This window comes from Pseudomonas sp. GP01-A4 (assembly GCF_058780865.1).
The window spans coordinates 1-54024 of the sequence record NZ_JBYSWF010000037.1; the positions used below are offsets into that span (position 1 = coordinate 1).

General features: G+C 55.7%; 62 protein-coding genes and 4 pseudogenes (1 of these 66 only partly in view). 33 read left to right on the forward strand and 33 right to left on the reverse strand.

What is annotated here, in order from left to right; genetic code table 11:
- Positions 1 to 131: 131 nt before the first annotated feature.
- From AC3WKX_RS20260 to AC3WKX_RS20280, 5 genes are all read left to right on the forward strand, one after another.
- Entirely contained in the window at positions 132 to 959 is an 828-nt protein-coding gene (locus tag AC3WKX_RS20260) for a DUF932 domain-containing protein (protein WP_102605286.1), read from the forward strand.
- A 54-nt stretch (positions 960 to 1013) separates the two neighbouring features.
- Positions 1014 to 1436 carry a hypothetical protein gene (locus tag AC3WKX_RS20265; protein WP_102605287.1) on the forward strand — a complete coding sequence of 141 codons (423 nt, stop codon included), beginning with the start codon at positions 1014 to 1016 and terminating at the stop codon, positions 1434 to 1436.
- 23 nt (positions 1437 to 1459) lie between these two features.
- Entirely contained in the window at positions 1460 to 1765 is a 306-nt protein-coding gene (locus AC3WKX_RS20270) for a TrfB-related DNA-binding protein (RefSeq protein ID WP_102605288.1), read from the forward strand.
- 249 nt (positions 1766 to 2014) lie between these two features.
- The gene (locus AC3WKX_RS20275; RefSeq protein ID WP_102605289.1) at positions 2015 to 2266 is read left to right on the forward strand and encodes a hypothetical protein; all 252 of its coding nucleotides are present in this window, start codon (positions 2015 to 2017) and stop codon (positions 2264 to 2266) included.
- Between the two features lie 38 nt (positions 2267 to 2304).
- Positions 2305 to 2541 (forward strand): antirestriction protein ArdR, encoded by a 237-nt coding sequence (locus tag AC3WKX_RS20280; protein WP_492577158.1) that lies wholly within the window; start codon positions 2305 to 2307, stop codon positions 2539 to 2541.
- A 744-nt stretch (positions 2542 to 3285) separates the two neighbouring features.
- Here the strand turns inward: AC3WKX_RS20280 and AC3WKX_RS20285 are convergent.
- The 4 genes from AC3WKX_RS20285 to AC3WKX_RS20300 all read right to left on the reverse strand — a co-directional run bounded on the left by AC3WKX_RS20285 (position 3286) and on the right by AC3WKX_RS20300 (position 5771).
- Entirely contained in the window at positions 3286 to 4071 is a 786-nt protein-coding gene (locus AC3WKX_RS20285; protein WP_102605291.1) for a SprT-like domain-containing protein, read from the reverse strand.
- A gap of 138 nt (positions 4072 to 4209) precedes the next feature.
- Complete coding sequence (locus AC3WKX_RS20290; RefSeq protein ID WP_102605292.1) at positions 4210 to 4596, reverse strand: hypothetical protein; 387 nt, start codon at positions 4594 to 4596, stop codon at positions 4210 to 4212.
- A gap of 3 nt (positions 4597 to 4599) precedes the next feature.
- Positions 4600 to 5319 (reverse strand): StbB family protein, encoded by a 720-nt coding sequence (gene stbB, locus AC3WKX_RS20295; RefSeq protein ID WP_102605293.1) that lies wholly within the window; start codon positions 5317 to 5319, stop codon positions 4600 to 4602.
- Complete coding sequence (locus AC3WKX_RS20300; RefSeq protein WP_102605294.1) at positions 5316 to 5771, reverse strand: TraD protein; 456 nt, start codon at positions 5769 to 5771, stop codon at positions 5316 to 5318. The genes stbB and AC3WKX_RS20300 overlap by 4 nt, the downstream gene beginning before the upstream one ends.
- Before the next feature lie 429 nt (positions 5772 to 6200).
- Here AC3WKX_RS20300 and AC3WKX_RS20305 point away from each other — a divergent pair, with 429 nt between their 5' ends.
- The 12 genes and pseudogenes from AC3WKX_RS20305 to AC3WKX_RS20360 all read left to right on the forward strand — a co-directional run bounded on the left by AC3WKX_RS20305 (position 6201) and on the right by AC3WKX_RS20360 (position 15983).
- On the forward strand, positions 6201 to 6593 hold the full coding sequence (locus tag AC3WKX_RS20305; protein WP_256579805.1) for a hypothetical protein: 393 nt from the start codon (positions 6201 to 6203) through the stop codon (positions 6591 to 6593).
- Complete coding sequence (locus tag AC3WKX_RS20310; protein ID WP_102605295.1) at positions 6586 to 8142, forward strand: type IV secretion system DNA-binding domain-containing protein; 1557 nt, start codon at positions 6586 to 6588, stop codon at positions 8140 to 8142. Before AC3WKX_RS20305 ends, AC3WKX_RS20310 begins: the two co-directional genes overlap by 8 nt.
- 10 nt (positions 8143 to 8152) lie before the next feature.
- The gene (mobF, locus tag AC3WKX_RS20315; protein ID WP_102605296.1) at positions 8153 to 11089 is read left to right on the forward strand and encodes a MobF family relaxase; all 2937 of its coding nucleotides are present in this window, start codon (positions 8153 to 8155) and stop codon (positions 11087 to 11089) included.
- A 75-nt stretch (positions 11090 to 11164) separates the two neighbouring features.
- Positions 11165 to 11914, forward strand: coding sequence for a hypothetical protein (locus AC3WKX_RS20320; protein WP_219730591.1), 750 nt, complete (start codon positions 11165 to 11167; stop codon positions 11912 to 11914).
- Between the two features lie 422 nt (positions 11915 to 12336).
- Positions 12337 to 12857: pseudogene (locus AC3WKX_RS20325) on the forward strand (Tn3 family transposase); the annotation flags it as partial.
- On the forward strand, positions 12854 to 13219 hold the full coding sequence (gene tnpC / locus AC3WKX_RS20330; RefSeq protein ID WP_102605297.1) for a Tn3 family transposase post-transcriptional regulator TnpC: 366 nt from the start codon (positions 12854 to 12856) through the stop codon (positions 13217 to 13219). The pseudogene AC3WKX_RS20325 and the gene tnpC, both read left to right, overlap by 4 nt.
- 208 nt (positions 13220 to 13427) lie before the next feature.
- Positions 13428 to 13649 carry a hypothetical protein gene (locus tag AC3WKX_RS20335; protein ID WP_146013718.1) on the forward strand — a complete coding sequence of 74 codons (222 nt, stop codon included), beginning with the start codon at positions 13428 to 13430 and terminating at the stop codon, positions 13647 to 13649.
- Between the two features lie 59 nt (positions 13650 to 13708).
- Positions 13709 to 14125, forward strand: a complete 417-nt coding sequence (locus AC3WKX_RS20340; RefSeq protein WP_102605299.1) for a heavy metal-responsive transcriptional regulator — start codon at positions 13709 to 13711, stop codon at positions 14123 to 14125.
- Positions 14122 to 14391 (forward strand): thioredoxin family protein, encoded by a 270-nt coding sequence (locus AC3WKX_RS20345; protein WP_102605300.1) that lies wholly within the window; start codon positions 14122 to 14124, stop codon positions 14389 to 14391. Before AC3WKX_RS20340 ends, AC3WKX_RS20345 begins: the two co-directional genes overlap by 4 nt.
- Entirely contained in the window at positions 14381 to 14560 is a 180-nt protein-coding gene (locus tag AC3WKX_RS20350) for a hypothetical protein (RefSeq protein WP_173883033.1), read from the forward strand. The genes AC3WKX_RS20345 and AC3WKX_RS20350 overlap by 11 nt, the downstream gene beginning before the upstream one ends.
- An 8-nt stretch (positions 14561 to 14568) precedes the next feature.
- The gene (locus tag AC3WKX_RS20355; protein ID WP_256579806.1) at positions 14569 to 14700 is read left to right on the forward strand and encodes a hypothetical protein; all 132 of its coding nucleotides are present in this window, start codon (positions 14569 to 14571) and stop codon (positions 14698 to 14700) included.
- A gap of 62 nt (positions 14701 to 14762) precedes the next feature.
- Positions 14763 to 15983, forward strand: a complete 1221-nt coding sequence (locus AC3WKX_RS20360; RefSeq protein ID WP_256579807.1) for an MFS transporter — start codon at positions 14763 to 14765, stop codon at positions 15981 to 15983.
- A 2-nt stretch (positions 15984 to 15985) separates the two neighbouring features.
- On the opposite strand, the pseudogene AC3WKX_RS20365 reads toward AC3WKX_RS20360, so the two are convergent.
- Positions 15986 to 16081: pseudogene (locus AC3WKX_RS20365) on the reverse strand (IS66 family transposase); the annotation flags it as partial.
- A gap of 210 nt (positions 16082 to 16291) precedes the next feature.
- Between AC3WKX_RS20365 and AC3WKX_RS20370 the strand changes: the two are divergent.
- Positions 16292 to 16745, forward strand: a pseudogene (locus tag AC3WKX_RS20370) (transposase); the annotation flags it as partial.
- 207 nt (positions 16746 to 16952) lie between these two features.
- Entirely contained in the window at positions 16953 to 17120 is a 168-nt protein-coding gene (locus AC3WKX_RS20375) for a heavy-metal-associated domain-containing protein (protein WP_102605304.1), read from the forward strand.
- Here AC3WKX_RS20375 and flgB read toward each other — a convergent pair.
- Positions 17073 to 17483 carry a flagellar basal body rod protein FlgB gene (gene flgB, locus AC3WKX_RS20380; RefSeq protein WP_102605305.1) on the reverse strand — a complete coding sequence of 137 codons (411 nt, stop codon included), beginning with the start codon at positions 17481 to 17483 and terminating at the stop codon, positions 17073 to 17075. The genes AC3WKX_RS20375 and flgB overlap by 48 nt on opposite strands.
- A gap of 400 nt (positions 17484 to 17883) precedes the next feature.
- Between flgB and AC3WKX_RS20385 the strand changes: the two genes are divergently transcribed.
- Positions 17884 to 18090, forward strand: coding sequence for a co-regulatory protein PtrA N-terminal domain-containing protein (locus tag AC3WKX_RS20385; RefSeq protein WP_102605306.1), 207 nt, complete (start codon positions 17884 to 17886; stop codon positions 18088 to 18090).
- On the opposite strand, the gene AC3WKX_RS20390 is transcribed toward AC3WKX_RS20385, so the two are convergent.
- From AC3WKX_RS20390 to AC3WKX_RS20410, 5 genes and pseudogenes are all read right to left on the reverse strand, one after another.
- Entirely contained in the window at positions 18075 to 18464 is a 390-nt protein-coding gene (locus AC3WKX_RS20390) for a molybdopterin-dependent oxidoreductase (protein WP_256579808.1), read from the reverse strand. The genes AC3WKX_RS20385 and AC3WKX_RS20390 overlap by 16 nt on opposite strands.
- 60 nt (positions 18465 to 18524) lie before the next feature.
- On the reverse strand, positions 18525 to 18725 hold the full coding sequence (locus AC3WKX_RS20395) for a hypothetical protein (protein ID WP_256579809.1): 201 nt from the start codon (positions 18723 to 18725) through the stop codon (positions 18525 to 18527).
- Positions 18726 to 18734: 9 nt separating this feature from the next.
- A pseudogene (locus tag AC3WKX_RS20400) lies at positions 18735 to 19322 on the reverse strand (cytochrome b/b6 domain-containing protein).
- A 384-nt stretch (positions 19323 to 19706) separates the two neighbouring features.
- Positions 19707 to 20612, reverse strand: a complete 906-nt coding sequence (locus AC3WKX_RS20405; protein WP_102605307.1) for a F510_1955 family glycosylhydrolase — start codon at positions 20610 to 20612, stop codon at positions 19707 to 19709.
- Between the two features lie 41 nt (positions 20613 to 20653).
- On the reverse strand, positions 20654 to 21307 hold the full coding sequence (locus tag AC3WKX_RS20410; RefSeq protein WP_102605308.1) for a peroxiredoxin: 654 nt from the start codon (positions 21305 to 21307) through the stop codon (positions 20654 to 20656).
- Between the two features lie 323 nt (positions 21308 to 21630).
- Here AC3WKX_RS20410 and AC3WKX_RS20415 point away from each other — a divergent pair, with 323 nt between their 5' ends.
- The 8 genes from AC3WKX_RS20415 (at position 21631) to AC3WKX_RS20450 (ending at position 31607) form a co-directional block, all read left to right on the forward strand.
- The gene (locus tag AC3WKX_RS20415) at positions 21631 to 24051 is read left to right on the forward strand and encodes a heavy metal translocating P-type ATPase (RefSeq protein WP_102605309.1); all 2421 of its coding nucleotides are present in this window, start codon (positions 21631 to 21633) and stop codon (positions 24049 to 24051) included.
- Positions 24052 to 24086: 35 nt separating this feature from the next.
- Positions 24087 to 24500 (forward strand): MerR family transcriptional regulator, encoded by a 414-nt coding sequence (locus AC3WKX_RS20420; RefSeq protein ID WP_256579810.1) that lies wholly within the window; start codon positions 24087 to 24089, stop codon positions 24498 to 24500.
- On the forward strand, positions 24497 to 24739 hold the full coding sequence (locus AC3WKX_RS20425) for a DUF2933 domain-containing protein (RefSeq protein WP_102605310.1): 243 nt from the start codon (positions 24497 to 24499) through the stop codon (positions 24737 to 24739). The genes AC3WKX_RS20420 and AC3WKX_RS20425 overlap by 4 nt, the downstream gene beginning before the upstream one ends.
- 185 nt (positions 24740 to 24924) lie before the next feature.
- On the forward strand, positions 24925 to 25266 hold the full coding sequence (locus AC3WKX_RS20430) for a hypothetical protein (protein WP_102605311.1): 342 nt from the start codon (positions 24925 to 24927) through the stop codon (positions 25264 to 25266).
- A 98-nt stretch (positions 25267 to 25364) separates the two neighbouring features.
- A complete protein-coding gene (locus AC3WKX_RS20435) occupies positions 25365 to 26621 on the forward strand; it encodes a TolC family protein (RefSeq protein ID WP_102605312.1) in 1257 nt (418 codons plus the stop codon).
- Complete coding sequence (locus AC3WKX_RS20440) at positions 26618 to 28102, forward strand: efflux RND transporter periplasmic adaptor subunit (RefSeq protein WP_102605313.1); 1485 nt, start codon at positions 26618 to 26620, stop codon at positions 28100 to 28102. The genes AC3WKX_RS20435 and AC3WKX_RS20440 overlap by 4 nt, the downstream gene beginning before the upstream one ends.
- Positions 28099 to 31257: an efflux RND transporter permease subunit gene (locus AC3WKX_RS20445; protein ID WP_102605314.1), complete on the forward strand. Its 3159-nt coding sequence runs from the start codon at positions 28099 to 28101 to the stop codon at positions 31255 to 31257. Before AC3WKX_RS20440 ends, AC3WKX_RS20445 begins: the two co-directional genes overlap by 4 nt.
- Positions 31254 to 31607 (forward strand): copper-binding protein, encoded by a 354-nt coding sequence (locus AC3WKX_RS20450; protein ID WP_102605315.1) that lies wholly within the window; start codon positions 31254 to 31256, stop codon positions 31605 to 31607. The genes AC3WKX_RS20445 and AC3WKX_RS20450 overlap by 4 nt, the downstream gene beginning before the upstream one ends.
- A 268-nt stretch (positions 31608 to 31875) precedes the next feature.
- Here AC3WKX_RS20450 and AC3WKX_RS20455 read toward each other — a convergent pair whose 3' ends face one another.
- The 4 genes from AC3WKX_RS20455 to AC3WKX_RS20470 all read right to left on the reverse strand — a co-directional run bounded on the left by AC3WKX_RS20455 (position 31876) and on the right by AC3WKX_RS20470 (position 34105).
- Complete coding sequence (locus tag AC3WKX_RS20455) at positions 31876 to 32538, reverse strand: methyltransferase family protein (protein WP_102605316.1); 663 nt, start codon at positions 32536 to 32538, stop codon at positions 31876 to 31878.
- A gap of 170 nt (positions 32539 to 32708) precedes the next feature.
- A complete protein-coding gene (locus AC3WKX_RS20460; RefSeq protein ID WP_102605318.1) occupies positions 32709 to 32984 on the reverse strand; it encodes a hypothetical protein in 276 nt (91 codons plus the stop codon).
- On the reverse strand, positions 32977 to 33267 hold the full coding sequence (locus AC3WKX_RS20465) for a hypothetical protein (RefSeq protein WP_102605319.1): 291 nt from the start codon (positions 33265 to 33267) through the stop codon (positions 32977 to 32979). The genes AC3WKX_RS20460 and AC3WKX_RS20465 overlap by 8 nt, the downstream gene beginning before the upstream one ends.
- Before the next feature lie 649 nt (positions 33268 to 33916).
- The gene (locus tag AC3WKX_RS20470) at positions 33917 to 34105 is read right to left on the reverse strand and encodes a co-regulatory protein PtrA N-terminal domain-containing protein (RefSeq protein WP_102605320.1); all 189 of its coding nucleotides are present in this window, start codon (positions 34103 to 34105) and stop codon (positions 33917 to 33919) included.
- 214 nt (positions 34106 to 34319) lie between these two features.
- Here AC3WKX_RS20470 and AC3WKX_RS20475 point away from each other — a divergent pair, with 214 nt between their 5' ends.
- Together AC3WKX_RS20475 and AC3WKX_RS20480 are read left to right on the forward strand one after the other, a co-directional pair.
- Positions 34320 to 35003 carry a heavy metal response regulator transcription factor gene (locus tag AC3WKX_RS20475; protein ID WP_102605321.1) on the forward strand — a complete coding sequence of 228 codons (684 nt, stop codon included), beginning with the start codon at positions 34320 to 34322 and terminating at the stop codon, positions 35001 to 35003.
- Entirely contained in the window at positions 35000 to 36373 is a 1374-nt protein-coding gene (locus AC3WKX_RS20480; protein WP_102605322.1) for a heavy metal sensor histidine kinase, read from the forward strand. Before AC3WKX_RS20475 ends, AC3WKX_RS20480 begins: the two co-directional genes overlap by 4 nt.
- A 47-nt stretch (positions 36374 to 36420) precedes the next feature.
- Here the strand turns inward: AC3WKX_RS20480 and AC3WKX_RS20485 are convergent, their stop codons facing one another.
- Together AC3WKX_RS20485 and AC3WKX_RS20490 are read right to left on the reverse strand one after the other, a co-directional pair.
- Positions 36421 to 36927 (reverse strand): hypothetical protein, encoded by a 507-nt coding sequence (locus tag AC3WKX_RS20485; protein ID WP_146013720.1) that lies wholly within the window; start codon positions 36925 to 36927, stop codon positions 36421 to 36423.
- Positions 36831 to 37466 carry a DNA-binding protein gene (locus AC3WKX_RS20490; RefSeq protein ID WP_102605324.1) on the reverse strand — a complete coding sequence of 212 codons (636 nt, stop codon included), beginning with the start codon at positions 37464 to 37466 and terminating at the stop codon, positions 36831 to 36833. Before AC3WKX_RS20490 ends, AC3WKX_RS20485 begins: the two co-directional genes overlap by 97 nt.
- A gap of 186 nt (positions 37467 to 37652) precedes the next feature.
- Here AC3WKX_RS20490 and AC3WKX_RS20495 point away from each other — a divergent pair, with 186 nt between their 5' ends.
- Entirely contained in the window at positions 37653 to 38669 is a 1017-nt protein-coding gene (locus AC3WKX_RS20495; RefSeq protein ID WP_102605325.1) for a tyrosine-type recombinase/integrase, read from the forward strand.
- Positions 38670 to 39224: 555 nt separating this feature from the next.
- Here the strand turns inward: AC3WKX_RS20495 and AC3WKX_RS20500 are convergent.
- From AC3WKX_RS20500 to AC3WKX_RS20575, 16 genes are read right to left on the reverse strand one after another with little or no spacing between them, the layout of a single operon-like run.
- Positions 39225 to 39863, reverse strand: coding sequence for a KfrB domain-containing protein (locus tag AC3WKX_RS20500; protein ID WP_102605326.1), 639 nt, complete (start codon positions 39861 to 39863; stop codon positions 39225 to 39227).
- Between the two features lie 47 nt (positions 39864 to 39910).
- Positions 39911 to 40393: a KfrB domain-containing protein gene (locus AC3WKX_RS20505; RefSeq protein WP_102605327.1), complete on the reverse strand. Its 483-nt coding sequence runs from the start codon at positions 40391 to 40393 to the stop codon at positions 39911 to 39913.
- A 14-nt stretch (positions 40394 to 40407) separates the two neighbouring features.
- Complete coding sequence (locus tag AC3WKX_RS20510; RefSeq protein ID WP_102605328.1) at positions 40408 to 41013, reverse strand: phospholipase D family nuclease; 606 nt, start codon at positions 41011 to 41013, stop codon at positions 40408 to 40410.
- Positions 41003 to 41332 (reverse strand): TrbM/KikA/MpfK family conjugal transfer protein, encoded by a 330-nt coding sequence (locus AC3WKX_RS20515; RefSeq protein ID WP_102605329.1) that lies wholly within the window; start codon positions 41330 to 41332, stop codon positions 41003 to 41005. Before AC3WKX_RS20515 ends, AC3WKX_RS20510 begins: the two co-directional genes overlap by 11 nt.
- A 29-nt stretch (positions 41333 to 41361) precedes the next feature.
- The gene (locus AC3WKX_RS20520; RefSeq protein WP_102605330.1) at positions 41362 to 42264 is read right to left on the reverse strand and encodes a lytic transglycosylase domain-containing protein; all 903 of its coding nucleotides are present in this window, start codon (positions 42262 to 42264) and stop codon (positions 41362 to 41364) included.
- Positions 42248 to 43276 carry a P-type DNA transfer ATPase VirB11 gene (gene virB11 / locus AC3WKX_RS20525; protein WP_102605331.1) on the reverse strand — a complete coding sequence of 343 codons (1029 nt, stop codon included), beginning with the start codon at positions 43274 to 43276 and terminating at the stop codon, positions 42248 to 42250. The genes AC3WKX_RS20520 and virB11 overlap by 17 nt, the downstream gene beginning before the upstream one ends.
- A 9-nt stretch (positions 43277 to 43285) precedes the next feature.
- Positions 43286 to 44569 carry a TraB/TrbI/VirB10 family type IV secretion system protein gene (locus AC3WKX_RS20530; RefSeq protein ID WP_102605332.1) on the reverse strand — a complete coding sequence of 428 codons (1284 nt, stop codon included), beginning with the start codon at positions 44567 to 44569 and terminating at the stop codon, positions 43286 to 43288.
- 2 nt (positions 44570 to 44571) lie between these two features.
- A complete protein-coding gene (locus AC3WKX_RS20535) occupies positions 44572 to 45363 on the reverse strand; it encodes a TrbG/VirB9 family P-type conjugative transfer protein (RefSeq protein ID WP_102605333.1) in 792 nt (263 codons plus the stop codon).
- A gap of 24 nt (positions 45364 to 45387) precedes the next feature.
- On the reverse strand, positions 45388 to 46053 hold the full coding sequence (locus tag AC3WKX_RS20540) for a VirB8 family type IV secretion system protein (RefSeq protein ID WP_102605334.1): 666 nt from the start codon (positions 46051 to 46053) through the stop codon (positions 45388 to 45390).
- Positions 46054 to 46056: 3 nt separating this feature from the next.
- A complete protein-coding gene (locus AC3WKX_RS20545) occupies positions 46057 to 46920 on the reverse strand; it encodes a TrbL/VirB6 family protein (protein WP_102605335.1) in 864 nt (287 codons plus the stop codon).
- Entirely contained in the window at positions 46908 to 47312 is a 405-nt protein-coding gene (locus AC3WKX_RS20550) for a hypothetical protein (protein WP_102605336.1), read from the reverse strand. The genes AC3WKX_RS20545 and AC3WKX_RS20550 overlap by 13 nt, the downstream gene beginning before the upstream one ends.
- The gene (locus tag AC3WKX_RS20555) at positions 47305 to 47517 is read right to left on the reverse strand and encodes a hypothetical protein (protein WP_102605337.1); all 213 of its coding nucleotides are present in this window, start codon (positions 47515 to 47517) and stop codon (positions 47305 to 47307) included. Before AC3WKX_RS20555 ends, AC3WKX_RS20550 begins: the two co-directional genes overlap by 8 nt.
- Positions 47518 to 47544: 27 nt before the next feature.
- Complete coding sequence (locus AC3WKX_RS20560; protein WP_173883035.1) at positions 47545 to 48219, reverse strand: TrbJ/VirB5 family protein; 675 nt, start codon at positions 48217 to 48219, stop codon at positions 47545 to 47547.
- Between the two features lie 8 nt (positions 48220 to 48227).
- Complete coding sequence (locus AC3WKX_RS20565) at positions 48228 to 50912, reverse strand: VirB4 family type IV secretion/conjugal transfer ATPase (RefSeq protein WP_256579811.1); 2685 nt, start codon at positions 50910 to 50912, stop codon at positions 48228 to 48230.
- Positions 50899 to 51192, reverse strand: coding sequence for a VirB3 family type IV secretion system protein (locus AC3WKX_RS20570; protein WP_102605339.1), 294 nt, complete (start codon positions 51190 to 51192; stop codon positions 50899 to 50901). Before AC3WKX_RS20570 ends, AC3WKX_RS20565 begins: the two co-directional genes overlap by 14 nt.
- A 3-nt stretch (positions 51193 to 51195) precedes the next feature.
- Positions 51196 to 51657: a TrbC/VirB2 family protein gene (locus AC3WKX_RS20575; RefSeq protein ID WP_102605340.1), complete on the reverse strand. Its 462-nt coding sequence runs from the start codon at positions 51655 to 51657 to the stop codon at positions 51196 to 51198.
- 937 nt (positions 51658 to 52594) lie between these two features.
- Between AC3WKX_RS20575 and AC3WKX_RS20580 the strand changes: the two genes are divergently transcribed.
- Both AC3WKX_RS20580 and AC3WKX_RS20585 read left to right on the forward strand, forming a co-directional pair.
- Positions 52595 to 53368 carry a ParA family protein gene (locus AC3WKX_RS20580; protein WP_102605341.1) on the forward strand — a complete coding sequence of 258 codons (774 nt, stop codon included), beginning with the start codon at positions 52595 to 52597 and terminating at the stop codon, positions 53366 to 53368.
- Between the two features lie 10 nt (positions 53369 to 53378).
- Positions 53379 to 54024, forward strand: partial view of a ParB/RepB/Spo0J family partition protein gene (locus AC3WKX_RS20585; protein ID WP_102605342.1) — the 5' portion only. It continues 281 nt past the right edge of the window; only the first 646 of its 927 coding nucleotides appear in the window; the start codon lies at positions 53379 to 53381; its stop codon lies off the right edge, out of view.

Sequence of the window (54024 nt, forward strand, 5' to 3'; positions counted from 1 at the left end):
AAATTAGATTGTACTAATAGTTGACTCGTAACCGTTCTTTTGCGATAATTTCTACGTCGAAGCAATACCGCTAAGACAGCCTGGAACCAGCGGCGGCAACCGCCCAGGCAAATCGCGAAGGAGATTCAAAAATGCGTCTATCCAGCAGCTTCCGCAACCCTTGCATGGTTCGCAGCAACACCCCTTTGACTAATGACGAAATCGCGCGTGTAGCGCCGTCCATTTTTGCCGTCGAAGCGCACGACAGCCGCTCCGATCGCTACCGCTACATTCCTACCGTCGACGTGCTTACCGCGCTTCGCGCAGAAGGGTTTGAACCCTTCATGGCATGCCAAACCCGCGTGCGTAACACCGACAAGATCCAGCACACCAAACACATGATCCGTCTGCGCCATGCGTCCAACATCATGGACAAGGAAGCCAACGAAATCATCCTGCTCAACAGCCACGACGGCACCAGCAGTTACCAGATGATGGGCGGTTGCTTCCGCTTTGTGTGCGCTAACGGTCTTGTGCTAGGAGAAGCCGCGATGGATCAGAAAGTCCGTCACAGCGGTCGTCAAGACGTGATCGGCGAAGTCATCGAGGGGGCATATGAGGTGCTGGACCAATTCGCACTGATCGAGGATCAGCGCGAAACCATGAAGCAAATCCAGATTCGCCCCGAGCTGCAACACGCTTTCGCCGAGGCTGCATTAGCGTACCGCTACGACCCAGCCGAAGGCCCGGCGCCGGTGACAGCTTCACAGCTGCTCATGCCTCGCCGCCGTGAAGATCGCACCGATGATCTCTGGACCACATTCAACCGCGTACAGGAAAACACCATCAAGGGAGGGCTTGCAGGTCTCAACAAGCAAGGTCGCCGCACCAGTACCCGCGCCGTCTCCGGCATTGACCAGGACGTGAAGCTAAATCGCGCCCTTTGGGTTCTGGCTCAGCACATTCGCGAAGCCGCCTAACAAGTCCAGGCCGGGCGCTACACGCCCGGCCTACCTCGCAAGGAGAAAGCCGCCATGCAGAAAGTTTTCTTTGTACCAGGTCAGACCACAATCATTGACTACGCCCGCGAGATTGGCCCCAACATGTGGGCCGCTCGCTGCAGCTGGCTAATGTTGCCGGAGATTCGCGTGCGTCACCCCGGCGCAGTTCTTGACGATCAAACCGCTTTCCTGCAGGCACAGGAAGCGGCCAACGGCACCAAGCCTGCGCGCATCACTGAGGCACGCTTTGATTTTGCGGTCAGTCATGGCCAGGTGCTGGACTACTTCGCCGATGACACCGGCGATTCATTCATACTGCAGGCCCCCGAGGTCGGCGATTTGGTGCGCGTGTATGCCCGTTGTTTCGGTCATTGCTGGTCGTTCCTGTGTCTGCCGGTCATTACCCATAGCGAGATCCGTTCCCGGATCCGCACAGCGGTGGCCACGGATCATTGACCACTGAAAAACGGAGTTACTACATGCAGTCGATTTACACCGCCGAGGACTGGAAAAGAATATCGCCGGTATTCGCCTCGCGTCGCTTGGCGGTCTCTACGGTAGAGATTGCCAAGGCCATCTTGGTTGATGGCCAGCGCCCGCAAGACGTGGCCAACGCTAGGGACATGTCTAAGCAGACCGTTCACGCAGCTGTGAAGCGCGTTCGGGCAATCCTGGACGAGCAGGGCGCCAGTGAGCTGGTGCCGGTGCTGGTGTGGCTGCCGCCCGAGCTGGCCGAGCAAGTCAAGGCAATGGCCAAACCATACCCCCAACCTAAAACGAAATGATCGACACGGGGAACCTGCAGAAATGAAAACAGCCACATCACGACGCCAAAAAATCCTATTCGTTGGGTTGGCCATCTTTTTGGTTGCCGGATGGATTCAACAAAAATACGCCAAGAATCGCGCCGAAGCCGACTATGAAAGTCACTGCGCGGAGATTGCGAAAAACCCGGCCCGGATGCCGTGCCTAACCCCAACACCCCCCGCAATTCCATTGCCAGCCCAGGGTTAGATTTCTACAAGGAGTTGTTTATGAGTAAACCGTTTTCCAGTCACCTCGCGTTCGGCGTGGTCGCTACTGGATTCAGCTTTTCGTTGTGCTCCACTCTGTGCGCGTTCTTCATTGCCGGCGACAACATGACGATGATCGACTTTCGCCGAGCTTTGTTGCGTGAGCAATGGTTCTGGTATGCCGTGTTTGTGTGCGTACTTTTGAGCTATATCGTTCGCTACATGTGGCCTCGGCTCAACCCGCCACATAGCGCAATTTCCACTGATTCGTGAAGAGGTGCCGCATGCAACACTCAATCTCTGACCTTCGAATGATCGCCCGTGAATGGCGAAAAAAGAACGAGGAACAAACAGGAGGGATCGTGTGTATTTGGGAGCGGTCTGCCTTCTGTTGGAAAAACGAACTGCGCGACCCTAACCATGAACGACCAGGTGTGTACGCGGTTTTAGAAGATGGCCAAGTGTTTATTGCCGAAGGTGGTGATTATTCGAACGGGGCCAAACAGTGGGTAGAGGTTGCCCCCGCAGCCAACAAGAATCCCGCCTAGATCCACTCCCTGATTCCCCCCTACTGTGCGTGCCCCCTTCGGGGGGCGGCTGTCGTGAACCAAGCCCTGGCCAAAAGCGCGCCAGGTCTTGGCCCTTCGGGCTTCCATCCTCACGCCTCCGGCCTTCGGCCTGCGCGCTCCGCTTGCTCTGTAACGGCACAGGTGATTTTCTCCCGGTGGATCTAAAACCATCCGGCCTTGCGGCCGGGCGCTGCAGCAACTCACGGCTTAGATCAGCGCCCGGCTCAGGAAATCGTCCTGCAGTTGCCCACCGCCCGGGCAAACAGCACGCCCGGCCCGTGGACAACTGCACCGCTCGCTCTGGCCTTTGTTGGGCCTCGCTCGCTGGACGATTTTTCGTGCGTGAGCTCCTGCAGCGCAAAAGCAGCCTTCGGCGACCAAGAGCTGCGCCCTTGGATCCGCAACCATTTTCCCCGGCCACCTGGCCGGTCGCCGCTGGGCTCACGTCCTAGATCTGCGCACGACTCAGGAAATCGTCCTGCAGTTACCCACCGCCCAGGCAAAGAGCGCGCCTGGACCGTGGATAACTGCACCGCTCGCTCTGGCCTTTATTGGGCCTCGCTCGCTGGACGATTTTTCATGCGTGAGCCCAACGGCGAAAAAGCAGCCTTCGGCGACCAAGAGCTGCGCTCTTGGATCCGCAGCTCATACGTCGCCTGACCGGCAGCGGCCAGCCGCAATCAACTGACGTTCATTCTGAAACGTCAGACATTTGCGACCGGCTCAACTGGGTGATGGATCTGCAGGGACTTCCACCAGTTCTTTTGAATCCACGAACAGCACCTTGCAGTCGACGCATTGCACGCGACCGCTCAAACCAGGCTTACCCCACAAATTCAAATGACAGCTCGGGCATGTGTATTTGCGCTTGTTCTTCGGATCCTCGGGGTTTGTGGCAGGTGTCAGCAACCCCGCCGAGGTTAGCGCCAGTATGTCTATCGTCGGATCAGCCACAGGCTGTTCGACGGGTTTTCCATCAGGCCCATAAAGCTGGGTCGCTGACATGGCCACCCTTTGGGTAACCACGTCAATCCAAGAAAGCATACCGCCCTGTTCAATCAGTTCCTGGCATGCAACAGCGAATGGCCCACCATCAATGATGTAGTGCGTCATCTGCTGGCCGCATTGCTTACCACCTGGCTCACCTGTATCGGACGGCATCAGTCCGATGGACTTCATTTTGTTGGCCCACTCGCGGTTGTGGTAGCCGCTTCGTGATCGCGTGCCGAAGTGGTCTTGCCACTGATGAACCTGTTCATGTGCAAGCGTGGAAAGCGTCTGATCAATCCGACGATGCGCGAAGTACGCACAGTTGAGCGCAATCTCATCGCTTTTTCCCGCGCCGTTCCGGAGCAGGAAACGCGACGGCGAGAAATACCCAAACGTGTTGGCTTTTCGCTGCAGGGTGAAAATGCAGCCGGGCAACTGCCCGCCGAACAACTTTTCATTGAACCAGTCGTAGGCCCCTTCAATTTCTTCGTAAAGCTGCTGACTTGGCGTTGCGGACATAAGGACTCCTTTCTCGCATGCGAGAAAAACCCCAAAGCCTGATTACCAGCGGCGGGGAGGGTGTAATTCGTGGGAAAGCATATCCTGTATCGTACTATACAGGATACACCCCAAAAAAAGGGGGACGTACCCCCTCGATCAACCGAACAGTCCGAGCTGCTGACCTACAACCATGAGAAGTGCGCCGATGACCACACCGGCGCCGATGAGCATTGCGCAAAATCCCACGGCGCGGCGCTGCGCTTGCGCAGTGATCAGATTGGCCGAACTCCGGTTTATCTCATTACCGATCCTTGCGACCGCTTCGCGCCCGGCAAGGATCAGTGCATTGCGCTCCTTTTCCATCATGGATTCGAAGTTCATCTGCGACTGGAGCAGAGCCTTACCCGAGCCATCGCGCACGGCCTCGGAGATCTTCGCCGCCAACTCGCCGTCGACCTGTTCCAAACGACGGACGAGCGCGTCGAAATCTTCCATCATCTGCCCGACCATCGCTTCACGCGCTGTCGTAGCGTCCTTGGCCATCGCTTACTTCCCCTTTCCAAAGAGCGTGGCGTACACCTGATCGAGGTTCTGCCAGGCCGACTTTGCCAGGCGCTGCACAGAGATCATCCGTTTGGCCTGTTCCTTTGCGGCGTCATCTTGCGCGGCTCGCAGTTGCTCGCGGTAATCCGTGGTGTCCTGCACCACAGCGGCGATGCTGGTTTTCAAAGCCCGGAGGCGTTCGAACACTTCGTTCGAGTAAATCACCGCATCACGCTTGAGCGTGAATTTCTTCTCCAGTTCGTGGAAACCCATCAGCGCTGCGAAGGTGTGCGGCAAGTCGTCCGCGTCGTCGATCTCGACCTTGTTGAAGACCACCAGAATCCGGCTGCGCGGAACGCCCAGCGCGGCCAGCGTCTTAATCGTGTTGATCGTGTCGGCTTGCTGTTTTTTCTCGGATACCGTGGGCACCAGGAAGAAATCGAATTCTTCGTGCGATCCTGCAAACTGGCCCATGTACTTGAAAAAATCCTCGACGTTGGATGCTCCAACGTCGACCACGGCGTTGTCTTCCGTCATGAGAATTTCCGACAACTCACCGAACTGGCGACCCTTGAGCCGCTCGATCTCGGCGGCATCATCCGATGCACCGGCATTGATCGTCTCTACTGCGAAACGTACGCCACCCATGCGTGGCGACAGGAGCGAATCGGACAAGGTGGTCTTGCCGGTGTTACCGCTGAAATTGACAACTGCGATTTTCATTTTGGCGTCCTTTTTCGACGGCCTGCATTCTCATACATGGCCAGATCTGAGGCGTTCTGATCGTCCCCAGGATTCATAATCTTGCTCAGCTCACTCGGCCCCAACGGGGCCGTTTGGCTGACCTTCGAGTCTGCATCTGTACCGTACGATACACCTCCGTCATTCTCTGGTGCCTCTCGCTCAATCACAGGTTGCATGCTTGGCATTGGGCTTGTCGTTTTGGTCTGTTTCTCGGGGTTTTGTCGTTGCGCTTTGCGATACCGATATAGATAACTTTTCAGCGTCTCCATGCTCAGTTCGATCCCCTGTTCTTTCAACACATCCAGGATCACTTGGCGACGTACACCCGCACTCAGTTGTTGCTCAATCAATGGCATCACCTGGCGTATTTTCGCTGCCTTTGACTCAGGCCCTACCGCCATCAGTGCATTCGTTAGATCTTTGTCGGCCATTTTGCACCCTATCTGCACCCCTATTGCACTCTATGTGCATCTTACTCGCCCCCTACCTGTAGTCAAGTTGCACTCTTCCTGCTCTCTTGTAGCACCCTTCTTGCACCCTTTCTGCATACCATCTGTGCTACCCCCCTACGGCCTTCGGCCTGACTAGTGGATACGCCCTTAACAAGAGCTTCAACTTTTCCCCTTAACAGGGTCAAAGTCTCAATACACAACACGCACCCCCCTAGCGGGAGGTGAAAGCCGCGCTGTGCGCGGCCTACAGAGCAAAATCAATTTTTTTATGCGCTATACATATGTATTACAAAAGTACAATTTAAACCAGCAAAATCAAGCTTTTTATGTATTACATTTGCTATACGCAGTTTCGGCAGTTATCGTTAGGCCTGAATATGCCCCATTTATGGCTCAGCGAGGACCACCGTGGCGAAGACACTTCCCATACGTTTGAACGACGACCAAGAGGCTCGGCTAGAGCAAGCGGCGGCGTTGGCGGGCTACAAACACTTGTCTACCTTCGTGCGTGACAGGGCTCTGGCCAGCGAGAAATCGGGTGGCCGACAGACCGATTTGGACAGCTGGGCAGATCAGCAACGCATGCTTGGTTTGCTCGAAAACGTCAGCCAGGCTCAGGCGGAAAATCGAACCCTTTTGACTATTGCCGTCTACTTGCTGCGCCAAAGTTTGCAGCAGGGAAAGGTCAACCAATTGCGTGCTGAACTCAGCCATCTGGCCGATGCCGATCAGTTGATCAGTACGCTGTTGCCAGAGCTGGCCAGCGACATCGAACGTCTATCAGGAGAGGACAATGCATAAAAGAGAAGTCGATTCTGCAGTGATGACAGCCGGTTTCGGGTTGCCGATCGCTGGATGGGCAGCAGGCGTTTATTTGGCGCAGATGCCGTTGACGCCATTCCCAGCAGCGTTCAAAGAAACGCTTCACAACGGCTGGCACAACCCGATTGTACTGGGGGCCACAATTGCCACTTCAGCAGTCGCCGCTTCGCTGGTTTATTACCTGTACGAGTATTGTGACGATGGGTTTCGGGGCGAGCAGTACCAAGAATTTCTGCGGGGCTCGGAGATAAAGAACTGGCATACGGTCAAGGCAAAGGTGCGCCGCCGCAACGAGAAGACCAATCGCGAGCGGAAAAAACGGGGGCTTGGAAAGTCTGATCCGATCATGATTGGCAAGCTGCCTATGCCTTTGCACCTTGAAGATCGAAACACAATGATCTGCGCTTCTATCGGTGCCGGTAAGTCCGTGACGATGGAAGGCATGATCGCCTCGGCGTTGAAACGTGGTGATCGGATGGCCGTTGTCGACCCGAACGGCACGTTCTATTCGAAATTCAGTTTCAAAGGCGATTACATTCTCAACCCATTCGACGCTCGCTCCGCTGGCTGGACGATCTTCAATGAGATCCGGGGCATCCATGACTTCAACCGGATGGCCAAGTCGATAATTCCACCCCAGGTCGACCCGAGTGACGAACAGTGGTGCGCGTACGCACGCGACGTATTGTCCGACACCATGCGCAAGCTGAAAGAAACCAACAACCCGAACCAAGACACGTTGGTGAATTTGTTGGTGCGGGAGGATGGCGACACCATCCGCGCTTTCCTGGCCAACACGGACTCCGAGGGCTACTTCCGCGACAACGCAGAGAAGGCAATCGCCAGCATCCAGTTCATGATGAACAAATACATTCGTCCCCTGCGCTACATGAGCAAGGGCGATTTTTCCATTTATCAATGGGTGAACGATCCGAATGCCGGCAATCTGTTCATCACTTGGCGGGAGGACATGCGTGACACCATGAAACCGCTGGTGGCCACGTGGATTGACACCATCTGCGCAACGATCCTCAGCTCTGAGCCCATGACAGGCAAGCGGCTATGGCTGTTCCTCGACGAGCTGCAGTCCCTCGGCAAGCTGGAAAGCTTTGTTCCAGCGGCGACCAAAGGGCGGAAACATGGTCTGCGTATGGTCGGCAGTCTGCAGGATTGGTCCCAACTCAACGCCAGTTATGGCCGTGACGATGCGGAAACGCTGCTTTCGTGCTTCCGAAACTACGTCATTCTCGCTGCAGCGAACGCCAAGAACGCAGGCATGGCCAGCGAAATCCTCGGCTCTCACGATGTGAAGCGCTGGCGGAAATCCTACACCGCGGGCAAGTTGACCAGGACCGAGGAAGTCACGCGGGATGAGCCGGTGGTTCAGGCGTCTGAAATCTCCAACCTTCCAGATCTGGTCGCCTACGTGAAATTCGGTGAAGACTTCCCGATCACCAAGGTGAAGACGCCGTACATCGATTACAAAGAGCGCGCCCAGGCAATCATGATCACCGGTCAAGCCGCGTAACGAGGTAGCCATGTTCAATGTTACCTCTATCAAGGGGAGCAACCAGTACGCTGCAGCTGGCTACTACACAGCTGCAGACGATTACTACGCAAAAGAGTCCCCCGGTGAATGGCAGGGAATTGGCGCCGAGCTTCTAGGACTGGAGGGGCCAATCGACCAGAAGGAGCTGGCCAAGCTTTTTGACGGCAAGCTTCCGAACGGCGAAGTGATGCCCAAGACCTTTGATAAGGAAACGGGTAATCGCCGGATGGGTTTGGATCTGACCTTCTCAGCTCCAAAATCTGTCTCGATGCAGGCTCTGATTGCCGGTGACAAGGACGTGGTCGCGGCGCACGACCGCGCAGTGACCAAAGCGATGGAGCATGTCGAGAAACTGGCGCAGGCCCGCCGAAAAGAACATGGCAAGTCCATGCTCGAACGAACGGGCAATCTCATCATTGGTAAATTTCGGCATGAACTCAGCCGCGCCAAAGATCCTCAGTTGCACACCCACGCCGTAGTCATGAACGCGACACGGCGTGAGGATGGTAAGTGGCGAGCAATACACAACGACGATATTTTCAAGATCCAACCGCAGATTGACGCCATGTACAAGGGCGAGCTGGCCAAGGAGCTGCGCGAGCTGGGCTATGAAATCCGGGTTTTAGACAAAGAAGGGAATTTCGAGCTGGCCCATATTTCGAGGGACCAGATCGAGGCGTTTTCGAGTCGGGCCAAGGTGATCGAGGAAGCGTTGGCCAAGGACGGCAAAACACGGAGCAACGCCACGGCCTTGGAAAAGCAGATCATTGCGATGGCCACCAGGCCACGCAAAGACGAGCGCGACCGTCATTTGGTCAAGGAATACTGGGTCACCAAGGCGAGAGATCTAGGTATCGAGTTCGGCGGCCGCAGTCAGCTTGATAACCGCGAGTACGGCAGGCGCTCAGAGAGCATCCATGCAGAACACAATCTGCCGGAAGGCATCACCCCAGGCCAGGCAGTGGTGCAATACGCCATAAACCATCTGACCGAACGTGAGCAGGTTGTCGGCGAGTCAGATCTGCGCACAGCTGCACTACGGCGCGCCGTTGGCTTGGCTTCGCCATCCGAAGTCGACGATGAAATCAAGCGTCTGGTGAAACAGGGATCACTGATCGAGTCGCCACCATCCTACAGGATGGCCACTGGTACGGAGGGGGCCGCGCTGTCACCTGCAGGATGGCGCGCATTGCTGAAAGAGCAAAAGGGCTGGAGCGAAAAGGAAGCCCAGCAGTACGTCAAGATGGCGATCAGCCGTGGCTCTTTAGTTGAAGTTGAAAAACGGTACACCACTCAGCGGGCGTTGAAACGTGAAAAGGCGATTCTTGCCATCGAGCGCAGCGGACGTGGCCAAGTCGCGCCGCTGTTGAGCAAAGAGCAGGTAGCAAAAGCACTGGAGGGCTCAACACTATCTGCAGGCCAGTATCAGGCCGTGGAAGTGATCGTTAGTACGAGCAACCGATTCGTTGGCATCCAGGGCGACGCCGGTACCGGCAAAACTTACTCAGTTGATCGCGCTGTTAAGTTGATCGAGTCAGTCAACAACGCCATGACCGAGCGGTCGACAACGACCGATGCGGCTTTTCGTGTCGTCGCTTTGGCCCCCTACGGCAACCAAGTAACCGCTTTGAAAAACGAAGGGCTGGACGCTCACACACTCGCTAGTTTTTTCCATACCAAAGACAAGAAGCTGGATGAGCGGACAATCGTTGTACTCGATGAGGCTGGTGTAGTCGGTGCCCGTCAGATGGAGCAGCTGATGCGACTCATTGAGCAGTCCGGTGCCCGACTGATCCAGCTGGGCGACACCAAACAAACAGAGGCTATCGAGGCTGGCAAACCCTTCGCCCAGTTGCAGCAAAACGGTATGCAAACTGCGCGGATCAAGGAAATTCAGCGACAGAAGAACCAGGAACTAAAAATTGCTGTTCAGCATGCGGCTGATGGCAACCCGGGAAAGTCACTTGAGCATGTCAATCATGTTGAAGAATTCCGGGAACCTGGCCAACGACACCAAGCCATCGTTCGTGACTACATGTCGTTGACGCCGCAAGAACGTAAAGAGGTATTGATCGTCGCCGGTACGAACAAGGACCGCAAACAGATCAACACCATGACAAGGGAGTCGCTTGGGCTTGTAGGCAAGGGCAAAGAGCTGGCTACGCTCAACCGAGTCGACACCACACAGGCCGAACGCCGGTACGCACCAAGCTACAAAAAGGGAATGGTCGTACAACCCGAGAAGGACTACATAAGGGCTGGCCTGTCCCGAGGGGAGCTGTATACCGTTGACCAGGCCCTGCCCGGAAACGTGCTGGTGGTAAAAGACAAGAACGGGAACCGCGTTGAGTTTAATCCTCGGAAGCTGACCAAGCTCAGCGTGTACAACCTTGAGAAACCAGAATTTTCCGTTGGCGATCTGGTGCGGATCACCCGCAATGATCAGAAACTGGATCTCACCAACGGCGACCGAATGCGGGTTGTTGGGAATGCCAATGGCGTCATCGAGCTGGCATCCCTCAAAGAGAAAGACGGCACGCCAGAACGGGTAGTTGCCCTCCCAACTAATCGGCCATTGCATCTAGAGCACGCCTATTCCGCTACCGTCCACAGCGCCCAAGGTCTTACAAATGATCGAGTGATGATCTCCATCAACACGAAAAGCCGGACGACTTCACAAAACCTTTGGTACGTGGCCATCAGCCGGGCAAGACACGAAGCGCGCATCTATACGGACTCAATAGCCGGATTGCCTGCCGCCATTGCAAACCGTTACGACAAATCCACAGCCCTGTCATTGCAGCAGGCGCGAGAGCGTCAACGTAACGAGTCCATCAAGCCGCGCACGGTGTTGGACGGTAAGGCGCTGGAACGCAAACAGCGTTCCGCCCTGGACGGAGCGAGCGCAGGTAAATCAGGCGTGTAGATGATTTTTTGAATTGTGATGAGAATATGGGTTCCGGTATTGCCGGAACCTTTCGCATTTAGATGACAGGATTTTATGGCTGATTGGAAGAATATAGGCCAGGCCAGATGGTATGACTGCAAGCTGGGGACCATGAGAGACGAGGACTTGGCTCAGCTTGTCGGTACGAAAAAAAACGTAATTCGTTACCGGCGTCAGCTATTCGATATCGAAGCTTGGAATGTAAGAATTGCCATCGAGCCCTACCGGCATTTGTTGGGCATAGAATCAACTCGCACTGTAGCGCGCCTTTGCGGGGTTTCTGCCTACAGCGTTGATCAATACCGCAAATCTTTAGGGGTCAAGGCCAAGCCAGGACCGCCCTCACTCCCAAAGCCAAAGCGTTTCCCGGTCAACCATCCGTTGCGGCCCTACAAGCCACTCTTGGGCATCGTGCATGACCAGGACGTGGCCGATCTCGCAGGCGTTTCAAAAACAACGGTTCGAAACTGGCGTGAAACTTTGGGCCGTCCCCCTGCTAAACCATTACCCAAGGAACCAGCAACGCCCCGGCTAAAAAACTATGTCGGTCCGTGGCTCGGTTACGAATCTCTGTTCGGATCGATGTCAACGGCGAAGATCAGCCGCGCCGTGGGCGTACCCTTTGCCGTTGTAGAACAGCGGCAGAAGTTTTTAGGGGCGACTCCATATCAGCGGGTTTCAAAACTGGCCCGGTACCAGCATTTGATCGGACTCATCCCAATTGGCCTGTTAGCGAAACTCGCCGGCGTTTCCATCAGTCGCGCAGGTGAATTCCGAAACAAGGTGTTGGCTGAGCAGAACTAGGATCGCCGCTGGCAGCCAGGGGTGCCCCCTGGACGGCAGAACAAAGCAACACCAAGGGCGCGGCCCTTGTCAACGCGCTGGGGTCGCCCAGGCCTCGGTTGCGCGGGGTGGTGAAGCTATCCCACACACACCGGCGCAGACTGGGGGTCACTGCGCACCGTCAAGCAGAATACGCCTGCGGCGGTCCTGCGGACGCGGAACCCACCTTCGGCGGGGCCCCCGCCATTCCACTTGACCGCGCTTCGTTCTGACAGGGGGTTATGCCGAGATAAAGGAAAATTAGGACATTCGTCCTGTAACCTTATGATATAGCTTAGGTTTAACTTTTTCCTGTGTTGCCTTTCCTCGTCCCGAGTTTAGCCGTCTATGCTGAAGCTTTTGCTTTTTCTTGAGGGAAGAATTCCATGGCCTCTCTGGAGCGGACAGCCTATTCAGACACTCAAGGCCAGTCCGCCACAGTATTTGCCTTCACCCATTTGCTGGGCATCAATCTAATGCCTCGCATCCGCAACTGGCGCAACCTGATCATGTATCGGCCCGATCGCTCGGCAAAGTACAAGCACATCAACAGCCTCTTCACGGACACCGTCAACTGGAGCCAGATAGAGACCCATTGGCAGGATCTGATGCAGGTGGCCCTGTCGATTCAGGCTGGCAAAATATCTTCTCCAATGCTGCTGCGCAAACTCGGTTCTTACAGTCGGCGCAACAAGCTCTACCATGCAGCGCAGGAGCTGGGATGTGTAATCCGGACAATTTTCCTGCTCAAATGGATCGGCAACCGTGAGTTGCGCCAAGAAGTAACAGCCAATACCTGACCAGCAACGTCAAACGCTTTGGAGAATTCAATCTCAGCCTCAAGCGCCCCCCGGAGCCCTGGATCAAGGACTCCATTTTCCAGCAGGCTGCGGATTCGATTCGTGGGCATGAGGAGACGAACTGATGCACATTCCACCTGCTTCGTTTCGAGTGACGCCCTATGGGGAAGTCGATGCCAAGGCTCTTGAAACCTTGCGCGAGCGCTACGACACCTCTCAAGTGCTTCGGATGGTCGAACGTCTGGATGCCTGCCTCGCTGAAATCGGAGGGATCGGTAGCATTAGAGATGATCTCTTACGCCTGCACGCGATGGCACTGACGGTGCTGGAGGGTGCTCCTCTATCCATCCCCACAGCCGATGTGGACAGTATTTGGCAGGAAGCCGAGCGGCTACAGGATGATCTCGTAGCTTTAAGTTCCTGCTTGAACTCTACTTACGAGCAGCTGAGCCCTTTAGTGGAGCTAGCTCCTGATTATCAGCTCTAAGTCTGTGTGATGAACTGGCCGCATCCGCTCTCGAAAGGCCCGAAGGGGGTGAGGCGCAGCTTCGGCTGTGGTGTGTCCGGATCAGTCTAGTCATGCGCTACTTATGGGTAGAGCGACCCGTGACCCAAAAATGGTCCTGTTTTCCCCACTTGACCTTCCCTCAGTGGCAACCACTACCTTGACAGTGTGTGCTACCGAGGGACTCACCATGAGAACGACTTATCTTGAAAGGCTCCTGTTGAGAGCCTACAGAGAGGCGATTCGCCAGAACGATTTGATGGTGGCCGATATTGTCCTGTCCGCCATCGAGGCCTGCGCACCGCCCGACGCCGCTATGACTGATGCGGTGATCGAAGCCTACTGCGATCTGGCCGTCCGGGCGATGGTGTACCAGACAGCACCACCCACAGGGTCATCGCGCGGCACTTGACCTTGGCCTTAGGACTAAGGTTTACACTTTCCTTGTCCCTGCTTGGAGCAAGTCCTCCCATGCTCACGATCGGTAAACTCGCAACGCTTGCAGGCACCACCCCCAATACCTTGCGCTATTACGAGCGCGAGGGCTTGATTCCGCCTCCGGCAAAGGGCGAGAACGGCTACCGTCTCTACCCCCAGGACGCGGCACGACGGGTGCATTTCATCCGGCAAGCGCAGCAATGCGGCTTCACGCTGTCCGAGATTCGCGAACTGCTGGCGCTTCCGCAACAAGCGTCGGCCTGCTGCTCCGATGTTCGCAAGCTCGCCATCGAAAAGAAGCTGGCGCTGGAGGCCAAGATCAAACTGATGAGAGCAATGTCGGCCGAACTCGACCGGCTGATCAACGACTGCGTCCACGACTCGCACCCGCTTGATGACTGCCCCATCCTGAATGCGCTGAATCATGTGACCAGGGAAACTGAACAATGAAGATCGAAGTCTTTTATGCTGATGGATGCGGCAACTGCAGCGCGTCCAGGCGCGACCTCAAGGATACCGTGCTCGCAGCGTTTCCTGGCGGTGCGGTTTGGAGCGAGATCGACATCGTTAAGAACATTGACTACGCGGTGGAGCTGGGCGTTCTCACGGTTCCGGCTGTCGCGATTGACGGGGCACTCGTGTTCACTAGGCTGCCGACTGCTCAACAGCTCGTGTCCGAGCTGACGGCGCGCGCAGGGAAACTGAATGGACACTGAATCGTGGCTGCAACTCGTCCAGCAGGGCGGTCTGGCGGCGGCCATCGCAGCGTTCTTGGCAGGCTTGGTCTTCAGCTTCAACCCGGTGGCAATGGCGGCGGTGCCGGTGGCACGCGCCTATGTCACCAAGGCCCGGAAAAACCTGCAGGCGACGCTGTATCCGGACTGATCTATCCCGTGTGGGTCACGACGGTAAGCGTCACGGCGATCTTCTTCAATTCGCTGTGGGGCTGCCCGTCACTGTTCATCGACGCGATCCTCAACGTCGGCAAACCGCCGCCAATGGCCAACGTCGTGCAGCACGCGTGAACCGAAGTCGTCAATGGCACGGACTCCTAAGCAGTTACTCGTTCACATAGGCATCGAATCACATGAATTCATCTCAAGTACAACGCAGCGGCGATCCGCGTGAAAGCGTGCTTCGCATGCTCTCTCTGGCGACATTCGTCATCTTCTTCCAGGCGTTCATGGTGGCGCCGATTATCCCTCGGCTGTCGGAGGTGTTCGGCGTTTCTCCGCAAGAGATTGGCCTAATCGTGCCCGCCTATCTGATTCCCTACGGCATCGCGACGCTCGTCTATGGCCTGTTGGCTGACCGGCTGGGCCTGTGGCGCATCATGGCCGCGTCGCTCTTGGCGTTCGCGGTGCTGACTGCGTTGACCGCCACCGCTCGCTCGGTTCAGGAGCTTGTGCTGTGGCGGCTGCTGACCGGTCTCGGCGCCAGCGGCGTGGTGCCGCTCGCGCTGGTTCTCGTCGCAAGGCTCTATTCCTATGAGCAACGCGGTCGCCCGCTGGGTTGGATCTTCGGCGCGATGGCCGGCGGCATGGCCTTCGGCTCTACTTTCGGTGCGCTACTCGAACCCTACGTCGGGTGGCAAGGGCTGTTTCTTTCGGTCGGCGCTATCGGTCTCATGATGCTAATAATTCTGCTGCCCCACCGCGAGATTATTGCCAACGCGCTGCAGAGCGTTGGCGGCGGCCTCGGCGCACTGTTTCGCGGCTACCGCGACCTCCTGAGCACGGCGCGCGGTAGGCGCACCTACACATACGTCTTCGTCAACTCCATCTTTCACTCTGGTGTATTCACCTGGCTGGGCTTGTACCTGGAGCGCCACTATGAACTGGGACCCGTTGGGATCGGCCTCGCGCTGCTGGGTTATGGCATTCCCGGATTTCTGTTCGGACCAGCCATTGGCCGTGCGGCGGATCGATATGGTCGCAGCAGGCTGATTCCGCTCGGACTGGCGCTCGGTGCGATCGCCGCGGCGGCCCTAGTTGCCGACATGCCGCTTTTCGCGGCCGCCGCGGCCATCACGGTGCTGTCACTCGGCTACGACATGACCCAGCCGTTGTTCGCCGGACTCGTCACGTCGATCGGCGCGCAGCGACCGGGCCAGGCGATGGGACTCAACGTCTTCATGCTCTTCGTCGGCTTCGGGTTGGGCAGCCTGGTGTTCGGCGAATTGCTGCGGCAGGGATTCACTCAGGCGCTGGCCGTTTTCGCGGCTGTTGAGCTGGTTCTAGCGTTTGCGGCCATTGCTTTGTTCCGCGCCGAGGTGCCTGCTTCGACGACAACGATGAAGCGGACCTGACTCCTCGAACTATTGGCATCATGCAGGTCGAAGAACTTGTGACGGGCATGGGCCATGCAGCCGATTTCGGTCATACCTTGTTCGAGGTCGGCCTTGTAGTCAGTGTTTCGATAGTTCGGCATATCAAAATATGCAGTGCAGCGAACCCGTTCGATCCGGCATGGACGTCTTACCTTGAGCGCCGAAGAGCGCATTGTCAGGTAGCCCGGTCTCACTCAGGCTACTGGAAGGCTTGAGCCGTATGAGGGCTGACTCTCAAGTACGGTTCTTAGGGGAGGCAGGAGTGGTAACACTCCTGCTTTACCCGACTGAAATCCCACATTGGCGTAGATGCGGATTCGGGCTTGGTTAATAGCGTTGTCGGTACGCCTGCCAACGGGGCAGACGTGACACAAGTGGATCAACTGCTTCATGGGGGAAGAAGTTCACGTCTGTGGCGATGCCGGTTATACCGGGGTGCAGAAGCGCCAGGAACACCAGGATCGCAAGATGATCTGGTCGATTTCTGCACGGCCCGGTTCGTACAAAGAGCATGGCAAAGACACGGTGATCGGCAGTGTGCTACGGAATTGAGTATGCGAAAGCGCAAGTCAGAGCCCAGGTTGAGCATCCATTTCGAGTGATCAATCGCAAGTTTGGCTATACGAAAGTGCGCTTTCGTGGTCAGACGAAAAACATCGCTCAACAGACGACGATGTTCGCCTTGTCGAACTTGTGGATGGTGCGAAACGATTGTTGAATGCAGGAGAGGTGCGCCTGTAATGCGGGCCAATCGCCCTGAAACAGCGCGATTAGAGGAAATCATGAATTAAATAGTGGAAAGGTCTGCTTTTCGACCGAATCAGCGTTTTTTGAACCTCATGCAGAGAAGGCATCAAAAAAATCGCTGGGTACTTCAGACCTTCCTTAAAGGAGATCAAGGTCTGATATGCAAGGCGGTGTAGCTCGGACGGTTACGATGTATCAGGCATTAGTTGCAGCAACTGCGTTAGCAAAATCATTAAAGCCATTCAATCACTGGATAACAAGGCAACAGTTTCAGTGGATCGTAATGCAGGGAAGGTCAACGTCGAATTGACTTTTTGGTCATTACTCTCCGCGCAATACCTTAATCAAGCCTTTAAATGCGCCATTTAGTCGAGCGAACGCTGCCTCGAAATGAATTTCATTTTCCGTATACTTCGCAAGTTCGACTTGCTGAACCACGGTGTTTTGGTCAAGAGATGATTGATTTGGAGTTCTGTAAAGCAAAGCATTCCCATCTTCGCCTGCTGATCCGTTCCCTGCAATATGTTTTAGGTTTGTTGTTTGTAAAGAAAACTGAGTAGCCGTCACTCGTTTTGACTGTTCTGCAAGTAAAGCAGGAAAGTCCAAGTCGCGGGCCTTGAAGTTGGGCGTATCAGAGTTAGCAATATTATTGCTCAGCACCTCAGCTCTTTGGATGTGATAGATTAACGCTCTTTCCGCAGAACCAACGGCTTTTTCAAAATTAATACTCACGCCTAATCACCTTTATGGAATTACCAATCCCAACGCAATACACATATCGAACACTCAAGGTTAAAAGCAATACGCCCACGTCGGCAAACTTCAGATCCTGCCCAGCTTTTCAAAAGCCGTCAAGCCTCTTTGAAAATGACCGGAAGCTTACAATGTTGTCATGTGTAAATTTTTAAACGGTTAAATACGCTGCAATGTTGCTTGGATGTACGAGACCTTACGGATTAAGCCGTCTGCTGTCTAAGAGGAAAGTGGTAACCTGACACAACTGTAATATTCATCTAAGGTTTCTGACAGGGAGAGAGTTTTAAGATTACGTCGTGTCTTGAGCTCAACCCCCACGAATCACGTCTTGATGTGAATTCAACGGGGTAACCAAATCTTATCCGAGGATACCCAAATGAAATCCATGAAAACCCTGCTTGTCATCGCAGCCTTGACCGTTTCTTCTCTGGCGATGGCCGAAGGCGGTGGTGACCGGACACTCGCACGCATGGAAGCGGCCAGGAAGGACTCAATGGAATCGTACCAAATTGCCCAAAAGCAAAGTACCCAATCCCCCGTCGCAGAAAGCAAAGCCAAAGCAGTCGATCACGCTAATTGCTGAATAGTTTGGCGCACTCCCAAACTGACAGAAATGTAATCACCGCGGTGGTTCAAATGTGGCAATTTCTGAGCCCGCTTGCCGTATGACTTCGTCATTTGCGGCGGCGGGCAAGGCTCATTGGGGTTAAAGAGGAACTCCTGAAAGAACGCCCCCAGCCTGTCAGCAAAACGCACAGTGTGTTTCGCACGGCCCCAGCCCTCCACGCAAATCAGCCGCGTGACCTGACGGGTTTGCGGCAACTGGTTCAGCTCGGCGAGGGTCCAGCTGTGTTTATCCTGGACCAGGCCGCCGACCTTGAGTTTGAAATCATCACCGTCGATGTCCAGGATGCCGTCGCGGTCGTAATAGGTATTGAAGGGAAACAGGCGTGTCATCATCGACTCGGGGTAGATCGGTACCAACCTGCCCGGATCGAACAGCGCCGCCTGTATTTGTCATTGAAGCGTGACACCCATGTTCAACATGGACTCCACCGAGTCGCGATCATCCAGGCGACAGCCTGTCAGCAAGGCAATCCCGCCCAGCGTCCAGACAGGGCGAAGAAATTGTTTACGCGCGGGCAAATCAAGTTCCTGCGCCACCGATTTGGTGATGGCGGATTCATCAAGCCCGTCTTTTATAATTTTTTTGATCATGGTTTAGCGTCAGCGCAGCATGGCAATCAGTGTGTGCGGCACGAGCGCCACCATCACCAGATGCACCACGGTAAAAGCGACCAGCAGGCCATGCAGACAAAATGCACGATGCGCGCTGAGTCATAATCACCCATCAGCTCCCTCAGCAGAGGAAACTGCACCGGCTTCCAGATCACCAGGCCCGACAGAAACAGCACAATGAGATCGAGCACGACAAAGAGGTAGGCGAGCTTTTGCAGGGCCTTGTATTGCCGCAAGTCGGCATGGACGAGCTTGCCCCTGAGGGCAGCCAGGAAATCATGAAAGACTTCGGGCGGGGCGTATCGGGAAAACTTGTAGGCGATGCGGCCGGAGAAAATATTGAGCAGAAGGTAAATAGTGCCGTTGATGAACAGTATTCACATCGCCGCAAAATGCCAAAGCAGTGCATCCGCCAACCAACCACCCAGAGTGATGCTGTCGGGAATCCGGAAGAAAAAAAATCGGTGAGGCGTTATAGATACGCCAGCCGCTCATCACCAGGATGAGCACCGCGATGACGTTGACCCAGTGGGTCAGCCGGAGCCAAATCGGGTGAATAGTTTGGGAGCTACTCATATTCCCTATCCTGCCGGCACAGTGCCGGCGAATTCCCCCGGCCACCACGAAGTGTGTTGGCTCAATCCCCCATTTTTAACCGGCAACTCCATTGGAGTCGCAAACAGCACCGACCATACCGACGTATGTACCAAGACTAGCATCGGCTTTTAGGTGTCGTTTTACATTATTCATCCTGGCATTTGGCACACTCAATGCCATACCACGCTACAGCCCTGTGTCACCCATTAACTGCGTAATGGTACTGCGTCCTCTTTGCCGGAGTCGCAGACCAATAGACCTACCGCGAGGCTGGGCCTCGCGGTAGTGAGATACTTCCGGAGATAAACGGGGACTTGCTCATCGCTGACCGGCTAGGCCCAGGTGGTACGCCGCTCAGGAGGCTTATTCCAACGTTTGCCCCGCCTGTGCGATCGCTTTCCAGGTCTTGCCGTTGTCTTGCGAGAGATAGACGTCACGCTTGATCGTCGCCATCGCCCACTCCTGAGCATTGGTCGGACTCTGCGCCAGGTAAGCGACGGCATCCTGATTGAGGGGTGGCAAACCGAGGGCGCTGATCGCGTGGGTCTTCAGGTCGAGGATCGAGAGCAGCGCTACCTTGTTATAGCTGCCGAACCATAAGCTCTTTGCGTCGAGGCTGAAGCTGACGCTTGGCACCTGAACATTTTGGATAACCGGCTGAAAGTGCTCGCCGGCATCGCTCGATAAAAACAGGCCACTGCCGGTAGCCACAGCAACGGTTTTGCTGTCAGTGGGATGCACCGCCAATGCGCTCGGCTCTGGCCCCATTCCTTGCGCCACAGCATGCTGCCAGGTGGCCCCGTCGTTCAGGCTGTAATACAAGCCAGGAGAGGTCATTTTCGAGTTCGGGTGCGTGTTGTAAACGTAGATAGCCCCGCTGTCGAAACCGCTGGATAACAGATGAAAGTCCGACTCTCCTTGAAGTCCAAGCGGCTGCCAGGTATTGCCACCGTCACTGCTCTTGATTAACCCGAGAGGATTGACCAGGGGACTGCCACTGGCCGGATGACCACTGCTATAGATCGCCTGACGGCCGGCAGAAAAGCCCATGTAGTCGTGTTCAGGCCCAGGTGCCTTGCTCCAGTGGCCATCACGGTACAGGGCCAGGCCGTCATGGCTGGGGATGGAAAGCTGTTGCCCATCCTGGCTGAAAGCGAGCCCATGGACGTGCTTCAAGGTGACCGTCATCGCGGCGCCGGCAGTCAGGTGGGTGAGCCCAATCAACACGCCAATCGATATCGTCCGGCGTAGAGTCTTTCCCAGATACATAATCCATTCTCCAATCGTGACTGAGCCCTTGCTGGTTGATGTTACTTCGGCTGCGCCACGGTGCGCAGATAGGGCTTCAACGTCTTGAAGCCCTGCGGGTATTTCTTCCTGGCCTCTTCGTCGGACACCGAAGTGGGAATGATGACGTCCTCGCCCGGCCGCCAGTTCACAGGGGTGGCGACCATGTGTTTGGCGTTTAATTGCAGCGAATCGAGCAGGCGCAACACTTCGTCGAAGTTGCGCCCGGCACTCATCGGGTAGATCAGCATCGCCTTGACCTTCTTGTCCGGGCCGACGATGAACACCGAACGCACCGTGGCGTTGTCCACGGCGATGCGTGGGCCGCCACCGGCATTCGGGTGAATCATGTCGTAGAGCTTCGCCACTACCAGGTTCTCGTCGCCGATCATGGGATAGTTGACCGCATGGCCCTGGGTCTCCTTGATGTCGCCGACCCAGGCCCGGTGGTCGCTGACCGGGTCGACGCTGAGCCCGACTATCTTGGTGTTGCGTTTGTCGAACTCCGGCTTGAGTCCGGCCATATACCCGAGTTCGGTGGTACAGACAGGGGTGAAATCCTTAGGATGCGAGAACAGGATGGCCCATTTGTCGCCAATCCACTCGTGGAAGTGGAGCGGGCCTTCGGTGCTTTCGGCGGTGAAATCCGGTGCTTCGTCGCCAATACGGATTGCCATGTTCGATCTCCTTACAGTGACTGGAAGGGACGCTGTCAGCACTCTGCCTGCTGTACCAACGGCGCTCGAATGTTTGTGTTGAGTCTGTCAGCGCGAATCAGTATAGGAGACGCACCAAGACGAGGCGGAAACCAACGCATTAATTCTGTATGACGTTGAAAGAGAAGACCTTTCTGCTTAATAAGCATTGAAGGGGGGACTCAGCCGACAGACCCGTCTCAATCCTCTTTTCGCGGACTCGTCCAGCGATCACGTTGCTGCTTGACCTTACCGCAATGGCAAGGTCCAGCCTTACGGTAGAGAGGTTCCTCAGGAGGTTGGTGATGTCCAGCCTATTTCCCCATACCGCTACCGTTACGCCTAATCCTGTCCAGCAATGGACACTCGGCGTAGCGGGCATGACTTGTGCCTCCTGCGTAGCACGTGTCGAGAAAGCATTGACCCGAGTGCCTGGTGTTTCTGCCGCCAGTGTCAACTTGGTCAACGAAACGGCAACCGTCGAAGTTGATGTCAATGCAGCACTGACGCCCCTGCTCCAGGCCGTAACAGACGCGGGCTACCGCGTGAAAGAAGACGAACTGGTCTTGGCCATCGGCGGCATGACTTGTGCCTCGTGCGTCGGGCGCGTCGAAAAAGCCCTTCTAAAAGTACCGGGTGTACGGTCGGCCACGGTGAACCTGGCCAGTGAAGTGGCCAGGGTTCGGGCGGTGTCCGGCGTAGTATCACTGGCGGTGCTGACTCAAGCGGTAGCAACTGCCGGCTACGAGGCCAGCGTTCCGGCTGCCGAGGTGTCCACGGGTACTCCGCTTCACCGTGACTGGTGGCCGGTGGCTGTGGCCGCCGTGCTGTCCTTGCCGTTGGTGATACAGATGATCACCGCATTACTGGGCGCACGGTGGAGCCTGCCAGGCTGGGTGCAGTTGCTACTGGCCACGCCTGTTCAGTTCTGGCTGGGTGCGCGTTTCTATCGGGCGGGTTGGAGAGCATTGCTCGTAGGCAGCGGCAATATGGACCTGTTGGTGGCGCTCGGTACCAGCGCGAGCTACGGGCTGTCGGTCTATCTTCTGGCGACGCATTCCGGCCCCGGCGTCCCGCACCTCTATTTCGAGGCTTCTGCGGTAGTGATCACCTTGGTCTTGCTCGGTAAGTGGCTGGAAGCACGCGCCAAGCACCATACCGCGGACGCTATCCGGGCACTACAGGCGCTACGGCCAGACATCGCCCGCGTGCGACGCGACGGGATGGAGTACGAAGTTTCTGCGAGTTCACTGATCGTCGGTGACATGGTAGTGGTGCGGCCGGGCGAGCAGGTCCCGGCGGACGGCGTGGTGCATGACGGGCAAAGCCATCTCGACGAGTCGCTGCTGACCGGTGAGAGCCTGCCAGTGGCGAAAGGTGAAGGCGACCCGGTAACCGGTGGCGCAATCAATGGCGAAGGTCTGCTGCTGATCATGATCTCAGCAGTCGGTGCGGAAAGCACCCTGGCTCGGATCATTCGCTTGGTCGAAAACGCCCAAGCGACCAAGGCGCCGATCCAGCGTTTGGTCGATCGGATCAGTGCCGTTTTCGTGCCGGTGGTGCTGGTGGTCGCGGCTATGACCTTGCTGATTGGCTGGTGGCTGACCGGCGAGGTGGCCGGCCCGCTGATTAACGCGGTAGCGGTATTGGTTATCGCATGCCCCTGTGCGTTGGGCCTCGCCACACCGACTGTGATCATGGCTGGTACAGGGGTCGGCGCACGCCACGGCATTCTGATCAAAGATGCGCAAGCCTTGGAGATTGCACATCGGGTGAGCGTAGTGGTCTTTGACAAGACCGGCACGCTGACATTGGGCAAGCCCCAGGTAACGGCTCTGAAAGCGAAGGATGGCGACAGTGTACGCTTGCTGCAACTAGCGGCGTCAGCTCAGGCCGGTAGCGAGCACCCATTGGCCCAAGCACTACTGGACAGAGCCCGGCAAAAAGGCATGACGTTGTTACCGGCATCCGGGATCACTGCCTTGCCGGGGCGAGGTTTGGCGGCTTCAGTGGCAGGCCGCGATCTGCGTCTGGGTAGCTCGCGGCTGATGCGGGAGATGGGTGTGGACCTATCACCGCTTGCGGTTCGTGCAGCGGCGTTGGCCGAGGCCGGCAACACCGTGTCCTGGCTTGCCGAGCTATCCGAACAGCCACAGTTGTTGGGCCTGATTGCCTTTGGTGATGTGCTAAAGCCCTCCGCACGGTTAGCCGTGGCGCGGTTGAAAGCGCTGGGTATCCGTACCGTGATGATTACCGGCGACAACCTTGGAGCGGCCACCGGCGTAGCCAAGCTACTCGGCCTCGACGAGGTGCGCGCTGAGGTTCTACCCGGCGACAAAGCGGCGGCGGTACGGGCACTGAAAGTCGACGGCGCAGTCGTGGCGATGGTTGGCGACGGCATCAACGACGCGCCAGCATTAGCGGCGGCCGATGTCGGTATCGCTATGTCGACCGGTACCGATGTGGCGATGCATACCGCGGGTATCACCCTGATGCGCGGCGACCCGGCGCTGGTGGCGGATGCCTTGATGCTGTCCCGTCACACCTATGGGCGGATTTTGAAGAGTCTGTTCTGGGCCTTCGTCTACAACCTGATCGGTATTCCGCTGGCGGCGATGGGCCTGTTGAGCCCGGTGGTTGCTGGCGCGGCAATGGCGCTGTCCAGTGTCTCAGTGGTGACTTACGCCTTGCTGCTGAAGCGGTGGCAGCCAGCACAACGAGAATAGGGCTGACTCGGCGTTTCAGCGAACAGGAGGATCTAATGAACATTGGTGAGGCGGCAAATGTCAGCGGTTTGTCTGCTCGGATGATCCGCCACTACGAGCGCATCAATCTGATCCCGCCGTCACAGCGCACGCGGTCTGGCTATCGCGTCTACTGCGAGCGCGATGTACACGTTTTACGCTTCATCCACCATGCACGAGATCTGGGATTATCGATCGAGCGGGTTCGTGCCTTATTGGCGTTATGGCGGGACCGCAATCGTCCTGACGACGAGGTTCAGGCCATAGCGCTGAGCAATATCGATGCGCTGAATGCGCGCATTACCACGCTTCAGGTCATGTGCGAGGCCCTGTCGTATCTGGCCGAGCATTGCGATGATTCTGAGCAACCACCTGGGCAGGCTCTGGATGATCTACCCCCCAATGACTTGCCCGATAGGAGAGCATCATGACTCGTAATAAACCCTCAATGGTTCAGCTGGGCATCGGTGCAGCCATTATCCTGGCGGCTGCCTATGTCTTGTTTCCTGCTTTTCAAGCCTGGATCGCGGCGAACGCACTGATCTTTCTGGTGCTGCTGTGTCCGCTGTCGATGGTGTTTTGTATGCGCAACATGCACAAGGATGCACCCACTACCGATGACACACAGGAGGTCAAACCGACCAAACGTGATTCACACGATATGCCGTAAGCGGTAACTATTTCCACGCTCAGCGAGTTGGGCCTGGTTGTTTATCAGCGAGTTGGGCCTGGTTGTTTAACGCGTCCTTGTTTCTGCACGAGGAGGTTCCTATTGACCTTCAGACTCTAGCCAACGGGCTCTTCCTGACAGATTCGTAATTGTACAGTCCGCTACCAGCCGCTAGACTCCCCCGCATGAAACGCTATCTGCGGTGCTGCCTCATTTTTCTGATTAGCCTGGCGCTTCCCCTCAGCGGGATGGCGGGCGTTCAGGCACCGACAGAACCGTGCCCCATGAAAACGACGGGCATGGCGATGATGGGTGATATGGGGCAGGACTGCTGTCACGACATGAAAAGCCCCTCCGAGCATGGCAAACCCTGCAAGCCTGGCCAGGAATGCAAGACCGGCGGCATGCTGCAAGTATCAATCATCAAGCCTGTCACCCGCTTGTCCAGTCCGCTGGTGCTATCCCTCTTCAGCGACTTCCTGGCCGCTCATACCCCGTCCGGGGTGTGGCGACCGCCTCGTATTTGATTTCTTTACCACATTGAGTCTCATCCCGCCCTGGCGGGATGGCATTTCTGCGTGCCTGTCTAAGAGGCGCGCAGTGGAACATCACAGGAATCGTGAGCATGAACCCCAAACGCTATTGTGCAGGTTGGCCCGTCGTGGCTGCCCTGGCGGCAAGCGTGCTGGCCCTGCCGAGCCTAGCTGCCCCCCTAACACTCGATGAAGCGTTGCGACTGGCCGAAAACAATGCCCCGTCATTGACCGCCCAGGCGGCCAAACTGCAAGCCGCCAGTAGCGCAGCCATCCCTGCCGGTGAATTACCCGATCCAAAGTTAAAGCTCGGCGTACAGAACTATCCCATTGGCGGTCCCGATCGCTGGAGCATTGACCAGGACTTCATGACCATGCAGATGGTCGGGGTCATGCAGGACGTACCCAACCGCGACAAACGCAAAGCACGTATTGAGGTCGCTGAGGCGGCCGTTGACCGAGCTGCGGCCGAAGGCCGTGTGGAGCGTCTGAATGTCCGTCAGGCCACGGCATTGGCCTGGATCAGCAGCTACTCCGTCGAACGTAAGGAAGCGCTGTTCCAGGACTTTTACAAAGAAAATCGTCTATTGACCGATACCGTCCGCGCGCAGATCGCCGGTGGTCGTGCTCAGCCTGCCGATGTGGTTACGCCGAAACAGGAGGCAGCTCAGTTGGCGGAACAACAGGACGAACTGATCCGCCTGCGTGCGCAAGCCCAAGCGGCCCTCAAGCGCTGGATTGGTCCGGCGGCCAACGACGAGCCAACTGGTGGCTTGCCGCAATGGCCCGTCGATACGTCAGGTTATTCCCATAAGCTGCAACATCATCCTGCGCTGGCGGCTTTCACGCCGATGACCCGCGAAGCCGAAGCCAAGGTGCGTGAAGCCGAGGCGGAAAAGCAGTCCGACTGGAGCTGGGAACTCGATTACCAGCGCCGCGGGCGGGAGTTCGGCGATATGGTCAGCGTGCAATTCACCTTTGACCTGCCGCTGTTCCCCGGCTCCCGACAAAATCCCAAGATTGCCGCCAAACACGCCGAGCTGAATCAACTGGAAGCCGAGCGCGAAGCGCTGACACGCGAGCATACCGAGCAATTGGAGGCGGATCTGGCCGACTACGAGCGTCTGAACCGTGCCGTACACCGCAGTCAGGACAGCCTGGTACCCCTGGCCAAGGAAAAGGTCGGACTGACCATGGCCAGCTACCGCGCCGGTAAAGGCGACTTGGCAGCTGTCGTCGCGGCTCGACGTGAGCTCATCGAGGCCCGTCTCAAACAAATCGACGTCGAAGAACAGCGAGCCCTGACCAATGCGCGCTTGTATTTCAATTATGGGGAAACCAGCCAATGAGCACTCGAATCTGGAAAACGGCTGTGTTGACTGGCTTGTTGGTCGCCCTGGGGATTGCAGGCGGTTACTGGTTCGCTCAACAACGCATGAACGGAATGCCTAGTGCACTCGCCGAGCAGAGTCCCAAGACGCAAGACGAACGCAAGGCACTGTATTGGTACGACCCGATGCAGCCGCAACAGAAATTCGATAAGCCGGGCAAATCGCCCTTCATGGATATGGAGTTGGTGCCCCGATACGCTGATTCCGCGGCGGACAATGCGGCCATGAGTATCGACCCAAGCCTGACCCAGAATCTCGGCCTGCGCCTCGCAACCGTCACTCGTGGAGTCCTGGCCTCCAGCCTGGACGTGGTCGGTGTGCTGGCGTTCAACGAGCGGGATGTCGCCGTGATCCAGGCGCGTACCGCGGGTTTTGTGGAACGGGTTTATGCCCGTGCGCCAGGCGATGTGCTGAAAGCCAATGCGCCATTGGCGGATATCCTGGTACCGGAATGGGCTGCTGCTCAGGAAGAATTCCTCGCACTTAAACGTAACGGCGATGCTGACTTGTTGGCGGCGGCACGCCAACGGCTGCGCCTCACGGGGATGCCGGCGGCGCTGATTACCCAGGTAGAACGCAGCGGCAAGGTCCAGCCGAACCTGACCCTCACCAGCCCCATTAGCGGTGTGCTGCAAGAGTTGGATGTGCGTACGGGGATGACCGTGGCGGCCGGCGAGACCCTGGCACGCGTCAATGGTTTGAGTAGCGTCTGGCTGGCGGTGGCCGTTCCAGAGTCGGAGACTGGATCAATCGTCGTCGGTCAAACGGTAGAAGCACGCCTGCCAGCCTTCCCGGGGACTGTGCTCAACGGCACGGTCAGCGCGATTCTGCCGGAAACGAATCCGGACAGCCGCACCGTTCGCGTACGCGTCGAACTGCCCAACCCTGACGGGCGCCTCAGACCCGGATTGACGGCGCAGGTGCGGCTGAATCGTTCGACTGAGCAAAGCGTGTTGTGGGTGCCAAGCGAGGCGCTCATTCGCACCGGCCGACGCGTCCTGGTGATGCTCGCCGAAGACGCTGGTCGCTACCGGCCGGTAGAGGTGCAACCCGGGCAGGAAAACGACGGCAAGACCGTGGTGTTGAAAGGTCTGGAAGAAGGCCAGCAGGTGGTTTCCTCCGGACAGTTCCTGCTCGACTCCGAGGCCAGCCTCAAGGGTATCGTCGCCAGCACGCTGGACATGCCACCACCTGCTGCCGCGACACACGCCTTGCATGAGGCGGATGGGCAGATCGTCGAGATCAACAGCAAAGACGTGACCCTCGCCCATGGGCCGTTCAAGACGCTGGGCATGCCAGGCATGACCATGACCTTCCCATTGGCGGACCCTGCGCTCATGCAAGGACTGAAGGCGGGCGACAAGGTTCGGATTGCAGTGAGCCAAACCGATGATGGGTTGCGCGTTGAGCGCCTGGAAAAACTAAGGGGCCAGCCATGATCGCCGCCCTTATCCGCTGGTCCGTGGCCAACCGCTTCCTGGTACTGCTGGCCACGCTATTTGTCACCGCTTGGGGCATCTGGTCAGTTCAGAGCACGCCCATCGATGCACTGCCAGACCTCTCTGACGTTCAGGTGATCATCCGTACGCCTTATCCGGGACAAGCGCCACAGATCGTTGAGAATCAGGTGACCTACCCGTTGGCCACCACCATGCTCTCGGTACCGGGGGCGAAAACCGTGCGCGGTTATTCCTTTTTCGGCGACAGCTTCGTGTATGTGCTGTTCGAAGACGGTACCGATATGTATTGGGCTCGCTCGCGGGTGTTGGAGTACCTGAGCCAGATACAAAGTCGCCTGCCCGCCAGCGCCAAACCGGCCTTGGGACCCGACGCCACGGGGGTGGGCTGGATCTATCAGTACGCCCTCGTGGATCGCAGTGGTGGACACGACTTAGCTCAACTGCGGGCCTTGCAGGACTGGTTCCTCAAATTTGAACTGAAGACCCTGCCCAATGTGGCGGAAGTGGCGACGGTGGGCGGCATGGTCAAGCAGTATCAGGTACAGCTCGATCCGCTGAAACTGGCCAACCTGGGCATCACTCAGGCGCAGGTCACCGAGGCGATTGGCAAGGCCAACCAGGAAACCGGTGGTGCGGTGCTGGAGATGGCGGAGACCGAGTTCATGGTGCGCGCTTCTGGCTACCTGAAGACCCTCAATGACTTTCGCGCAATTCCCCTCAAGCTCGGTGCGGGTGGCGTGCCGGTCACCCTGGGAGATGTGGCCACGATCCAACTGGGGCCGGAGATGCGTCGCGGCATCACCGAACTCGACGGTGAAGGTGAGACCGTCGGTGGCGTGGTGATTCTGCGCAGTGGCAAGAACGCTCGCGAGACCATTGCGGCGGTCAAGACCAAACTCGACGACTTGAAAAGCAGTCTGCCGGCGGGGGTAGAAATCGTCACCACCTACGACCGCAGCAAGCTGATCGACCGCGCCGTGGAAAACCTCAGCCACAAGTTGATTGAAGAGTTCATTGTCGTCGCCTTGGTCTGCGGGATATTTCTGTGGCACCTGCGCTCATCCCTGGTGGCCATTATCTCCTTGCCGGTTGGGGTGCTAATTGCCTTCATTGTCATGCGCCACCAAGGGATCAACGCTAACATCATGTCACTCGGCGGGATCGCCATTGCCATCGGCGCCATGGTCGATGCCGCCGTGGTGATGATCGAAAACGCCCACAAGAAAGTTGAGGCTTGGCACAAGGCCCATCCAGGGGAAGAACTGAAGGGTGAACATCACTGGCATGTGATGACCGAAGCGGCGGCCGAAGTCGGGCCGGCATTGTTCTTCTGTCTGTTGATCATCACCCTGTCGTTCATTCCGGTGTTCACCCTGGAGGCTCAAGAGGGCCGTTTGTTCGGGCCACTGGCCTTCACCAAAACCTACGCCATGGCTGCTGCGGCCGGATTGTCGGTGACTCTGGTGCCCGTGCTGATGGGCTACTGGATTCGCGGACGGATTCCCAATGAGGAACAGAACCCGCTGAACCGTTGGTTGATCAGGATCTATCAACCGGCCCTGGATGCGGTGCTGCGTCGGCCAAAAATCACCCTGCTGATCGCAGTACTGATCTTTCTCAGCGCGATATGGCCGATGTCTCGCTTGGGAGGGGAGTTTCTTCCACCGCTGGACGAGGGCGATCTGCTCTACATGCCTTCGGCGCTTCCGGGGTTGTCGGCGCAGAAGGCGGCGCAGCTGTTGCAGCAGACTGACCGCCTGATCAAGACGGTGCCCGAAGTCGAACACGTTTTCGGTAAAGCGGGTCGCGCTGAAACCGCCACCGATCCGGCACCGCTGGAAATGTTCGAGACCACTATTCAGTTCAAACCACGCGAGCAATGGCGACCCGGATTGACCCAGGAGAAGTTGGTGGAAGAGTTGGATCGGGTGGTGCGTGTTCCGGGACTGACTAATATCTGGATACCGCCGATCCGCAATCGCATCGACATGCTCGCTACCGGGATCAAGAGCCCGATCGGGGTGAAAATTGCCGGCACCAATCTGACGGAGATCGATGCGGCTACTCGGGCCGTCGAGCGCGTGGCCAAGGATGTGCCCGGTGTCAGTTCGGCCCTGGCCGAACGCCTGACCGGTGGCCGCTATATCGATGTGGATATCGACCGTAAGGCCGCTGCCCGCTATGGGCTGAACATCGCTGATGTGCAATCGATCGTGGCCGGCGCTATCGGTGGTGAAAACATCGGAGAGACCATTGAAGGGCTCGCTCGCTTCCCGATCAACGTCCGTTATCCCCGTGAGTGGCGTGACTCGCTCGGCGCCTTGGAACAGTTGCCGATCTACACCCCACTGGGGAGCCAGATCACCCTCGGCACGGTGGCAAAGGTCAAGGTCAGTGAAGGACCACCGATGCTCAAGAGCGAGAACGCCCGACTTTCAGGCTGGGTGTATATCGACGTACGTGGCCGAGATATTGCCTCGGTGGTCGCCGACCTGCGCCGGGTCGTCAGCGAGCAAGTCAAACTGCAGCCAGGCATGAGTTTGAGCTACTCGGGGCAGTTCGAATTTCTTGAGCGGGCCAATGCACGGCTCAAGCTGGTGGTGCCGGCCACGCTGCTGATCATTTTCGTCCTGCTCTACCTGACCTTCGCCCGCTTCGATGAGGCCTTGCTGATTATGGCCACCCTGCCGTTCGCATTGACTGGCGGCGCATGGTTTCTCTATCTGCTGGGGTTCAACTTGTCGGTGGCCACCGGTGTCGGCTTTATCGCCCTGGCCGGTGTATCGGCCGAATTTGGCGTGATCATGCTGCTCTACCTGAAAAACGCCTGGGCCGAACGTGAAGACCTCGGCGACAGCACTGAGCGTGGGCTGGTCGCGGCGATTCGTGAAGGCGCGGTGCAACGCGTTCGACCCAAGGCCATGACCGTGGCCGTCATCATCGCCGGTCTACTACCCATCCTTTTGGGCAGCGGTACCGGTAGCGAGGTCATGAGCCGCATCGCCGCGCCGATGGTCGGCGGTATGGTCACTGCGCCCTTGCTTTCCCTGTTTGTCATTCCGGCAGCCTACCGTTTGATGCGCCGCCGGCACCTTCCCGCTGTACCCACAACCCCAGAAGGAAAAATCGTATGAAACTGACTCTAATTGCAATTGTAACCGCCGTAGCCACGCTCTCTTTCAATGCCTATGCAGAGGAGATGGATATGGGGGGGAAATCAATGCAAACCATGAACATGGGCCAGACAGCCAAGGAGGTGTCCGGAGCCAAAGCGGAAGGCATCGTTAAGGCGATTGACTCTGAAAAGCACATGGTAACGATCGCTCATGGCGCCGTTCCGGCGGTGCAGTGGCCTGCCATGACCATGGCATTCAACGCAACAACCAAACAACTGGCAGGTCTGAAGGCTGGGGATCGAGTAGCGTTTGAGTTTCGTGCCGAGGGAATGACAGCCACTATCGTGTCGATCAAGACGCTGAAGTAACACTGGCATGGCTGGCTGGTTCGGCATTCAGTAGCTGATATCGGGCCAGCCATCAGCCACTAATAGGCCGTATTGGCCAGCGAAAGTCTTGCCGCCACGCTTGCCGTGCAATGAAGAGTTGATTGCTCCACCATCCTCTTGTTTTGCTCCTTTGGTTTAGAGGATGGTTTTAGGCGCCTGAGGTAGGCGCCTTTTTTTCGGTCAACAAGTATTCTGTGCGACCCGTTTCTGGTGACGTGTTCGTCACGCAGGCTCAGAGAACACTAGGCTATTGCTGATAAGCAAAGAGCAGTGAATGGATGAACTCCCGCCAATTCCGCAGGCGTGGGAACAACATTGGCACCTGCTGCCGATAGGCCTGATATTCCTCGCCAAAGCGCTCGGTCAAGGCCGATTCCTCCCGCTTCGCCAGGCGGACATAAGCCAAGACGATTATGGGAAACAACAGTAACGTGATAACCGTCGGCCAGTGAACGATCTGCCCGAAGACCGCCAGCATGATCCCGGTGTATTGCGGGTGGCGGACCACACCGTAGACACCCTGTGTCGCCAGCTTCCCCTCCAGACTTGTGCGGTAAACCTGGACCCAACCCCGGATCAACAGAGCCAAGCCGACCACGATAAACACGCCGCCCAACATCATTTCCAGCATGGCCCCGGTAGCACCGTAGCCCAACATCGTTGCCCAGAGATGGCCCGAGTATCCGGTCAGCGGGAGATCTATTCCCAAAAAACCAGTCAGCAAATAAATAGTTAGTGGGAAGCCATACATCTCGGCGTATAACGCGATGATGAACGCTTGCACCAAACCTGCGCCCATCCAGTCGCGCCAGCTGCGTGGGGCGGCGAAACGGTAGAGGACCCAGGATGCGATGAGCACCATGATCAGCACCCAACTCCAACGCCCATAGTGCATGGCAAAGTCATTCATGATAAGGCTCCTTCTCGATCAACAGTGGATCGGCATTCAGCGCCGGCACCTGGAAGAAACATGGGAGCATCTGAGTAGCGATACGGCTTGTGCGCAATACCACTACTCAGAAGTGGTTTTTTGTGTAGCTCTGCCTAAGAGGCACACAAAATTAGCGGCTGAACGAGCTGTTACTTCACATTACTGCCGCCTTGAGGGGACTCACTGTTCATATGCTTGTTCATGCTTTCCATCATTGTATTGCAGCTCTTCATCATAGTTGACATCTCCTTCTTCATATCCTTCATCGGCATTTTACCGCCATCCATCATCGGCATATCCTTTCCCTTCATCATGTCAGAACTGTCCTTGGTAGTGCTCTTAGGCTGTTCGGCAAAACTCGTGGAAACAGTTCCAAGAGTTAGGAGAGCGGCGAGTACGGCGGTGTAGGCAATAGAGTTACGCATAATAGTTCTCCTGATCAACGACTTGGGTTTTCGACAGGCTCTGGGTCAGCAACGGCTGATCCAGAGCCTTCTGCTCGCAGGCAGTTTTACCGCCCATGCTTTTCATGCAGAGCCCGATCATTAACAGGCAGGGCAGAATAGAAAATAGAATGGGCAGAGTGGCTGCTGAAAACAGGCTGTGGAGGTTAAAGAGCAAGGTGAAAACAACTGCAACGGCAAGCCCTGCAAGCAGTGGGTGACGTTGCAACAGACCTCTTGCGTATCGCGCTATATTTTTGGTCATGGGCTAATCCTCTATGCTTTTCAGGTATTGATTACTGACATACCTCAGACACAAAACCAATGTTCAAACGTACCGGCTGGGTCATGTAGAGGCATGCGTTAGGTCCATCAAAAGAATCGATTTCTAAAATGTTCTTTTGGCTGTGCTGCTAAAAGAACGAACAAGCTTGCCCATGGTTTGGTTTGGTTTGGTTTGGTTTGGTTAGGACAGGCTGGAATACTTGGGCGGAAAAGGGTCTGGAGCAACGGGCATACGACCGAGTGAAGTGGTATAACAGTCGTATGGAGAAGACTTTAAGGTGTGCCAGATTGAAACAAGGAACGCGACCGCTCCCGTTGAGGGAATGGAACAACTTACCGAGCAAGTGACTGGGTTCAGCATATCAGGGCAGATATTCATTCTGCTCGATTCAGAAAGCATATTCTGCGCTACTGGACAGTTAAGAGAGACATTTGACGGCTCGGATTTAAACATCAAAGATTGACCATGTGCTGCCGCTACGACAAACAGCAGCACCATGAGCAGCTTGATCAAAGTTCTGTCCAGATTTTGAGCCATCACAGCACATAGCTCCCTCAACGTTGAGTACGCCTTGAGACAAGCTCAGTAGCGCTCCCGTACCACACAGCGGCTCATGCCTGATTCAAGCCTATTTATGAACCGTTACCCCCTTTAGATTAGGCGCTGGCGGCGATTTCACAGCTTGCTGCTCCATGCTTGTGCCCTGATTCTGATGAGCGGCAAAGCGGGCAATAACACGGTCTCCACCGCCTTCAGCCCACACCATGGACGACAGAAGGACCGAACCGATCACAAGCGCAGTTTTTATGAGTTGCATGAGACAGTCTCCTCAAGCGGGTAAATGTTCAACGACAACCTAGAATAGGGTTTACGTTTGGCTGTCGAGATGAGCCCTACACGGTGCTCATGGTTTCACCCTAGACGGCCCTCCCTGATGGGAACCTGAAGCGAAAATTACATTTATGTAAGCTTCTGGTGGGTAACCTCAAACCCCCGCACACTCCAGGTGTCATCTATGTGAGAACCCCCATATGAAACTCCTGTTAGCTGAAGACGAGCCGAGAATTGGTACCTACGTGCAGCAGGGGCTGAATGAGGCCGGATTCAATGTAGACCTGGTGATTACCGGTACCAACGCCCTTCAGTACGCCCTAAGCGAAGCTTATGACCTGCTGATACTGGACGTTACGATGCCCGGCCTGGATGGCTGGGAAGTGCTGCGCATGGTTCGCGCGGCAGGCAAGAATGTCCCCGTACTCTTCCTGACTGCTCGTGACCGGGTGGAGGATCGGGTTAAGGGGCTGGAGCTTGGCGCTGACGACTACCTGATCAAGCCCTTTGCCTTTTCCGAGCTGCTGGCCAGGGTTCGGAGTCTTTTGCGCCGAGGTAGCAGTGCTCCGTCACAGACCCATATCAAGATTGCTGACCTTGAAATCGATCTGATGAAGCGTAGGGCCCTTCGGGGAGGCAAGCGTATCGACCTCACGGCCAAAGAGTTTGCCCTTCTTGAACTGCTATTTCGCCGACGGGGTGAGGTGTTGCCCAAATCACTGATCGCATCGCAAGTCTGGGACATCAATTTCGACAGCGACACCAACGTCATCGAGGTAGCAATCAGGCGGCTTAGAGCAAAAATTGATGATGACTTCGACCTCAAATTGATCAGTACCGTGCGGGGAATGGGCTACATGCTCGACGCACCGGAGTCAGTATGAAGAGCCTCTCCCTGACGACACGTCTGAGTTTGATGTTCATGTTCGTGGTCACTGCGGTGCTGACTGTCGGAGGGTTCAGCTTCAACTATCTCTGTCAACAGCACTTCAATTCACTCGATGAGCATACGCTGCTCGAAAAGCTGCAAACCAGCCAGAGCATTTTGGGGAAGCTGCCTGGCATTGAGGCTTTCGATGAGCTAAAGCCACAACTACAGGCATTGCTGGGGACGAATCAAGATCTCACCGCGACCATTTCCGACAGCAGTGGAAAGGTACTCTTTGCCCATCCGGCAGCAATGAATATTCCCGAGCGGTTCCGCGATTTTGCAAGCCGCCGAGTTTGGGACTGGCAGAATCAGGAGCAGATGTTTCGCGGCATGACCGCGCAGGTCGCCGTTGCAGGGCAAGAGAAGCCCATGACGGTGATCATCGCTCTCAATGTCACCGACAATATGTTCCTCTTCGAAACCCTCAAGTGGTGGCTCTGGATAGGGTTGTTGATCTGTGCCCTCGTTTGCGCCGGTCTGGGCTGGATAGTCGCTCACAGCGGCTTGCGCCCATTGGATCAGGTGACCAGGGCCGCGGCTTCAATCTCTGCTAATTCACTCAAGGAACGTATTCCAATGGTGTCTATTCCAGTGGAGCTACGGCAGTTGGTTTCCTCATTCAACGCCATGCTGGCAAGACTGGACGACGCCTTTGGAAGGCTCTCCAACTATTCGGCTGACATTGCCCATGAGCTGCGTACACCGGTCAGCAATCTGATGACGCACACAGAGGTCGTTCTTTCAAAAAAAAGGAACGTCGAGGAGTACGAGGAAAACCTCTACTTGAATCTGGAGGACTTCAAACGCATGTCTCGCATGATCGATGACATGCTGTTCCTGGCCAAGGCGGACAATGGCTTGATCACCCCTGAGCGTGAGTGGATCGCCCTTGAGGGAGTGGTGGATACACTGCTTGAATACTACGGCCTACTAGCGGATGAGCGCGGTATTGAACTTGAGCTGTCTGGTTGCGGAAGTGTTCAAGGCGATGCCCTCATGCTGCATCGCGCTATTTCTAACCTCCTTTCCAATGCGCTGCGATATACCCCACAAGGTAAAACCATCAGGGTGCAGCTCAGCCGGAGCGACACCTCCACTGTTCTGACAGTGGAAAATCCTGGCGAAACCATCCCACCTGAGCATCTGGATAAGTTATTCGACAGATTCTACCGTGTCCATCCAACTCGACGCGAAGGCAGTCCGAGTAACGCCGGCTTGGGCCTGGCCATCATCCGCTCTATCATTGAAGCGCATCAAGGCAAGGTCTGGTGCACCTCTGCCAACGGCTGGACCGCCTTCCACTTGGAGTTTCCCGCGCCATAAGGGGACGGCAGTCAGCTCAGATCGAAACTACATCCTCATTGCCCCTATCAGGACCGACTACCCTCAACCCTGAGCTTCGCCAGCTGACGGGATAACCCCGCGTTGTCTTGCTGGATGAGCTGCTTTTCTGTGGCCAACTCGCTCAATTGGGTTTCAGTGTGGGTTAAGCGTTCCGCCAGTAGGCTTCGCTCCCGCTCGGTCACGGCCAGGTTCGTCTGCGCCTCAGCCAAAGACTCCGTGCCATGACCATGGCGCTGTTCCAGTGCCTGATGCATTTGCTTCAACTCGGTGAGTTGAAGTACCACATGCTCATGCGCGCTGCGGCTTTGGGTGAGCGCTTCCTGGGTCGTGAGCAGCGTATTCTGTAGGTGATCATTGTCTTGCGACTGACGCTGTTTCTGTGCCTGCAGTTCACCCAATTGGGTTTGCTGAGAGAGCAGGCGTTGCCGGAGTTCACTCAGTTCGTGCTCCAGGCGCTGCTGGCGTTGTTCAGCGCTCTGGCGCTCGTCGGCGCGTTGCTGAGCAACCGATACCTGGTAATGCTCAGATTGCACCTGCGCTGCTGCAGTTGTTGGGTCAGTGAGGCCACCTCGCAGGCGCGATCAGTCAGGCGCTGTTCGAGTCCGAGCTTCTCACTGCCCAGACCGGCCAAGACCACCGCCTGACGCTGCACGGTTTCTGCCAGCCCTTGACTGCGCGTAGTGGCGGCGGCCAGCGCCTGGGCCTGCTGCTCCTGAACGCTGAGTAACGCGTCGTGCTCCACGAAAGCTTGCTGCAACTGCTCCTGCAACGCGGCGGTAGCTGCCTGATGCAGCTGCTCAGCCTGCTCGACTTGCAGGGCCGAATCCGCCTGTACTTTTTCGTACACACCTTTCACCGCCAGGACGAGTTCGGCCGGCAGCCCCAATTCGGCCTGGGCCAGCGTGCCGGGGTGCGCGGCTTTCCAGCGCTTCAACAAGGGTGCAAGCGTGCTTTTGCTGCCGGTCCCGCCCAAGGCGGCACGGATGCTGTCGATCGTGGGATTGTGGCCGTCGGCTACGAGCCGCTCAGCAGCATGGGCGACATGCACATAGAGAACGCCGGAACGGGCCATGAACACCTCGGATTTTTTCGTACCGTATTATGGACAACGTAATACATCGATTTAAGTACAGAATAGTTAAGCCCGGTGAGACTGCCAGCTGACCCACGATAAAGGTCACTTATCGTGGGTGAGATGTTCATGATCGGCATTCACTTCTATAATCCGCAGTACACATGGCCTAAACAGGCATTCTAGATGACGGCAAACAATAAGGACGAAGGCGTCCCCTCGATACTGTTCGGCGAACGGGCGGCGCAGGCGCGTACCCACGGTACGCTTGCCACGCCCGAGCAGTTGGCTCAGCAACATCAACGTTTTCTTGCGGCGGCCACCTCCGACAACACCCGGCGCACCTACCGCTCGGCCATTCGTCACTTTCAAGCCTGGGGCGGCGGATTGCCGTGCGACGAGGCGTTGGTGATTCGTTACCTGCTGGCCTTTGCCGAAGTATTGAACCCGCGCACCCTGGCCCTGCGTCTCACAGCGTTGGGGCAATGGCACCGCTATCAGGGCTTTCCCGACCCGGCCGCGAGCGCCACCGTACGCAAGACCTTGCGCGGTATCGAGCGGGTGAACGGGCGTCCTCGACAAAAAGCCAAAGCCCTGCTTCTGGGAGATCTCGAACTCATCGTGGCGCACCTGGACACGCTCGAAGGGCTCGCCGCGCTACGTGACAGCGCGTTGCTGCAGGTGGGCTATTTTGGAGCATTCCGCCGCAGTGAGCTGGTCACGCTGGAGGTTCGAGATCTGCAGTGGGAACGGGAAGGTCTACGGATCACGCTGCCGCGCTCCAAAACCGATCAAGAGGGTGAGGGGCTGGAGCGAGCGATCCCTTACGGCGACAGCCTCTGCTGCCCAGCGAAGGCGCTGCGCAGCTGGTTGGAGGCCGCGCAGATTGAGCAAGGCCCGTTGTTTCGACGCATCAGTCGCTGGGGCGTCGTCGGCAAGGTGGCGCTGTACGAGGGTAGCGTTAATTCGATCCTCGCCGCGCGGGCCGGCGCCGCAGGACTGTTGTATGTGCCCGAGATGAGCAGCCACAGCCTGCGCCGAGGGCTGGCCACCAGTGCTTACCGTGCCGGGGCGGACTTTTTAGAGATCAAGCGCCAGGGTGGCTGGCGGCACGATGCTACCGTACATAGCTATATCGAGGAGGCTAGAGCCTTCGAAGAAAACGCCGCCGGCTCGTTACTACGGCGTAAGCCATCAACCTAGCCCTCAACTCCTAAGGGCATTGGATTTGACACTTGATTGCGCAGTCGAATATAGGCTTCCTAAGGCTACATTCCAAGGCGACATGCTCGAAACGTGGTTTACATGCACCCACAAAACTTTGGACTCAGCCCGTGCTAACTGAGGTGTTGGTAAACCAGCTCCAAGCCCATGAGACCCGGAAAATCTTAAGAATTGACGGCGGGCCCGCTGAGGAACCTGCCACCAATGATTTTGGAGTGTTCGCGGAAAAATAAAAAAGCGATTAAGAATAGACAGTTACGAACTAAGTGAGTGAATTTCCCCCTTATCTCGGCATTACTCTACCCGGTAAACCTGACGCTTAGACTTGGTGAAGGGTTAAGCAAAGGGCTGGATTGTGCGTTTTGTTTATGCGAAATGATGACTCATAAAAAACTATATAAATCATATCGTTACAGAACGAATGTCCTAATTTTCCCTTATCTCGGCATTACCCCGACAGCATGGCGCGCCATCACATTTATCGCAGGCAGCAAAAAGGGGGCAAAGCCCCCTTTTCAAACAATCTCCCTTTGTTCAGCCTCGGCCCATTCCGCCAAATCCCTTGGGCTGGTGCGAAGGCACCTTTTGTTCATGCTGCAGCTGACGATCTTTGACTATGCCCACACCGGCGAAAGGGTAACGAATCGACAAGTCTTTGCCAGGGTGAACAAGACCGGACTTTGCACTGCTCAGCGCGGAGCGGTCATGCGCAATGTGCGTGACGCGATCACCATTCACGATCTGCTGTATGACTTGGTTCTCCTTGAACCCAACCACCTTGCCTTCGTAGGTTTTGCCAGCGACAGCGCGCTCGTACGCAGGCATATCCATCGGTTTTGACTTGGCAAGTTCTGGTTCTGCAGGCTTACCAGCTGCAGCACCGGCATGCTCCTTTTTGCTCAGCTCAAGAGCGCCTTTGAACGACGCCTTGAACTTAGCTGCACCAGGTGCATTATCAAACGGCAAATCCTTGTATGGCTTACCCTCATGCACACCGGTGCCAGCGTACATTTTCGGACGATCACCGGGCTCTTGTACCAGGATCATCGGTTTATTAGTCAAGTCAGCCTTGAACCACGCTTCTCCAGCGGCCTTTGCGTCAGTGAATACCTGACGCTCTTTGCCTTCCTGATTGATGGTGTAGGTGGTTTGAGTAACGTCTTCTTTGGCCATGTCCTAATCCTCTTATCTGTCCTAGATCTGCAGCAATTGAACGCGGTTTAAACCCGCCCTATTCCAGCGGCGCCTTTAGGCAGGTGTTCGGGTGATCTTTGCCCATCCAGCTCCATGGCTGGCTTCGCTATGCCGACGCTTTCAGACACATAGCGAATGCTCACTGATCTGTCACTGGTGAACACAGCGGCTTGCACGCTGTTGAGCGACGTGCGCTTGTGTTCAATCAAAACATCGTAACCATTGACCCGCGAAGCTTGATAAAACGACTGTGAATCGCGGTGAACAATTGGGCCATCGTAGGCCCTGCCAATGTCCGGCTGAATAGCAGGACCGTATTTTTGAAACAGTTCGAAGGATGGCTCACTACTGCGCTTGTGATCGGTCGCCCAGTCTTCGACATTCCGTGGCGAAGCGTTCACATGCTCCGCCGCGTTCTCACCAGGTCGCTTGCCTCCTGTCAGCTGATAAGCACCACGTTCACCCTGTTGCGTTCGATCCTTGTCCATTGGGTTTTCGTCTTTTTCCATTGGTAGACCCTCGCTCAATACTGCGGTTTGAAAGCTTTGCCCTGATCCCACCGGCTTTGCCAGTGGTTCAGGTATTGCTCGGCGAGATCGGCATCATTCCAAACCACCAATGCGTTCTCGCTGTTGCTCTTGGCGGCGGCAGCGGAGTAGTTGAAGCTCCCGGTTTCTACCGCTTTGCCATCCACAACGATGAATTTGTCATGATGAATCGCGTAAGTGCTGATCGTGCGCGTCGGTATGCCAGCACGTACCAGGAGTGACAGCGCGTGTTTCCCAGCCCGCGAGCCGTTGCCCTGCAGGTTGCCTTGGTAATCAGCAACCACCGCCACATCGACCCCGCGCTGTTTCGCTGTGATCAATGCTTTCGCAACATCAGGACTGGTGAACACGTAGGCCGAGAGCCTGATCGAGCTGGAGGCAGAATCAATGGTTCGCAGTACCAGGTCGCGGGCAGATCCTTCCGGAGAAAACCCCACCTCGATGCGACGTGCACCGTCTACATCGACCGCCGCCGCTGACGGCTTGGCGTCCGTGGACTGGTCCGCCCAAGCAATTGGAGACACCAAGCCAAAGAACGCGGAGAAGGCAAAAATGCGGGCGGCGTGCAACTTAGAACCCATAGCGCGAGCCTCCCCACTTATCGTTTGCTTCTTTGGCGCTGTCTTGAGCTTCAACACATTGCGCGACAAAATCCCCACGGGCTGCAGCAGTCCGGGATGGGCTGAAGTTGCCATGCTTGAACTTCACGATGCTGAAATAGCGCTTGAGATATTTGTCGCAATCACCGTCGCGGGACATGCCAAGCAGACAGAGAGTTGCACCGCAAGCATCGTCATTGCTGTTTTCCCCATTCGAAAGGTCATTAGGGGGCTGCGCGCCTGCTTGGGCAACACCGGCAAATGCCAAAGTCGCCAGAAAAGCTAAAACTTGTTTGCGCATTGGGATCTCCTTTTCTCGCATGCGAGAAATCAGTTAATTATCTGTACGAACGAAGGGGTGGCTTGCTGCTGTACGGGCGTTGCCGCTGGCTCAGCATTAGCAGTCTGCCCGTCAAAGGCTGTGAACTGCCGTTTTTCCTCGGGCGCATCGCCGGTATCCAACTGAACCTGAATCTGCGGCTTTTGCTGTGCTTGGGGTTGTGCCTGTGCTACCGCCTGACCGTTTGAATCAGTGAAGGTCAGCCACGGGCCAGCAGGCTGCTCAGAGGCTCCCTGAGCGCGCTTACGCGCTTTCGATGGGGATTTGGTGCTAGCAACTACAGGGATGGCTTGAGCGGCTTCCTGAACGTCGAACGCGGGCACAATTGGATCTTCTGGCGTTGGGTTACTTGCACGGTCGACCACTTTTTCGACGTAGGACATTTCCCCAGGATGGTCTGGTTTGAAACCGCGCAGTTCGTTGCCGCTGTAATACATCGACGTTGCTTTCAACAACGCTTCTTGCTTCGTGCTGCTGGTCTTGAGGGCCTGACTGTAATACTCGATCAGCAAATTGCTGATCGCCTGCAGGTTGCGGCAGGGCTCGAAAACGTCCTGATAGCTCAGGCCCCGGGCGCGCATGTTCGTGACAAGCAGTTGCCCCAAGCCCATCGCGTAACGGTGGCCATCCCGCTCCAGCTGTTCAGCCGTCGCAACGGCTTCACTTAGGGACTGGGGTTGACGCTCAAGACGAGTACCAACCACGCCAATGGCGTAAGGGTTGAAAGAGGATTCATTGCCTATCAGCGCTTTGAGCGTTGACGCGTGAACGTTCGGGGCGCACTTGGCTGCCAGTTCGGAGAAACGTTTAGGCTGTGATTCTTCGGCGGCAACGTGGCCGACAAGGCAGGCCGATGCGAGGATGGCCAGCGCGAATTTAGGCAGCTTTTGCATATTGCACCTCCGTGATGAATCGACGGCCATCGAAGCCGTATTCCCACTGGATCACTACGTCGATCAGGTGACGTGAGAATTCCACAAGTTGGTTTTTGGTCATGTCAGAGCCGCCACGCGATGCCATCGACGCAAGCCGGTCAAACATCAGGTCGGGGCTGTCCGAGTGGATTGTGCTGAATGAACCGCTATGGCCGGTGTTCAGCAATTCAAGATAGGGGTAAGCCTCAGCACCGCGAAGCTCGCCCATGATTGCGCGGTCAGGCGTAAGACGAAGAATCGACTCAAGGTGATCAAACGGAGTGACCCGCGCTTTGCCTTGGCCACCTCGGGAATAGATCAAATGAACCACGTTCTCGCTTTTGAGACGGATCTCGCGGGTATCTTCGATGGTGACGATCCGCTCATTAGGGTCAACATGCTGCAACAGCATATTGAGGAAGGTGCTTTTGCCAGCGTTTGTCCCTGCCGAAATCATGATGTTTTTGTGGGCCTTGACGCACCCAATGAAAAACTCCGACCAGCGCTTGGCGCGGTACAACTCGACCAGGTGATCATCGCTGTACTGATCTGGCGTGCGTGCCTCGTTGATCTGGTCAAACGCTCCCGAAGCGATGTATTGGTCCATCGTCAGCTGAACGCGGCCAGGTTTACGAATACAGACGATGCCGCCGATATGTTGCTCAACGGCAGGCGCAAGCACGCACTGGACCCGATAGTCGCCACGTTCCGAGTCCGCTACGTGGTCGCTCATGTCCATAGGGATGCGACCGGACAGGATCGGCGTATAAGCGTTGACCTCTTGCTCTGTATGCGCCGCAATCAACTCGGCCAGCGACTTGATCAGCGGAAGGGTGACGCCATCCACAACGACGGGGCGCATGAACCGGCTACCGCGATACGCGGCCCATACGTTGCCTGGACCATTGATAGCGATCTCGGATACCGCAGGGTCATCGAGCAGGAAATCAAAGCTGCGCAGCTTTTGACGGAACGAAGCAATCTCAGACATGGAAAAACCTCAGTTAATGAATTTCACGCCGCCGCTGTCAGCCTCTTTGGCTTCCTCGGCGAACTGTTCGGTGAAGTCCAAATCACGCTGCAGGTAGATCACAACGCGTGAGCCATGAGGAACGGTGACTGTCGGTTGAATGTTTGCGTACCGGCTAAGAATGGTTTGCGAGGACTCAGCAGCAGCCTGTTGCACTTCAGTACGGTACTGCGAGGCCGAGTTTTCTTGATCACCCGAGGAAACGCCGGAGTTGGAAGCACCCGCGCCGATGATCGAGACGGCAGCAGCAACGCCGAAGATCTGCGCCCAGTGGTTATCAACGACACCACCTTGGCCAGCGGAGCCCAGTTGGTCAGATCCAGCGCTATCCAATGCAATTTCCATGGCGCGACGACCCGGCAACTTGGGCATACGCAACCAGTTCCAAACGGTGAATAGGCGCTCTTGACCAGGTGACAGACTGGCGTTATAGCTCCCGCACACCGAAGACCCCCAAGGGATCATTACGCGGCGACCCTCCGCCGCATAAACGTCCTGAGCAGTGGTTACACAAATCTGACCGGGCAATTGACTCTGCGCCCGTGGCTGCAAAGTCGCCTCGATTGCAGCACCCTGCAGAACCTTGAACTGCAAATTTTCCAGAGCGCGAGCTTTCGCCACCGGTACGCCGGTGGAGTAAGTCGACGATGCGAAATTCTCGTTGGCATTGCGGGAGACGCGCCCGGAATTACCCGAGTTACCGCCCAGCAACGACCCACCGGCTGGCTGTTGAGCTGGATCTTGATCGTCACGACCTTGCGCAAAACCATCGTCCTTTGCAGTTGCAAAAATCGCGGAGCGTTGACGCGCAGCGAGCATCTTTTTGCGCGCCACCTCTTCTTGCAATTCCAACGCTTGACGCTGACGTTCAGCTTCGCTCAAGCCCTCCTGTTGAGTCTGACGCTCAGCTGTTGAACGCGGAGTGTCAGCGGGTGCGCCAGGCTCGCCATCGTTGCTCACTGGCTTGACCTTCGCCGCTTCGCGCTTAGGTGTTGGGTCCTGGACCTTGCGGCGATCAGCAGCGACTATCTCGTCGTTTTTTGCAGGGGCAGCAGGCTCGCCGCTGTCATGCTTGAGCCAGTACACAAAACCACACGCCACAACCGCCGCGCCAATCATCAGAACGCCGCTGCGCTTTCCACCAGAGCCAGCCTTTAGCATCGAGTTCGATTGCGACTCGTTCCACTCGGCCATTTCTTCTTCGCGGGTTTTGTCCGCTGGTTGATCAGTTGGTTTGATAGGTTCCTTCGCCATGGTTATGCCCCTCCCCCATCACGCGCACCCCGAGTAACAGTGCGCTTATACGGATTCGACAGGTTTTCAACGCAGATGTAGGAATTGCCGCTGCGCACCACGAACATGCTGGCCAGGCGCTGAACCACCCAATACTCACCCTCGCGGCGAGCATTGACCATTGCCTCAGTGCCGTCAGGCAGCACGCGGTAAAACTGCGGCAGATCCGCACCTTTCTTCATCAAAAACTTGGTGAACTGACCGTCATCCATGACGCCCTGCAGGCCGATGGCCTCTTTGTCACCCGAATAGCCGTAGTTGATGTTCGGGGAAGAAGGAGTACCGGTGCTGGTGACTGGCCCAGTAGCCGTAGGCGCTGGGGTATCCGCTGCATCGTTAAACGATGTGACACGGCTGGTTGGATAAACGAATCGGATCAAGTACGACTGGCTTGTTTTCGCCTTCGTACTGTTGAGCTGAAAGTAATACGTCCGCTTGGATGTAATCACCGTCATATTTGTGTCTGCATTGTCTTCCACGGGCTTCAAGAAAACCCGGTTACGGAATGGCATGCTCTGCCAGGAAATCGTGTCACCAAGTGCAACGACTTTGACCATTTCATCCGCTTCGAACTCAATGGATGTTTGGTATCCGTAAGTCCCGACCAGCTCGTAAACTTGGTTTGGGTCATAAGGCACTTGTTTGACACGGTTGTCAGAGGACAGAGCCCTCGGCAACTTTGCGGCTTGTGCATTAAATGCACACAGAGCCAAACTCAGGGCAATAGCTGTCGGTAGAGCGAACTGTTTTTTCATGATTAGTTTCCTTGTGGGAATGAATTACTGGCGGCTCAGTTCTTCACTCTTACGGTATAAAGTTGCCAAGGTGCCAAACGGGTTTTCCCAACGATCACCCAAGGCTCTAGGGACCATTGTGTGTGCAACCTTTATCGTTGCCAGGTAGGAAGTAACCCTTGGCTCTTTGTCACCCCACTTGTGATTGGTTGAAAGGAATATCACCTGATACTCATCACCAACCTTGTTCATGCGCTTGGGTTGGGCCTCGATCCAGTCGTTTTCTCCGAGCGAAGCGTATGGATTGCGTGCGTTATCAGGGCTGATCTCCTTCTCATATTCGACAGCGACATTCCGGGTCATGTACGTGTGGCAGGTATCGGACAGCTGTTGCTTGCGGCGAGGGTCAAAGGTGTTACAAGCACGAATGAAATCAAACAGAACGCCTTCGATAACAGCCTGCTCTTTATCGACGTTTTCCGCCGTAACCGTGCGCTGCTTGAGCACTTCACCATCGGCGCCGATCACCGTCACCACATTGACGAACGTCTTTGTTTCAGCCAGGAACGCGATGGCAATTGCCGACCCCAGCAGGGCTAGTGCGAACGCACCATTCAGGAAGTAACTACGGTTACGTTCTTGTTTTACCTTCTTGTGTTCGAGCTGACGCTTACGGCGTGCAATCTCATCTTTCTTCAATGTATTGTCCATTGCTTATTTCCCCAATCCTACAGTTCGCAATGCCATCATCGCCAACGAAGAACCACCGACTGTTGCGCTGGTAGCAATCGCAGCTGCCCACCCACGAACTTGCAATAAGCAGATGATCAACACGCCTTCAACGATGATAAGAGTTCCCCATTGTTGAGCGGTGATCAACGCAGCATCCGAAATGGTGGCTGTATTGGCGACTTCATCAATTGCTTGACCGAAAATCGCATATCCAAAACGAACAATTGCGATGGACAATATGTAGATCAGCGAGAAGTTCAGCATTTTGCTAAACCAGCTCATTGTCCATTGCCGTGTTTGCTCGAAAAAAACGAACCCGAGCAGTATTGGCAAGATGCACATAATGATTGCTGCACCAAACTTAGCGATCAGCATATTCAGGATTGCAGCGATAAACAAAATGCAGTTCACCGCAAACAAACCCGAACCCATGATGATCATGCCAAACTGACGCCAGCTAACGTTCATCAGCGTGCTTGCGACCTGGCCGACATTCACATAAAGCGCGTCAAGCATTGAAGTGCTATCAACACCCCGGCTCATAATTTGTGCCGCAATGGTTTCAGTCCAAGTGCCCCAAATCTGATAGAGCGCCGACCCTCCGGTTGACCAGTTGAGCGTCAGGAAGACCATAAACGTGAGCATTGCCCGTTTAACAATGTCCCACGGCGCAACAGAGATTTTGCCGTTATAGGTCTGAATACCCAGGACTGCCCAATAAGCGACGGCGATTGTCCAGACCAGGGGCTCTACCAAGCCAGCGAGATTTGGGAAGACCTCGGCGACAAAGCTAGTTGTCACCTCATCGGTCGCCCCAATCAGGCCCTTGAGGGTTAGGTCCGCCATGGATTCGATGCCCCGTACACAGACTTGAAGTGCGTGATGACCTCGGAAGAACGGAAGTCATCAGCACCAAGTGTCACGCCCGTTTCGGCTTTGATCTCTTTCGACGTTTTGTCGATGCACCCAGCGACCAGGCCCCCTTTGTACGATGGGTTCTTCATGTAGATCTCGGCGAAGCATGTCCCCGGAAACCACCTGGCCACATCAGCTTTAGTGGCTTTCAACAACGGGTTGCCAGAAGACGTTTCGATCCGTACGGGAGCATCGCCATTAGAAGCCGCTGGAGCCTCGCTACCGAACTGAAAGGTGGTGGTGTTGACGTAGATGATGGTCCCCACGACAAACCCGGCGACGATCACGCACACGGTATTGGTGACGGTGAAGAACTTAGACATTGCGGGCCTCCTTGGCCTGAATAACGAAAGGCTTGAACTCACAGGCACATGGCGACTTGTCGATCTTGCCGGTGTTGGTTACACAGCCCGAAGCCGCAGACACGATGACGAGCAGCAGCATGAACTTGCCAAACCGGTAGAACAGCCACAGAGGCCCCCAGGCCGGTACGGTGATGATCTTGAGAATCAGCCAAAGAGTTTTCATGTGATCTCCTTTTCTCGCACGCGAGAATTAGTCTTTTTTCCAACGGAAGAACTGTTCGTTCTGCGACGTTGCTTGGTTTTCCTGATTAGCCAGGTTCGCCTGCAGGTTCATGTTCAATGCCTGCAGCTTGGATTGGGCAGACGTAAGCATGCCGTTCTCAGTGGCAATTCGGTTTTGCAGGTCGGCGGCATCCTTGGAGTTGGTGGTGCTATCAACTTGCATGGAAAGCGTGGTCAGGTTGTTCAAGTGAACCTGTACCTCGCTGTACAGCGCTTCACCCGCTGACATGGCAGCGACAACAGAGTTAGAGCTGAGCTGGTATCCGCGTGCCCGGTTGCTGTCGGGACTGGCGAACAGTTCTTGCGGCAAGGTGTTGACCAGTTCCTCGTAATACGACTGCTTGCTGCCGTAGGCACCCGAGTTTTGACGAGATACAACCTCTTGCCAGGAACCGGGCACTACGGATGCGGAATTGATCGAATCATTCAGACCGATAGAACCTCGACCATAGGAACCTTGCATATTGTTCATAATGTTGGTCTGAGTTTCGTACTGCTGTTTGAGTACCTTGAATTGCTCTTGAAGCTGGGCCAACTCTTGAGCCATCGCGGCTGCGTTTGCATAGTCGAATGTAGGAACCCCCGCGTGAGCTGAGCCACCGAGAACCATCACTATTGCTGTAGCAATACTTAATTTCTTCATACGAGCCATCATCGAATCGCCTTCAAGTTGTGGGTGTTATTGGCCTTGGCCTCTGCCATGAAAACTGGCACCCAGACCTCGGGGTCATTGGTGCCCAGGCGCTCAATGATTGAGTACATCAAGGCCACACCAACATCGTTTGAAGACAGGACCGGAATGAAATCGGACAGGTCTTCGTCAGGGTTATCGGAGGACAGGTCGAAGCACGCACGAATCGATTCCTGGCCGCGACGAATCAAGAACTTGCGGTCCTTTGGATTCAGCTCGCGCAACCACTTCTTTTCTTCCTCCGTCAGGTTCTTGTGGTCTTCGTCTTTCACCGAGTCGCTGGCCAGGTAGATCTTGGTTACGGTCTGCTTGTCGATGGAGTCGGTTTCACTGTGGAAGTACTTCGCGTCCGGGGTGATGAAGATCAAAATCCCGTTTTTACGGCGGATCTGCATGATGAAATTGTCAATTCGATTGCACCAAAAATCGTTTTTGACCAGGTTCTGCCCTTCATCCAAAACCAGAATGAAGGGTCTGCCATTCATGGCCTGCTCAATGCAGTGCAATGGGTAGCTCATCACTACCGGCAGTTCCGGGCGTGCTTCGCCGCCTTTCATCAGCTCCGACATTTCAAAGCAGTAGTGCCGGGACTTACTGAGATCGAAAGTATCGGTTTCGTTATCAAATACGCCGGCGTTTGCACCTTCGATTCCTTTGGCCCCGTGCCAGATGGCCATGATGTCGGCTAATGCACCGTGCCCGTAGGTCCATACAACATTGCGCAACCGACGATTTTCGTACGGCAGCTCGTAGTTCTCGTTTACTGCATCCTTGAACCGCTTGATATCGTCGGCCTCAGTGGCGGTGCTTGCGTAGCACTCACGCATCTGGATCTGCAGATCGATCAGGTAGGCACGGTTCTCAGGCGTGTCAGGGAGTTTGAAGGGGTTCCAACCCATGCTGTTGTGCGGGGAAAGGATGGAATGCACGCCGCCCATGGCCATCATGAAAACCGTGGCCCCGTAGCGCATGTCAAACCAGTACACAACCGGCAAGGCTTTGTCCGCTTCACTGACTGTTTCAGCGATCAATGCGGTTTTACCCGACCCGGTGCCTGCAGCCACGCCAGTGTGGCCAGCGACCATCCCTTCCAATTCACGGTGGTAGTTGAAGTTGTATTGAGTGCCACTTTCCGTTTCGAAAGCAGTGATTGCAGGGCCCCACAGGTTGCCGTCACGACGCCCGCGAGCAAAGTTGTGCAACGATGCGAAGCCCGCAAAGTTGGTTGACTTGATCTTTCCCCGGCGACCGATAAGAGCTTCTTGTTGACCAGGTAGCTGCGACCAGAAGAACGTCTCAAGGGCCAACCACTCACGAACCGACTTGACGTTCAGGTCGACAAAACAGCCTTCGATCAAACCAACTGCATTATCCAGTCGCTTCACATTCGCTTTGCGACTCTCGGCGGTGGTGTTTGTGTCTGATGGAACGTGAATGAAAATGGTCAGGTGATGTTTACCATTGACCGTATCGCCACGGCGCAAAGCACGGATACCCTCGGCCAGTTCCTTGGCATCGTCCTCGGAGATTTTGTGTGGATCCGCAACCTTGAGACGGCGAGTTTCATCCATCATTGCCGACTCAGCTTCAATACGGTTTTCGAAGAAAAACGATTGAGTGATGATGAATTCAACTGGCTGTTGCAGGAATTTGTTCATCATGCGCGACGGTGTACGACGCGGCCATTCAGCCATGCTCAACATGGAACCGATGCGTGCTGACGTACTGCCGCGAATCTCGCACATGTTTGCCAGGATGCGGAAGTTCAACCGGGCGTAGGGCAATGCTTCCTTGATTTTCAGTTCAGTGACCGGGATTTTCCGGTACTCAAGATTGATCAAGTAGTTGAAGAAGCTGCTCAGCTCGCAGTATTCCTCGCCCAGGTAATCGTAAACAGCATCTGCGTCGTACTCGGCGTGATCCCCCAGCTGGACCTTGAAGTCGTCCCATTTCCACTGGAAGCGGGACACTGCTTGATATGCAGCTTCGCGATCAATGACGCCGTTGGTTGCAGTCGGATGACGCTGGATGCGCAGACGAGTAGCGCCATAGTCGGACAAGCCTCGCAGTACAAGGTTTGCGGCCTTGTAGAGTGAGTCGGCCATCGCTTCATGCGTCTCGCCTGCTTCATCTGCAGCTGAGTTACCAGTGACCAGCGCGATTGCCCGATCCATGAGTCCTGGCACGCCTGAGCGAAAGCGGTTCCGAACCAGCGAGATATAGATCTCGTTGACGTAGAAACCTCTGTTCTCATAGCGCTTGCGCAACCGGGCATTGAAATACTTGGAGAACCAAGTACCGCCCTGCCCTTCTGGAAAGTCGATCACCTTACGGCGGATGACATGAACGTAAATGGCAAAATCACTGCTTGCCACTGTGCGTAGTACGGTATTGCGGCGTTCTTCGAACAGCTTGATTTGCGTGCTAGTGAGCGAGTCGAACATCAGGCCATCAATCTTGATGACCTGCACCAGCGAATCCTCGCCGGTGATGACTGTTTGATCGTCATAATGCACGTCATACGGTACCATCTCGCTGACCACCAACTCATCGAGATCCTGATCGGACCCTTCTGGATGTTGGACACCAAGCGAAAGATCCATATTTCGCACTAGCTTATTAAAAGCTTTATCAACGAGGCGCATAACTTCTATATCCCCACAGTTTACGTAGCCGTGATGCTCTCAACTTGAATGCCGCTCTCAGCACACCAAACAAGTACACGTCTTTGCTACAGATCCAGTACGCAGCGGCAAAAAGTATTGGCATCGTAGCGAGCACATAAAGTGATCGAAGTAACAGTGCTGCCAACACTGGGGTTATGAGGCTGATCAAAATACTCGATAAGGTAAACGGCCCCACCATTGATGGCCGGGCCATCGCCACTACGAGCACTTCACCTTCATCAGGATTTTGCTCGGCCATGGATTACCTCAAGCTTGATTGAGCGCCTTCTTTGATCGTGTCGACAAAGTTCGGGGCAAAGAACACCAGGAAGATACCGAATACCGCCCAGCCAAACTGGCCCCACGACATACGACCGGACTTCGCCTGAAAGCCGCAGAACGCAATGGCTGCGATACCCAGGTAGTAACCAACGTCAAAGATGAGGAAGGACACGAAGTCCTTGGCCATGCTTTTCAATCCACTGAAATCCAGTGCCGCGTTGGCGAATTCAGGGATCAGGGCCAGCGAGAGAAGCGACCCCAGCGTTGCAAACTTGGTGGCCTTGGCCATCCAGTCATTACGCATCATCGCTTTATGCGACGGGGTCTTTTGCGAGAGAACGCTTTGCAGGGTTTGTGATGCCTTGGCCTTGAGCCAAGTACGCCAACTTTCTTTGTTCAGTCCTTCTACGGTTCGTCCAACTTTGGAAGTTTGAGATTGCATACCATTGCCTCTTTCATCATGACGGGGAACCCCCGTACGTTACTGTTATTACTCTAAAAGGGTTGTTAGGGCAGGTTTCCTTTATGAAGTCGATAGCAGTATCGGCATTCTTGAATAACCTGGTTTTCCCTAACGCGGTTACAACGTTGTAAACCTGTCCCGTCGAAGGACTTTCAATAATTAATGCCCACTTTCGTCCGTCGCTGTCGATTCGTTCCTCAAGAACGACCCGGTAATCAGGCTGTGCGACGGCGAAAACCGCCAACTCTCTTTTGTCTAGGCTCTGCATCATTTCCCCAGGGCAACCGTTCACTAGATACAGGGGCGATACTGGAGTCCTACACGTCTTTGATCTAGATCCCACCTCTCATTTCTTCCCTCTATCGGGTTTTATTCCATGAAATCGATGTTTCGTTACACAGAATAAGCATTTCATTTGACGGAATCAATGTTTCATTTGTAAAAATTCGGATCCATGCAGATAAAAAACGAAAGGCCTAGCCCCAGGCATTAGCCCGGCTACGGTTTAGGTTCTATAAGTGTTTGAAAGGTGGCGAATTTCCATATTCACGTCATCGAGTGGTGCAAGGCTCAGCCTTGCCTAAAAGCGGATGTGGCACAAAGACAGTGCTTCACGCGCTAATGACAATGGAAAATTCATTTTGTTAAGAATTGGGGACGAACGGTCAGAATGCCCGATCTAGAGAGGTCGGGCGGCGGGCAGGAGCCGCCCTGATCCGCCACCCTTGATCAGTGCCCATAGATGCGCAAGGAAACGCCCCGCTCTATAGACCCCCGACCCGACGCCGATTTTAGCAGGCTGTCTTTTTCTCGCATGCGAGAAATATCACAAAGTAAACCCTGCTTAGGTGTTGACCAAGGGGTTTACGCATGCAAGGATGTGCCTACACAAATCAGCGCTCACCGGAGAATACCCATGGCGATGAAAGTCACAACCGTGGCGAACCAGAAAGGCGGCGTCGGCAAAACGACTATTGAAGTCCATCTTGTCAGTCTCGCTGCCGAGCAAGGTAAACGCGTTCTAGTCGTCGACCTCGATGAAGGCGATCTGTCGCAGTTCTACCCGCCTCTCAAAGACGGGGACGACACAACTTATGTCCAATCAAGCATGCTATTCAGCGACGAATATAAGGGCTTGTACCCTCGCCAGGTTGCGGCAAACATCTGGCTAATCGAGGCCGATGTTCCATTGCTGGATGTTGACGACATGGATCTCAGCATCGTGACCAGGTTGAAAGAAGCGCTCGATCACTTCTCTGCTGATTTTGACCTGTGCATGATTGATACACCGCCCAACCTGCAACGCCGGATGATCGCCGCGCTCGCAGCATCTGACGCGGTGGTGTCGCCCTTCAATATCAGCGGCTTCACGCTCGCTCGCATGCCCAAGCTTCTGTCCACTATCGAAGCTGTGCGTGAGCAGTACAACCCGAACTTGCAGTTCCTCGGTTTTCTTCCAAACCAGATCAACAGCCGATCAACCAATGAAATTGACCTGTTGCCAAGCCTTCAGGAGAGCTATGGCGATGCCATGTTTCCGGTCCATATCGTTCACCGTCCATGCATCAACTCGGCACTCGCTAGCGGCAATCCGGTTTGGTGGAAAGCGAAATCCGGTAGTCAGCGTGCTGCAGGACGGGAAATGAAATCTGCCTGTGCCGCTGTTCTTGAGAAGGTCTGGTCAATCTGAGGTAGATCACATGACGAAGACACCAAATCCTTTTGACAGGGCCGTTACTGCGACTGCCAAAAAACTTTCGGATTTTCAGAAGAGACCGGCGCTCAACGATGGTGAAACCATCATCGGTGTCAGCACCGGTGAAATCCAATGCATCAAGCAGATTCGAAACCGTAACAACCCCGGCTTTTCCAAGGAGTCGCTTGAGGAGCTGGGCGACGACATAGAACAGAACGGACAGATCGAGCCTGCAATTCTCCGTCCCCACCCCAACCCCAAGTCAGGTTTCAAATACCTGATGGTTGCAGGTGAACGCCGTTACTTAGCTTGCGAACTGAAAGGCATGTTGCTGAAAGCGGTTGTGCGTGAACTTACAGACGCACAGGCCAAGCGCATCCAGCGTTCAGAGAACGTACACAGCGAAAACCTTAGTCAGCTGGACATTGCTCTCGCTCTGAAAGCCGACAAGGACGAGCTGGGAACCCTGCAGGCGGTCGCTGACGAATGGAACAAGAGCCTCAATTGGGTGGCGGAACGCATCGCTTATCTGGAAAACGTAACCAGTGACGGAGCCAGCCGTGAGGCTGTTACCAAGGGCATCACCGCGGATATATCGACCGTCAATGATCTAGGTCGCCTTGATCGCTTGGACAGCGATGCAGCTGCTG

Coding starts and splice junctions, on each gene's coding strand:
- AC3WKX_RS20260 (WP_102605286.1), top strand. CDS start 132: ATGCGTCTATCCAGCAGCTTCCGCAACCCTTGCATGGTTCGCAGCAAC.
- AC3WKX_RS20265 (WP_102605287.1), top strand. CDS start 1,014: ATGCAGAAAGTTTTCTTTGTACCAGGTCAGACCACAATCATTGACTAC.
- AC3WKX_RS20270 (WP_102605288.1), top strand. CDS start 1,460: ATGCAGTCGATTTACACCGCCGAGGACTGGAAAAGAATATCGCCGGTA.
- AC3WKX_RS20275 (WP_102605289.1), top strand. CDS start 2,015: ATGAGTAAACCGTTTTCCAGTCACCTCGCGTTCGGCGTGGTCGCTACT.
- AC3WKX_RS20280 (WP_492577158.1), top strand. CDS start 2,305: ATGATCGCCCGTGAATGGCGAAAAAAGAACGAGGAACAAACAGGAGGG.
- AC3WKX_RS20285 (WP_102605291.1), bottom strand. CDS start 4,071: ATGTCCGCAACGCCAAGTCAGCAGCTTTACGAAGAAATTGAAGGGGCC.
- AC3WKX_RS20290 (WP_102605292.1), bottom strand. CDS start 4,596: ATGGCCAAGGACGCTACGACAGCGCGTGAAGCGATGGTCGGGCAGATG.
- stbB (WP_102605293.1), bottom strand. CDS start 5,319: ATGAAAATCGCAGTTGTCAATTTCAGCGGTAACACCGGCAAGACCACC.
- AC3WKX_RS20300 (WP_102605294.1), bottom strand. CDS start 5,771: ATGGCCGACAAAGATCTAACGAATGCACTGATGGCGGTAGGGCCTGAG.
- AC3WKX_RS20310 (WP_102605295.1), top strand. CDS start 6,586: ATGCATAAAAGAGAAGTCGATTCTGCAGTGATGACAGCCGGTTTCGGG.
- mobF (WP_102605296.1), top strand. CDS start 8,153: ATGTTCAATGTTACCTCTATCAAGGGGAGCAACCAGTACGCTGCAGCT.
- AC3WKX_RS20320 (WP_219730591.1), top strand. CDS start 11,165: ATGGCTGATTGGAAGAATATAGGCCAGGCCAGATGGTATGACTGCAAG.
- AC3WKX_RS20335 (WP_146013718.1), top strand. CDS start 13,428: ATGAGAACGACTTATCTTGAAAGGCTCCTGTTGAGAGCCTACAGAGAG.
- AC3WKX_RS20340 (WP_102605299.1), top strand. CDS start 13,709: ATGCTCACGATCGGTAAACTCGCAACGCTTGCAGGCACCACCCCCAAT.
- AC3WKX_RS20345 (WP_102605300.1), top strand. CDS start 14,122: ATGAAGATCGAAGTCTTTTATGCTGATGGATGCGGCAACTGCAGCGCG.
- AC3WKX_RS20350 (WP_173883033.1), top strand. CDS start 14,381: ATGGACACTGAATCGTGGCTGCAACTCGTCCAGCAGGGCGGTCTGGCG.
- AC3WKX_RS20360 (WP_256579807.1), top strand. CDS start 14,763: ATGAATTCATCTCAAGTACAACGCAGCGGCGATCCGCGTGAAAGCGTG.
- AC3WKX_RS20385 (WP_102605306.1), top strand. CDS start 17,884: ATGAAATCCATGAAAACCCTGCTTGTCATCGCAGCCTTGACCGTTTCT.
- AC3WKX_RS20390 (WP_256579808.1), bottom strand. CDS start 18,464: ATGACACGCCTGTTTCCCTTCAATACCTATTACGACCGCGACGGCATC.
- AC3WKX_RS20395 (WP_256579809.1), bottom strand. CDS start 18,725: ATGATCAAAAAAATTATAAAAGACGGGCTTGATGAATCCGCCATCACC.
- AC3WKX_RS20405 (WP_102605307.1), bottom strand. CDS start 20,612: ATGTATCTGGGAAAGACTCTACGCCGGACGATATCGATTGGCGTGTTG.
- AC3WKX_RS20410 (WP_102605308.1), bottom strand. CDS start 21,307: ATGGCAATCCGTATTGGCGACGAAGCACCGGATTTCACCGCCGAAAGC.
- AC3WKX_RS20415 (WP_102605309.1), top strand. CDS start 21,631: ATGTCCAGCCTATTTCCCCATACCGCTACCGTTACGCCTAATCCTGTC.
- AC3WKX_RS20420 (WP_256579810.1), top strand. CDS start 24,087: ATGAACATTGGTGAGGCGGCAAATGTCAGCGGTTTGTCTGCTCGGATG.
- AC3WKX_RS20425 (WP_102605310.1), top strand. CDS start 24,497: ATGACTCGTAATAAACCCTCAATGGTTCAGCTGGGCATCGGTGCAGCC.
- AC3WKX_RS20430 (WP_102605311.1), top strand. CDS start 24,925: ATGAAACGCTATCTGCGGTGCTGCCTCATTTTTCTGATTAGCCTGGCG.
- AC3WKX_RS20435 (WP_102605312.1), top strand. CDS start 25,365: ATGAACCCCAAACGCTATTGTGCAGGTTGGCCCGTCGTGGCTGCCCTG.
- AC3WKX_RS20440 (WP_102605313.1), top strand. CDS start 26,618: ATGAGCACTCGAATCTGGAAAACGGCTGTGTTGACTGGCTTGTTGGTC.
- AC3WKX_RS20445 (WP_102605314.1), top strand. CDS start 28,099: ATGATCGCCGCCCTTATCCGCTGGTCCGTGGCCAACCGCTTCCTGGTA.
- AC3WKX_RS20450 (WP_102605315.1), top strand. CDS start 31,254: ATGAAACTGACTCTAATTGCAATTGTAACCGCCGTAGCCACGCTCTCT.
- AC3WKX_RS20455 (WP_102605316.1), bottom strand. CDS start 32,538: ATGAATGACTTTGCCATGCACTATGGGCGTTGGAGTTGGGTGCTGATC.
- AC3WKX_RS20460 (WP_102605318.1), bottom strand. CDS start 32,984: ATGCGTAACTCTATTGCCTACACCGCCGTACTCGCCGCTCTCCTAACT.
- AC3WKX_RS20465 (WP_102605319.1), bottom strand. CDS start 33,267: ATGACCAAAAATATAGCGCGATACGCAAGAGGTCTGTTGCAACGTCAC.
- AC3WKX_RS20470 (WP_102605320.1), bottom strand. CDS start 34,105: ATGCAACTCATAAAAACTGCGCTTGTGATCGGTTCGGTCCTTCTGTCG.
- AC3WKX_RS20475 (WP_102605321.1), top strand. CDS start 34,320: ATGAAACTCCTGTTAGCTGAAGACGAGCCGAGAATTGGTACCTACGTG.
- AC3WKX_RS20480 (WP_102605322.1), top strand. CDS start 35,000: ATGAAGAGCCTCTCCCTGACGACACGTCTGAGTTTGATGTTCATGTTC.
- AC3WKX_RS20490 (WP_102605324.1), bottom strand. CDS start 37,466: ATGGCCCGTTCCGGCGTTCTCTATGTGCATGTCGCCCATGCTGCTGAG.
- AC3WKX_RS20495 (WP_102605325.1), top strand. CDS start 37,653: ATGACGGCAAACAATAAGGACGAAGGCGTCCCCTCGATACTGTTCGGC.
- AC3WKX_RS20500 (WP_102605326.1), bottom strand. CDS start 39,863: ATGGCCAAAGAAGACGTTACTCAAACCACCTACACCATCAATCAGGAA.
- AC3WKX_RS20505 (WP_102605327.1), bottom strand. CDS start 40,393: ATGGAAAAAGACGAAAACCCAATGGACAAGGATCGAACGCAACAGGGT.
- AC3WKX_RS20510 (WP_102605328.1), bottom strand. CDS start 41,013: ATGGGTTCTAAGTTGCACGCCGCCCGCATTTTTGCCTTCTCCGCGTTC.
- AC3WKX_RS20515 (WP_102605329.1), bottom strand. CDS start 41,332: ATGCGCAAACAAGTTTTAGCTTTTCTGGCGACTTTGGCATTTGCCGGT.
- AC3WKX_RS20520 (WP_102605330.1), bottom strand. CDS start 42,264: ATGCAAAAGCTGCCTAAATTCGCGCTGGCCATCCTCGCATCGGCCTGC.
- virB11 (WP_102605331.1), bottom strand. CDS start 43,276: ATGTCTGAGATTGCTTCGTTCCGTCAAAAGCTGCGCAGCTTTGATTTC.
- AC3WKX_RS20530 (WP_102605332.1), bottom strand. CDS start 44,569: ATGGCGAAGGAACCTATCAAACCAACTGATCAACCAGCGGACAAAACC.
- AC3WKX_RS20535 (WP_102605333.1), bottom strand. CDS start 45,363: ATGAAAAAACAGTTCGCTCTACCGACAGCTATTGCCCTGAGTTTGGCT.
- AC3WKX_RS20540 (WP_102605334.1), bottom strand. CDS start 46,053: ATGGACAATACATTGAAGAAAGATGAGATTGCACGCCGTAAGCGTCAG.
- AC3WKX_RS20545 (WP_102605335.1), bottom strand. CDS start 46,920: ATGGCGGACCTAACCCTCAAGGGCCTGATTGGGGCGACCGATGAGGTG.
- AC3WKX_RS20550 (WP_102605336.1), bottom strand. CDS start 47,312: ATGTCTAAGTTCTTCACCGTCACCAATACCGTGTGCGTGATCGTCGCC.
- AC3WKX_RS20555 (WP_102605337.1), bottom strand. CDS start 47,517: ATGAAAACTCTTTGGCTGATTCTCAAGATCATCACCGTACCGGCCTGG.
- AC3WKX_RS20560 (WP_173883035.1), bottom strand. CDS start 48,219: ATGAAGAAATTAAGTATTGCTACAGCAATAGTGATGGTTCTCGGTGGC.
- AC3WKX_RS20565 (WP_256579811.1), bottom strand. CDS start 50,912: ATGCGCCTCGTTGATAAAGCTTTTAATAAGCTAGTGCGAAATATGGAT.
- AC3WKX_RS20570 (WP_102605339.1), bottom strand. CDS start 51,192: ATGGCCGAGCAAAATCCTGATGAAGGTGAAGTGCTCGTAGTGGCGATG.
- AC3WKX_RS20575 (WP_102605340.1), bottom strand. CDS start 51,657: ATGCAATCTCAAACTTCCAAAGTTGGACGAACCGTAGAAGGACTGAAC.
- AC3WKX_RS20580 (WP_102605341.1), top strand. CDS start 52,595: ATGGCGATGAAAGTCACAACCGTGGCGAACCAGAAAGGCGGCGTCGGC.